A 57,671-nucleotide genomic window follows, 5' to 3' on the forward strand; every position below is an offset into this window, starting at 1 on the left:
TGTTTGGCTGGCGACGTCAGTTGCGAGAGGCAGCAGGCGGTCATTCCGAAATAGAAGAAGTGCAGTTTGTGCCGGCGGTGGTGGATGTCGCAGTGCCGGCGCCTGCTCTTGGCCGGGAGCGCAAAGTGGCGCGCTGCAAACCCAAACCGGATGTCCGAACTTGCCGTTGCGATGCCGGGATCATCGAGATCGAAGTCGACGGCATCACGATCCGGGCCGGTCGTGGTGCGGACACGGCAATGATTGCGTCGATCGTCCAGGCGCTGAAGGCGAGCCGGTGATCGGTCCGTCGGGTGCGGTCCGGGTGATGGTGGCGACCAAACCGGTGGACTTCCGCAAGGGGATGGAAGGGCTTGCGACCCTGGTGCGCGAGAGCATGGGGGCTGACCCATTCTCGGGAGCTGTCTATGTGTTCCGTGCCAAGCGGGCGGATCGGATCAAGCTGGTGTTCTGGGACGGAACGGGTCTGTGCCTGTTCGCCAAACGGCTTGAGGATGGGATCTTCCGCTGGCCGAAGATCGAGGACGGCGTGATGCGTCTGTCGGCGGCGCAATTGTCGGCGCTGTTGGAAGGGCTCGACTGGCGGCGTGTCCACGAGGTACGGGAGACGCCAGCGCCAACGCAAGCCGGATAGTTGTTGGCAGCGCTGCGGCGAAGTGAATCAGGGGCATCGAGCGCGTCGCCAGATGGCGGCGAATATGCTCTGAATTGCGTGTGAGCGACGCCCTGCCTGACGATCCCGAGACGCTGAAAGCGATGCTGCTTGCCGAGCGGTGCGAGAGCGAACGGCTGCGTCAGATCATCAAGGAATTGCAGCGGCATCGGTTCGGCCGGCGGGCAGAGACCTTGCCTGAAGATCAGATGCTGCTGGGCCTGGAAGATGTCGAGCAGGTCGCAGCGTACAGCGAGACGGCGCAGGACGTCAGCGCACCTGAAAGCCGTGAGGCTCGGGCTCGCAAGCGCCGGATCAACCGTGGCGCCTTGCCAGCGCACTTGCGGCGGATCGAGGTCGTCGTCGATATCGACAATAAGATCTGCTCCTGTTGCCAGGGCGAGTTGCACCGGATCGGCGAGGATAGAAGTGAGCGGCTGGACCTGGTCCCGGCGCAGTTCCGGATCCTCGTCACCCGGCGTCCCAAATACGCCTGCCGGGCTTGCGAGGACGGTGTCATGCAGGCGCCGGCCCCGGCCCGGCTGATCGAGGGTGGTCTGCCGACCGAGGCCACCGTCGCCCAGGTCCTGGTCTCCAAATATGCCGATCACCTGCCACTCTACCGGCAGGCGCAGATTTACGCCCGCCAGGGCATTGAGCTTGATCGTTCGACGCTGGCGGACTGGGTGGGACAGGCAGCCTTCCATCTGCGCCCGTTGCATGAGCGGCTCCTTGGCAAGCTCAGGCAGCGGCCAAAGCTGTTCGCCGACGAGACGACGATGCCGGTGCTCGATCCCGGCCGCGGGCGCACCAAGACCGGTCAGCTCTGGGCCTATGCGGCGGACGACCGGCCATGGGGCGGTGCCGATCCGCCGGGCGTCGCCTATGTCTATGCGCCCGACCGCAAGGCCGACCGACCGATCGCTCATCTGGCAGGCTTCAAGGGGATCCTGCAGGTCGACGGCTATGCCGGCTATGGCAGGCTCGCCGAGCGTGGCAACGTTCAGCTTGCATTCTGCTGGTCGCACATGCGGCGTAACTTCTACGAACTTGCCACCCCCGGTCCTGCGCCTATTGCGAGCGAGGCGCTCAAGCATATCGCCGAGTTCTATGCCATCGAGAAGGACATCCGCGGCCGCAGCGCCGAGGAACGTCGTCTCGTTCGACAACAGAAAAGCCGGCCGCTGGCGGAAGCCTTCGAGCTGTGGCTCCGCGCAAAGCTCGCGTTGATCAGCCAAAAGGGCAAGCTGGCAGACGCCATCCGTTATGCGCTCTCACGCTGGGATGGCCTGACGGGCTTCATCGATGATGGCCGTATCGAGCTCGACAATAACGCCGTCGAGCGCTCGATCCGTCCGATCACGTTGAACCGTAAAAATGCGCTGTTCGCAGGCTCCGACGGCGGTGCCGAGCACTGGGCCACCATCGCCTCCCTGGTCGAAACCTGTAAGCTGAACGACCTCGATCCGCTTGCCTACCTGACCGACGTCCTCACCAGGATCGTCAATGGTCATCCGAATAGCGAGATCGATCAGTTGCTTCCGTGGGCCTATTGCCGTCACGACCTCAGAGCTGTGGCCTGAAAACAGCGCTTACAATGTTCCAAATATTTCCGACAAAGCTCCCACCTGAGTGAGTCGGTCGCAGAAGATTAATTCAGTCGGGTGCCGGTATGGATAATCCCGATCGGGGATGGTTGGCTCGCTTAACGCCGTTAGCCTGGTGGTTGTCCCACTCTTCGTATGTTGCTGGATTTTTACGACGATCCGAGCAACTCATCTAATCGGCGTCAGGTTTTGGTTTATCCCGTCGATCTACGTTGGCCTCATCGGCGGCATTCTTGCTCCCTTGGTCAGCCTGACCATGTTTGCGTTCTCTGAGGAAGCAGAACGTCGAGGGCACAAAGTAACCGACACCACCCTGTATGTCGCAGCCGCAATTCTTTACTGTGGGTGTGTTGTTTGGTCGTACTTTTATAATTGGCGAAAGACGGGATCGGCCCTCCTGTCCGTAAGCCTGACGCTGCTTCAAACTATTTCTGCTGCTTTCGTCATTGTGGCGCTGTACCTCTGGATCAGCGGCCACAATACAAAGCAGTACGAGCGCGAACACGGCATCAACCGAGTATCAGTGAGAGATGGCCCACAGGGCCGCGTGCTGGCAGGCCTTCAACCTAGGCACTGGCCGCGAATTTGCCCACGCCCCCCTTCCCAGCTGCTTTTGGAATGGCAGGATTACCAAGCAGTGTGCACCATGATGCGGCTGTCAGGTCGATGCTTGGCAGGCGTTCGGCCTCGCGCTTCGGATAGGTGCGGACCCCGAGGCGAGGGGCCGATTGGCTAGGAACAAGGCACGGCGGCCAGCGTTTTATTTGGGCGTCCCGCTCGCGCGGGAGACATCGATCCGGCCTCAGCATATCCCCCGATGCCGCTGAGGCCGTTTCCTTGTTCGATCCATCCTCGCGGTGCTTAGAGGTCTTTTGCGGGCGGACCAATCCAGGTCACATCCGGTATGTCGGCGGTGAAACTCCTTCCGCCGGGGATTGCCGAGCATCGACTTCCTCTGTGGCGACAAGGGTGCAATCGTCGCACCTAAACAGCCGGCATTCGGCATGCTCACCCAAGAACCTCATGGGCTGTAAGCAGAGCTCGCAGCCCCGCACGGGCGTGGTGCCGTTCCCGGTGAAAAACAGCTTCATTGCCCCCTCCCATGGCTTCAGCCCATAGGAATCCGATTCGCATAGAAGTTAAAGAGAGCGCGCGAACGCTTAGGCTGCCGGTTTTACTTGCCGGGCTTGGTGCAACGACTTAGGCTGTTGTCATTTGCTCGGTGGAGGCGGACGTGGCGACCGGTATTGTGAAGTGGTTCAACGCGACGAAGGGATTTGGTTTCATCCAGCCCGATGACGGCGGCCAGGATGTCTTCGTGCACATCAGCGCGGTGGAGCGCGCTAGCCTATCGGGCTTGGCTGAGGGGCAGAAGGTCTCTTACGAGGTGCAGGTCGATCAGAAGCGCGGCAAGAGTAGCGCAGAAAATCTGCGCGTCTGAGCTGGCTTGCCCTTGGTAAGCCGCGACTCCTGGGCAACGCATCATGGCGAGATTCATATTCGATGAAAGTCAACAGCCCGCTGCTTCAGCGAGACCTTCGCCTTGAACCCAGCTTTCAGCCAAGCCATGGCCTGTGTGTGGCCAGCGTTGCGCGAGCTCTCATTGCCCCACCAGGCACTGAATCTGTGGGCAGAGGCAGGTAGTGGCCTTCCGAGTAGCGCTTCGATTTCAGAGAATGTGAGTCGAACAGTTTGCTCTCGCACGCTGTCCAGCTTTGTTCGTAGGGGATCGTAAATGGACATCTCCGCTCGTCACCTTGGTTTTTTGACGCGGCTCGTTGAGGTGAAGTCACGCGCTGCAAGGTCCAGTTCGAGATCGGCAATCCGTTCAAAGATACGAGCCGCGATTTCCTCTGATTCTTGGGAAGCCAACGACCGGATGCCTCGCAACGCGAGTTCGTCTCTTAGATCTTTTGCCACAATGAATTTGATGGCCATTTAAATCCTAATTCCTAAAACCGTGATCCAACCTCAACCTGAGCGCGAGCGCAAGGGGCGTCACCTGTCCATGCGCACCCACCAGTAGGCAACGGAAGCGTAGCGCTGCTGCTGATCAGGTTCTGGAGCTTGCATAAGCGGGCGTGAGGTGAGAGCCAGAACGTCGTCGACGGCTTGTTAAGCCCAAGCGGCCATCTAAGCCGGGTGATCTGCTGGGATGATGGTCGTTAGGGAGGCAGGCCTCCAATATCTCCAGCTTCGATTGCTCTTCGCTCAAGCGCCTTTCGACAAATTGGCGCTCGAACTCGATCAAACTCGTTCGCAATAAATGGCGATAGCGTTGAATATTGTTGTGATGTGCGCGCGACAACTGCTCGTCAATCATCATCGTCTTCCTTTGACGGCTACTATCTCTTTCCTTTTTGCTTCACGGGGTGAGGTGCCCCGAGGCAACATTCCTAAACGTCGCTGTAGCGGAGTGTCTTCGCTCCGCGACGCCCCCATTCCCTCGGCCAGGACTTTATATCCCGACCTTTTAATAATGTCGGACTTCGATAATAGAAGCAAGAAATACGCGAGGAGGGCCCCGCGAGACCCCTCTTACGATCTGTGAACCATTTCACAGTCGCAGAGATTGCGATGAATCCGCCGTTGCCAAACCAAATCATTACTTGAAAATAGGTGACGCGCAATCGCCGGGGGTTTTGCACCTGCCAGGGATTACACTCCCAAAATGCCCACCCGTTCACGCTGGCGGGCCTTCTCGTTATGAAAGGCAAGCGACGATGGTGAGAATGACGTCGGCGCCGAGGTCTCCCGAATACATCGAAAGCAAAAGTCCAGCGCCAAGGGCAACTGCAATTACTTTAAGCGTGATCATCTTCTCTCGCCTCTTCGGCCCCGAGAGGAGGCTAGGCCCGCTCTGTTTCCGGAGTGCTTCAGGAGCCGGGTATACGGTTTCGTTCACTGAGGGGTTATCGAACGGACACAGCAGGTGATGGGAGCTGCCTCGCGGCTGCCGGAGCCGTTGCGGCGCTAACGTGCCGCATGCGAAGGCCGCAGCGAATATCTCTCGCTGCGGCCCCGCTGGTCAAAATAAACCGGGTTAAATGAACAAGTAGAATATGCAGCCAGCCCCGGTAGCAGATTTTAGCACCAACTTGATTAGAGTTTCAAAGTAAATTTCGCCGGAACCGAAACATGCCTAACGTGCATTGAGTTCCGTTTATTGAGGGCAGGGTCCGCCGGCTCGTTGCGTGGCAGGCCTTCAAGCGAGGCTTTCTCGCCCCGGCGGGCGGCAGCTAATAACTAATGTTAAGTGGTCGGAGCCTCATCTTCATTAAATGTGAAAACGGTTATTTCCGGAATCTGCAAATACGTATAGTCTGCTTGCATTGAGCGGCTTTTTTCAGTTTTTATTGCGTGAGGGGCCAATGGATATCCACAGCCCGCATCTGCGACATGTTTCTGAGGAACGCCAACAGCTGAAAGTTATAATGCTGGAAATCCAGCGGCTGCGCCGGCTTGTTGTGCTGGCCAAGGTCGAAGTCCGAAATAGACAAGACTCCAAAAAGGTTCGGCCCGCGAGACGGAAAGATCTTAGGCTCGCCGTAGATGCGGGCATCGGAAGGACAGCCAATTCTCTGTGACCTCTTTTCGAGGGGAGATTTCCGATGAACTTGGCGTTGCCCTACGTCGGCATTGCTGCTTGTCTCGCTGTATCAAGTTGGCTCGCGCTCGCCCACATGTTTTAGAGCCGGCTAGCTTATGGCCGCCGATCGGCCGCATGTCGGCACCGCTATAACTTGTAAGGCTACTTCAGCCTTTCCGGGGCACTAGCCTGTTTACGATCTCAGTGGCCTGGTCTGAAAATCAGGTACTGGGTCTATTTTATTGTGGCAATGCCAGCCACTGGAAATAGTCCAACTCTGGGCGCAAACTATGCAGGTGCAGTGCCCCAAATGCAGCGTGATCGTCGCCATTGGTAGCACCAAGTGGTTCTTTGACGGCGGCGAATGCAGGGAGCTTCGTGGTACTGAGGCGGGCGATGCTAAGACCTATGAAAAGTGCCCGGTTCTAATAGAAGCGGTGTCCAAGGCAGGGAAGAATTCAACTACCTCGACGCCCTAGGGACCCAACCGGCCCGCCATTTCGATTATCGACATTGCGACGGGCGAAGCAACCTAATCCCCCTCTGCGGATGTCAAACGATAGGCCCCAGCCCGGGGCTGGCGGGGGCTGGGGCCTTCAGGCAGCCGACTCGCTATCTGCAACACCGACCACGCAGCCAACTGTACGCTCGTCCGGGGCCAGCGTCATCATTCGGGCGAATGAACCTTTCCTCAATCGCACGGACAAATAATATCGCGATTTTACAATTCCTCTCACAACATAAATCGTGCGTTCGCCGTCCGACACCTCCCAGGCATTCTTCCCTCTGCTGGCCGATTTCCTGAGAGTCAAAGGCGTGCAGCGAACGGCGTGGGCGCGTGCTTCGTCTTCGTTGCGAAGCAAAGGCCTCGACGGTCCGGCACCGTTTGCCCATTCAAGTGCTTGTGGAAATAGAATCTGGGCATCTGGAACTCCCCCGAGTTCTCTTTGCCGCCAACTCTCAGGACTCCACGAGGGAGGGCAGGACTCCACGCGGAGCGCAAGTTTTCGTTCCAAACAAATTGTACTGAACTTAATAGTAGGGTGGGACCCGCAAGACCGGTCCAATTCATCCGGCCGATAACACTTAGCCTCTGCCCAGAAGCCAACATTCGCCAGCGGTGATTTGGCTCACCGCGGCAACTGATATACTTATGCTACCCAAGCGCGAATGGAATGGGGGGAGCGGTGGTGAAGGGCTCGATGCCGAGCCGAGGCGGCCGGCGGCAATATACCGATACCTTCGTTGAGCGATCGGCGGACGGCACCCTGAAGTTTTTCGGAGCAGATGGTCGAGAATTGACCTTCTGGTCGCCGAAGGACCCGGGAACGGTTGCGGCAGCTGATCGCAGGGCTACCATCGTTGTCCGCCAGCCGCGGCACATCTACCGGGAGCCATTCTATCTCGATGAACAGCAAACCAAGAAGCTTCTTTGGATGCTGCAAAGCCAGCTCGCGCGAAAGAACAAGGGTCCAACTGCGCCGCCAGAGCGCGAGTTCGATTTGGATGACAGGGCACGCCGGCGCCTCGAAGCTATCCTTGGCGTTCGGTTCAACGAAATTCCTACGCAACTGGAAATCACCAATTTGGACTATCCGCCAGCAGAACCCGAGGATCACCGGCGTCGTGTTCTACTGATCACTTTGCCATTTCTGACGTTGTTTGCAGCACTCTTTATTTACGTACTGGTGTTTACGGGCCAGGGCGTCGATATTTGGCGGTCGACGGATGGCGACGTGTGGGCTGCCATTCGTCTCAGCGCTGCAATGGGCGTCTTGAACGCAGTCGTTTTTGGTAGTGCCGTTGCATTGTTCTGTGATGAGGCGTCGCCGCCACGTCGTTTCGGACTGACGAAAAGTGAATTCGACCTGTTGGAGTTTGCAATAGGTCTGTCGTTCGTCACATCACTAGCGGCAAGTTTCGCATTCGCGCTTCTGCTGCCGGAGGACGTTCTCACGCTTGCGGCTGCCGGACTCACCATTGTGATCGCCGCGGCTTTGATCGTCTCCTTTAGTCTGGCGACGGTCCTGGTGGCAGTGGCGTTACGCCGTCGGTTTGTTGCTGGGATCACCGGCGTCGTGCTGCTGAGCGCCATCGGCATTGCTCCTGCGGAGTTTGGCGAATGGTTCGGTTCAGCGCTCATTCTTTCCCTAGGGTTATCCGGTTGGTTCCTGTTGGTGGTTGAGCTGGCCCGGTGGGTGAGAATCTCTGGCATTCGTCTCCGAATGATTTTCTTGCCTTGCGTTGGCGTACTGGTTCTCTCGGAGCTTAGCGGGTGCGTCATCTCGTGGCCGCCGCATGATATGATCCGGGGAGCTCAACGCTTCGTGCCGCAGCGGGATTTCGGTAAGACTCTGCTTGAATCCGTTGCTCAACAAAAGTCGCAAACGCCAACAATTATCATTGTTGCGGCTGCCGGTGGCGGCATCAGGGCAAGCTATTGGACCTCCAAAGTGTTGACCAGGATTGTTGATCGTGCTCCTTCGGCGCGCACAAAGCTGTTCCTTGCGAGCGGAGTGTCTGGCGGTTCTGTCGGCCTTAGTCTTTTTCGGGCGCTTCTCACCTCACCGAACCATTGTGCTGCTGCGGGGGAACTTGGGCGTCTCGAGGCTTGCGCGGCCAAGTTTCATGAACAGGACTTCTTGGCTGGAATTATTGGAGCCATGGTGACACGGGACGTCCTAAATTTTCTCATACCAGTCTTTCCTGCGCGAAGCGTCGCTCTTGAGCAAACTTGGGAAGCGCGATGGCGATCTCTCGAGGCGTCGACAGGTGAGACCTCCAACCCGTTCAGCGCGCCCTTTCGGGCCCTTTGGCGCGATCAGCCGACTGCACTATCATTGGTTCTGAATACGACATCGGTGTTCGGTGGCGATCGCCTACCGATTAGCAATCTCCACACCGATGGATGGCTCGAAACAAGAAACTCGTGCAACCTGAACATTGCCGAGCATATCGACATGCCCTTGAGCACGGCGGCAAACAACAGTGCTCGTTTTCCGTTTGTCGAGGAGTGGGGATGGTTTCGGCCGACCGCCACACCGCAGGACAAGAACGTCAAAACAGCATCCAGCGTGACCAACGGCTGCAAGGCCTATGAAGGTGTCGCGGATGGCGGGTTCTACGACAATTTCGGCGCGGCTACGGCTCTTGAGGCCTACAAGAAAGCGAAGGCCGTCGCGTCTCAGAACAATCTGAAGCTTCGCGTAATCGTTATCCAGGTGACCAGCGATGCGAATTGCGAGACGGCGGCGGCCATCGATGGGCGTACGGAACGGGTCGCGGAATGCAATGAGGTTTTATCGGACAGGCGTAAGCTGCTTGCGCCAATTTGGCGGTTCGGCTTCCACGCTTGGGACGCAGAATATAGGCGCGACTACGCCCACAATACTCGGCTTGGCCTGCATCGCTTTCTTTATCCGTTGCCGAAGGAAAATCTAACTCCTGGAACCCTCGAAGTCGAATTGCAGGCGCGTTCGATTAGCGGCCTTGGCGTTGCGCGCCAATTGAGGGAGAGCCTGGCCCCTAGTGACAGTTACTACCAATTCTCGATCGCAGGCGCGATCGACGCCCCGCTGGGATGGGCCCTTTCGAAATACTCGCGTGATCGTATCGATGAGCGGCTTCAAACTGCGTCAAACCAGGCGGAGATGAACCGTCTCCTCGCGGACCTGGCGCGATAGCGAGGAGACTAACTTTCATTGGACACAAGATTCCAAAACACTCCGAGTGCGTCAGTGCGTATGGTTTTCTCGGTATCAAGGAGAGAACCATGACAGGACCAGAACATATGGAGACAAGCTCCGTTCGCTTTTGCTGGCTTCGTGGCTAGAGGCGGTCCAACACCCGCCTCAGCTAGTCCGCCCTTGGTTTCTCCACTCAGCTACCTGAGGAAACTCTCTCTCGATCTCCTCGAAAGTGATCTGCGTCGGGAAACAGGACAGTACCGGCTCGAAGCTATCGCGGCGATCCTCGCTGAAGAAAATGCCGAGCGAGGCATCCTGATGCTTTAAGACCTTCGGTGGAGCCTTATCCACCCAGCATTGCGCCCGCAGCGCAAACCGCTTTTCCTGCATCCGCGCAGGGTCGAACCTGTCTTTGGGCTGTTTGACCTCAAAATGCATCGCAAAGCGTCTTTTGTCCTGTGCCTCGAAGACCGCGAAAATGTCCGTCTCCCGTCCACCACTGCAGCACGGGTTTTTGCAGCCCATGAAAAAGTGAAATCTCCACCATTCGGCGGTGGGGGTCTGTCTCTGCAGCATCATCTCGTTCTTGAGCAGACGCGCATCGGCATCTTCTGAGAACTTCGATTTAGACAGCACCCACTTCGAGAACCCTTCATGCTCCGCGAGCGCGCGGGCAATTGGCTCGGCATATTGGTATTCCAAAGAACCATACTTCATGAGGCCTCGCCGGCCTTTATCATAGCCGCTATTTCCGATTCTGACTTGCCGGGATGCAGCCTCATCAACTCCAAGGACCTTCGCCGCTGCGCCGCCTTCTGGCGTTCAGCCTTGGTGGTTTCGCGCACCCTTACCTCGCAAGCCGCGCACCTCGCCGGGAGGAGTTGTGCTGAAGGCGAGATTTCCACACCCACGACCTGCGGTAGCCCGACGCCATCCCGACCTACTGGGAATCGACAATTTGACTCGGCTCTGGTCAGGCCATTCTTGGCGAGATGCCTCGCCCGTTCAAACGCATCAGCCCGACCCTACCAGACGGGCGCCCGGTGAAGATCACCTTCGGCGAGATGCGCGAAATGGGTGTTGGGGGCATCTTGATCTACTGCTGCTGCGGCCACCATGTTGCCTTGGGCGCGGACCGCTGGCCTGATGAGGTCCGGCTGTCGGACGTCGAGCAGCGCCCGGTCTGCACCGCCTGCGGCAGGCGCTGCCCCGACGTCAGGCCGCATTTTGATTGGGGCAAGCCCAGATACAGAGACGGCAAGCTCGTCGCCCAAGCCGTCTGGATCATCAAGGACGGCGACCAGCATATCGCCACAGGATGCCTTGCGAACGCGTCTGGAACAAAGCCGCCTCGAGAAGCAGAGCAGGCGCTCGCGGACTACATCGCGCGCAAGTATCAACCCGAACGGAATAGACGCGACATAGAGGACATCGACTGCGCCGATGTGCTCTCAATCTACCTGACGGACATAGGCGAGCCAGGAGAGCAACACGAGATTGAGCCGAGGATCGAACGTCTAAACGAGTATTGGGGTGGCAGGATGCTGGCGCAAGTTAACGCTCAGACCTGTGCGGGATACACCACGCATCGTGGCAATCCGGGTGGTGCCCGCCGCGACCTTGAGACACTGCGCGCTGCGATCAATCACCACGCCAAGGAAGGCTTTCACCGCGGCGTGGTGCGGGTTTCGCTGCCTCCCAAAGGCGACGCCCGCGACCGATGGCTGACTCGCAAAGAGGCCGCAGCGCTGCTTTGGCGTTGTTGGAGGTATCGTGAGAAGCAGACAATACACTCAGGAGCGTCGAAGGGCGGCCCGGTCGCCACGAACCGCAGGCCTCTGCGTCATATCGCTCGGTTTATCCTGATCGGCCTGTACACGGGCACTCGCGCAGGCGCGATCGCTTCGGCGTCGCCATATGCGATAACTGGGCGCTCTTACGTGGATCTGGAGCGCGGCATTTTTTATCGCAAGGCCATTGGCAAGCGCGCGACCAAGAAGCGTCAGACGCCAGCACCCATACCGCCTCGGCTGCTCGTCCACCTTCGACGCTGGTGGAACCTGAAGCTGATCGCAGAGTGCTTCGTTGAGTTCAACGGCAAGCCGGTCGCCTCCGTGAAAAAGGGTTTTAAGACCGCCGTAGGGCTTGCTGAGCTGCCCGGGAGGCGACCCCCCACACCCTGCGCCATACCGCTGCGACATGGCTCATGCAGCGTGGCGTGCCAATTTGGGAGGCGGCAGGGTTCCTGGGTATGTCTCCTGAGGTCCTGCAGGACACCTATGGGCACCACCACCCAGACTTTCTTCAGGGAGCGGCCACCGCCATCGGCCAAAAAGGCCGGTATGTTTCGGTGGTTGAAACGGTGGTTGACTCGGGAAGGACCAACGATAGAAGGAAAAACCTAATGATTTCTGGTCGGAGTGGCAGGATTCGAACCTGCGACCCCTGCGTCCCGAACGCAGTGCTCTACCGGGCTGAGCCACACTCCGACAAGAGGCCGGCTTATAGCGTCGGGCTTGGCGCACCGCAAGCGGCCGATTTGAGGAATTTCGTCCCAGTGAAAACGGGCCTTGAAACACTGATTTTGCCGGCTGGCGAGGCTGGCGCCGAGGCTGCGGCCCGCACGCTGGCCGCCGGCGGGCTGGTCGCGTTCCCCACCGAGACGGTCTACGGGCTTGGGGCCGACGCCGGCAATGCGACCGCGATCGCCCATCTCTATGCCGCCAAGGGGCGGCCGGCCTTCAATCCGCTGATCGCCCATGTCGCCGACCTCGCCGCGGCGCGCCGAATCGGACGGTTCGATGCGCACGCCTTGCGCCTTGCGGAGGCGTTCTGGCCGGGGCCGCTGACGCTGGTGGTCGCCAAGACGGACGGCTGCCCGGTGGCCGATCTCGCCACCGCGGGGCTCGGCACCGTCGCGATCCGCATCCCGGCCCATCCGGTGGCGGAGGCGATCCTGCGCGCCTTTGGCGGGGCGGTGGTGGCGCCATCCGCCAACATCTCCGGCCACGTCTCGCCGACACTGGCTGCCCATGTCGAGAGCGACCTTTCGGGGCGGATCGATCTGATCGTCGACGGCGGGCCGGTCGAGGTCGGCGTCGAATCGACCATCGTCGGCTGCTTCGACGCACCGATGCTGCTCCGCCCCGGCGGACTGTCACGCGAGCGGATCGAGGCCGTGCTCGGCGCAGCCTTGGCGCGGCCGCCCGCGGAGGCCGAGAGCGACGACAGCCAGCCGCTGGCGCCGGGCATGATGGCCTCGCATTACGCGCCGCGCGCGACTGTGCGGCTCAATGCGCGCGACATCACCCCGGGCGAGGCGCTGCTGGCGTTCGGCCCTGAGCGCCTGGCTGGTCTTGACGTCGCGTCGGCCGTCATGAATTTGTCGCCCAGCGGTGATCTCGATGAAGCCGCCGCCAATCTGTTCGGCTATCTTCGCGCCCTCGATGCGAAGAGCCCGCGGGCGATTGCCGTAATGACCATCCCCGAGGAAGGCTTGGGCGAAGCGATCAACGACCGGCTGCGCCGCGCGGCCGTCGCACGATAAGAAGCGCAATGAGAGAAGACATGAACGTCAATAAGCCAGCCACCCCTCCGCTTGCGCCCGAGTTGATCGAACAATTTCGCAAGATCGTCGGCGACCGCCACGCGATCACCGATGCCGCCGACATCGAGGCCTACGTCACCGAAGAGCGCAATCTGTTTCACGGCCGCTCGCCGCTGGTGCTGCGTCCGGGCTCGACGGCTGAAGTGTCTGATATCTGCAAGCTCGCCTCCGAGCACAAAATCGCGCTGGTGCCGCAGGGCGGCAACACCGGGCTCGTCGGCGGCCAGACGCCGCACAATGGCGAGGTGGTGGTGTCGCTGCGCCGTCTGGACAAGATCCGCGAGATCGATGTTGGGTCGAACACCATGACCTGCGAGGCCGGCGTGGTGTTGCAAATCGCACAGCAGAAGGCGGCCGAGGTCGACCGGCTGTTTCCACTGTCGCTCGGCGCGGAGGGAAGCTGCACCATCGGCGGCAACCTCTCGACCAATGCCGGCGGCACCGCCGCGCTCGCCTATGGCGTCGCGCGCGAGATGGCGCTGGGGCTCGAGGTGGTGCTAGCCGACGGCCGCGTGCTCAATGTGCTGTCGAAGCTGAAAAAGGACAACACCGGCTACAATCTGCATAACCTCTTCATCGGCGCGGAAGGCACGCTCGGCATCATCACGGCGGCGACGCTGAAACTGTTCCCGAAGCCGCGAGCGATCGAGACCGCCTACGTCGGGCTGAAGTCGCCGGAGGCGGCGTTGAAGCTGCTGACGATCGCGCAGAGCGAGGCGGCCAACTCGCTGACGAGCTTCGAGCTGCTGTCGGAGATGGCGGTCGATTTCTCGATCCGTCACGGCATCGACGTGCGCGATCCGCTTGAGCAAAAGCATCCCTGGTACGTGTTGATGGAATTGTCCGCAGCCGGCGACGATGCCCGCGCGCCGCTGGAAACGATCCTGACCCGCGCCATGGAAGACGAGATCGTCGACGACGCCGTGATCGCGGCGAATCTCACCCAGCGCGCCGGCTTCTGGAAGCTGCGCGACGAGATGTCGTCGGCGCAGAAGCCGGAGGGCGGCTCGATCAAGCACGATATCTCCGTGCCCGTCGCTGCCGTGCCCGGCTTCATCGCGGAGGCCAATGCCGCCGTGGTCAAACTGATCCCCGGCGCGCGACCGGTGCCGTTCGGCCATCTCGGCGACGGCAATCTGCACTACAATGTCAGCCAGCCGGTCGGCGCCGACAGCGCGGATTACCTGGCGCGCTGGCACGAGATGAACGCGGTGGTGTTCGCGATCGTGCTGCGCATGGGCGGCTCGATCTCGGCCGAGCACGGCATCGGCGTGCTCAAGCGCGACGAACTGCCTGACGTCAAGGACAAGACCGCGATCGAGCTGATGCGGTCGATCAAGGCGATGCTCGATCCGCTTGGAATCATGAACCCGGGGAAAGTGCTGTGAACGTGTCCTCCGCCCTCACGATCGATGCAATCGCCGACACCGACGTCGAGCCGGTCGTGGCGCTGTGGCAGCGCTGCGGCCTGACCCGCCCCTGGAACGATCCGCATGCCGACATCGCACTGGCGCGGCGGCGCGATAACTCGACGATCCTGATCGGCCGCGACGGCGGCGCGATCGTCGCCACCGTCATGGTCGGCTATGACGGCCATCGCGGCTGGATCTATTACGTCGCCGTCGACCCCGACTGCCGCAAGCGCGGTCTGGGCCGCGTCATCATGGCGGCCGCCGAAGACTGGCTGCGTCAGGCCGGGATTTCAAAACTTCAGCTCCTGGTCCGCCGCGAGAATGCGCAAGCCAATGCATTCTACCAGTCGCTTGGCTTCGAGGAATCCACCTCGGTGATGTTCCAAAAGTGGCTCGACGGCCGCGATCCGACTTCTTAGTTTTTGCCTGGAAGACAGCAATGACCATTTCCGACCGCGTCCGCATCAAGGACGTCCGCGTGCTCTCGGACAATTGGACCACCCTGAAGAACACCACGTTCGATTACCGGCGCGCCAATGGCGAATGGCAGACGCAGCACCGGGAGACCTATGAGCGCGACAACGCCGCCGCCGTGCTGCCCTATAATCGCGCGCGGCGTACGGTGATCCTGGTGCGCCAGTTCCGCCTGCCGGCGTTTATCCGCGGCTACGACGATCTCCTGATCGAAGCCGCCGCCGGCGTGCTCGACGATGCCTCACCCGAAGTGCGCATCCGCGCCGAGGCCGAGGAGGAGACCGGCTATCGCCTGCACGACGTCCACAAAGTGTTCGAGGCCTTCATGAGCCCGGGCGCCATCACCGAGAGGCTGCATTTCTTCGTCGCCGAATACGAACCGGAGATGCGGGTGAGCGCCGGTGGCGGCCTCGAGCACGAGGGCGAGGACATTGAGGTGCTGGAGCTCGGCATCGACGAGGCCTTAGCGATGATCGCAGACGGACGCATCATCGACGCCAAGGCGATCATGCTGCTGCAATACGCGGCGCTGCATCTGTTTCGGTAGGTGCTTTCGTCACCTCGCCCCGCTTGCGGGGAGAGGTCGGATTACATCGAAGATGCAATCCGGGTGAGGGGGACTCTCCGCGAGTCCAACTCTCACCACCCCTGCGGAGACTCCCCCTCACCCCAACCCTCTCCCCGCAAGCGGGGCGAGGGAGCGCACTTGCTGCGCGGCGAGCGATTGCGCAACGCAATTCTGACCTGCGCGGTCATGGGGCCTGTTGAGCTGACCGCCGACTATCTCTAGTCTGGCTTCAACAAGAACCACAGGAGACGCGCCCATGTCCGCCCCGCGCGACGACGAATTCGGCTTTGCGCCCGACTACGATGCCCCCGTCCCCTATATGCAGCGCACGCGCGACTATTACGCGGCGATCGGCTACACCACGGCCTATCGCTGGGCGCACTACACCGAGGCGCCGTTCCAGCCGCTGAAGAAAAAGCTTTCGCAGTCGCGCGTCACGATCGTCACCACGGCCGCGCCATACGATCCCACCAAGGGCGACCAGGGGCCGGGCGCGGCGTATAATGGCGGCGCCAAATTCTATCAGGTCTATGACGGTGACACGTCGAAGCAGCACGATCTGCGCATCTCGCACATCGGCTACGACCGCAAGCACACCTCGGCCACCGACAACGGCACCTGGTTTCCGCTGCCGCAGTTGTTGAAGGCCAGCGCTGCGGGCCGTATCGGCGAAGTCGCGCCGCGTTTCTTCGGGGCGCCGACCAACCGCAGCCATCGCGTTACGCTTGACACCGACGCGCCGGAGATTTTGGCGCGCTGCCTCGCTGATGCGGTCGATGTCGCCGTGCTGGTGCCGAACTGCCCGGTCTGCCACCAGACCACGGCGCTGGTGGCGCGGCATCTCGAGGCCAACGGCATTCCGACCGTGGTGATGGGCTGCGCCAAGGACATCATCGAGCACGCCGCCGTGCCGCGGTTTTTGTTCTCGGACTTCCCGCTCGGCAATTCCGCCGGCAAGCCGCACGATGTCGCCTCGCAGGCGCAGACGTTCGAACTGGCGCTGAAACTGCTGGAGACCGCGAGCGGCCCGCAGACGACGATGCAATCGCCATTGCGCTGGAACGAGGACGCGTCCTGGAAGCTCGACTACAACAACGTCGCACAGATGAGCCCGGAAGAGCTGGCGCGCCGCCGCGCCGAGTTCGACAAGCAGAAAGAGATCGCGCGCGGCAATCGCGCCGCCTGACGTCCTCCAATAACGACAATCAAAAGGGAGAGAGACGTGACGCGACCGTTCGAGGGCGTGAAGATTTTGGACTTCACGCAAGTGCTGGCCGGCCCCTATGCGAGCTACCAGCTCGCGCTGTTGGGCGCGGACGTCATCAAGGTCGAGCGGCGCGAGGGCGAGGACATGCGCCGCACGCCGCTCAGCCGCGAATGGGCCGAGCGCGGGCTCGCCCCCGCTTTCCAGGCCGTCAACGGCAACAAGCGCAGCCTGACACTCGACCTGCAAAAGCCCGACGCGATCGCCATCGTGAAGAAGCTCGCAAGCCAGGTCGACGTTGTCATGGAAAACTTCCGCCCGGGCGTGATGGACAAGCTCGGCATCGGCTATGAGGCGTTGTCCGCGATCAACCCGAAGCTGATCTATTGCGCGGTGTCCGGCTTCGGCCAGACCGGGCCGGATCGCCTAAGGCCCGGCTATGACGGCAAGATGCAGGCGCTGTCCGGCATCATGGCGATCACCGGCCATCCCGAAACTGGACCCACGCGCGCGGGCTTCGCGGTGTGCGACGTGCTCTCGGGCGCGACCGCCGCGTTCGGCGTGTCGAGCGCGCTGTATCAGCGCGACCGCACCGGCCAAGGCCAGTTCGTCGACGTCTCCATGCTGGAGGCGACGATGGCGTTTCTCTCGGGGCAGATCGCGGATTGGTCGGTCGCCGGCCATCGCCAGCAACTTTCGGGCAACCAGGCGGTCAGCCGCAAGACCACCGCGAATTTGTTCAAAGCCGGCGACGGCTACATCCTGCTCGCCGTCAACAACGAGAAACAATACCGCGCGCTGATGTCTGCGCTCGGCCGCGAGGATACGCTCGCCGATCCGCGCTTTGCCGACTGGTTCGCGCGCAACGAGAACGAACCTGCGTTGCGCGCCATCATCGAGCAGGCGCTCGCGGCAAGGCCAGCGCGCGAATGGGAGACTTTACTGGAAGATGCCGGCGCGCCCTGCGCCAGCATCTGGAAGGTCGAGGAGGTGATCGACCATCCGCAGATCAAGGCACGCGGTGCGATACAGGAGCTGGACACGCCCTATGGCCGCCTGCGCTTCGCCGGCAGCGGTTTCAAGCTCGCACACGGCGGTGGTCGGCTCGACCGGATGGCGCCGGAGTTGGGGGCGGATACGGACGCCGTACTGGGCGAGCTCGGGTTCGATGCGGATGCGATCGCGGCGTTAAGGGCAAGCGAGATTGTGTAGGGTGGGCAAAGGCGCGACGCGCCGTGCCCACCATCTATCCGCTTGCTCGTTGCATAATGGTGGGCACGCTTCGCTTTGCCCACCCTACGGCGCCGTCAACTAAAACAACGACCCCTGCCCGTCATCCGCCGAACCGACCGCCGCCTTCCGCGCGACCTTCTTCGGCTTCGACGCGTCCGCTTCCGCCTCCATCTCCTCCGCGCTGATCGGCAGCAACAACTTCTCATCGTCGTTGGCGACGCGGTTGACGCGGGTGGAGACGGGGTGCCAGGCGAACTCGCCGATGCGTGGGGCCACCATCAGCGACAGCGCGGCATCAACCTCGTCGCCGCGGCAATCGAGCCAGCGCTCGACATCGCGCGAGCTGATGGTGACGGGCACGCGGTCATGCAAGCCGGCGAGGTCTTCGCTGGCTGCCGCCGTGACGATCGCGACCGTGTCGACCTCCTCGCCGTTCGGGCCGACCCAGGTCTCGAACAATGCGGCGAAGCCGAGCGGTTCGCCATCGGCGCGATGGATGAAGAACGGCTGCTTGCGGCCGTCGACGGCCTTCCATTCGTAATAACCATCGGCCGGGATCAGGCCGCGCCGTCTGCGAATCGCCCTTTTGAAGGCGGGCTTCTCCAGCACCGTCTCGGAGCGGGCGTTGATCAGCAACGTGAACCCGCGAGGGTCCTTGACCCAGCTCGGCAGCAGGCCCCAGCGCATCAGCTGGAAATGGCGCGCGCCATTCTCCGCCAGCACGACCGGAATCGGCTGTGTCGGGGCCACATTGTACCGGGGCGGGAAGTTCGGCTGCTCGATATAGCCGAACAATTGCCGCAAAGCCGCGGGGGCCGAAGTTATGACGAAGCGTCCACACATCCTGAGGCGTCTATATAGGGTCCGTTCAGGTCCTTTTAACCCCGAACGTTAACACTGCGGCGGATGAGCTCAACGGTCTCCCAAGCCGCGCGAACGCATGGACGGACGGGGCCCGAGGCCGCGGCCTGGGCCGAGCGGCTGCGCGTGGCCAACATCAACCCACGGACCGGGCTTGCCACTGACTATCTCAACCATTTCAATGAAGCCGTGATGCTCTTGGAAATGGTCCCGGACATGCCGGAATGCGCAGACGACTTTTTGACCTGGTCGCCGCTGTCCTATGCCGAGCATTTCACCGCCTCGAATTTCAAGGCGCGCGATCTCGCGATCGAGGCCTATGAGACGGCCGAACCTTCGGTGCGCGCCCAGTTCGACCACATCACCGACACCATGACCTCGATCCTGACCGCGGTAGGCTCGGCCATGCGCGAGGTCGAGAAGGACACGACGCGGGTCCGCCTCGCCGAGCAGGCGACGGCATGGGTCAAGCCGCTGATCGCGGCCTGCGGCGGCATCATCAATGGCGGCGCGGAAGCCGACATCGACACCATCATGGCGAACTGAGCTGTGGCTTCCGTCGTGCAGCCCACCCATCCCCAGCTTGCTGTCTCAGCCGCGATTTTTCGCGACGGCAAAGTGCTGCTGGTCCGCCGCGCCCGCTCGCCGGCCAAGGGGTTCTATTCGCTGCCCGGCGGCCGGGTCGAGTTCGGCGAATCGCTGCATCAGGCGCTGGCGCGCGAGGTCGACGAGGAGACCGGGCTCGAAATCGAGATCGTCGGGCTCGCCGGCTGGCGCGAGGTGCTGCCGGCCACGCCCGGCGCCGGCCACTATTTGATCATGTCCTTTGCCGCCCGCTGGACGGCCAGGGAGCCGGCTCTCAACGACGAGCTCGACGATTTCCGCTGGGTCGCACCGGATGCGCTGGCGACCCTGGGCGACCTCAAGCTGACCGGGGGGCTGGAAGAGGTCATCCAGTCCGCGCACCGCCTGATCGCACCCTGACGGCCGCTCCGCCCGCCTTGCGTCCACCGTCCCGAGGAGGCATACACCGGCCGATGTCCACGCGATTTCTGGCCATTTTTGTCCTGTTTCTCGCCTGCGCCTCCGCGCCCGCCCGGGCCCAGGACGTGGCGGCGCCGTTTGACGCCGATTTGCAGCGCTTGGCTGAGATCCTCGGCGGGCTGCATTATTTGCGCGGCATCTGCGGGTCCAACGAGGGCAACAAATGGCGCAGTGAGATGCAGGCGCTGATCGATGCCGAAACCCCGGCCGGCGAGCGCCGCACCCGCATGATCGCCGGCTTCAACCGCGGCTATAACGGTTTCCAGCAGACCTACCGGAGCTGCACGCCAGCCGCGACCGTCGCAATCCGCCGCTATATCGAAGAAGGCTCGAAGATCTCGCGCGACCTTACCGCGCGCTACGCGAACTGAGCTCACGGGAACAACGACATCGTCTTTGTTCACAGCCGTTAACCGTTCTTAAAGATGTGGCCTAGCGGTCGTTAACGCGCGTGCTACACCTCTTCGTGCAGCGCATCGCCGTGGATCGCGCCCCAGCCCTGTCGAGTTTCATGAGCCATCCAGTGTCCTACGCCCCCGCCCGCGCGCCGCTGCCCGATCACGAGCAGAAACAGGCCGCGCTGAGCTATCTCAATGAAGCCTGGGCCGAGGCGCGCCATGACGGTGTCGACGGCGATTGCCTGGCGCAGGCGAGCCTGTTCGCGGCGCTCGCCGAACTCGTCGGCACCTATGGCGAAGACGCGGTGGCGAAGTTCGTCGAGGGTTTTCCCGCCCGCATCCGCAACGGCGAATTCTCCGTCGACATCTCCCGGCAGTAAGAGCCTCCCGAAAATGACCCCGCCACGCAGGCGGGGCCAGTCTACGGATGAATGACTTTGCGAAGGATCGCGAAGTCTGCGGCGTTTATCGCACGGAAGCTGTTGGCCGCAGACAAGCATTAGTCTTGCGATGACCGGGAGATGTTCCCGCCACCATCGGGAATATGCGCCTCATTTTTTGAGCATGATCTTTTCGGAAAACCGCTTCGCACTTTGCGCTAACGCGGCCCTTCGGGTCCGGATCATGCTCTAATCCGTTTCGATCGGCAGCGCCGGATCCCTCGCCCACTCACCCATCGACGCATCGTAAAGCGTGAGCTTGTCGAAGCCGAGCTGTGTCAGCAGCAGCAGGTCGATCGTCGCCGAGATGCCGCCGCCACAATAGCAGATCACGTTCTTGTCGCGCGTGACGCCTTGGGCTGCGAATTTCGCCTCGGCGTCCGCAAGCGTCCTCAGCGTCTTGTCGGCGTTCACGAGTGTTGCGGCGGAAACGTTGACGCTGCCGGGAATGCGGCCGGGACGGCCGTAGCGACTCGGCTCGAGACCACGATGGAATTGTGGGCCGAGCGCGTTGACGATTGCCATCGAGGGATCGCCGATCCGTGACACGACAGTGGTCTTGTCGACGAACAAGCCCGCGCGCGGCGCAGCCTTGAAGGTCGTGGCCGGATATCCCTTCGGCGCGCCGGTCTCGATCGGCCGCCGCTCTTCTTTCCATTTGTCGAACCCACCGTCGAGCACCTGCGCATCGACACCAAGCGAGCGCAGCATCCACCAGAACCGCGTCGCCCACATCATCGTGCCGATGCTGTAGAGCACAATGGTTTTGGTCGCATCGAGGCCATGGCGGCCAAAGGCAGCCTCCAACTGGGCGACGTCAGGCATCATGAAGAACTGTTGTGCGGCGGCGTCGGAGAACTCGCCTTGCAGATCGAGAAAATCGGCGCCGGGGATATGGCCGGCCGCGAATGTCTTGTCGCCGGGGACCGCACGATAGGGCACGTCGCTGCCGGGCGGTACTGGTTCGTTGTAGGTGGTGCAGTCGTAGAGGCGGAGGTTGGGGTCACCGAGGATCGTGGCGAGTTGCTCGGTGGTGATGAGGGCATTCTGACTCATTGGAATAGTCTCCCGTCATATGCTCACAATGTCCGTCACCCTGAGGTGCCGGAGCGCAGCGAAGGCCTCGAAGGGCGACGGCCACCAGCGGGACCGCTCATCCTTCGAGGCTTGCCACGCGGTGCAAAGCACCGCATGGCGCGCACCTCAGGATGACGGATCAAACCGAACGCTACAACCTACTGCTTCAACGTCTCCAGAAACCGCACTGGCTCGCCCTGCGACGCCGTCACCAGCTCGCCCTGCCACATCACGCGGCGGCCGCGGATGAAGGTGCCGACGGGCCAGCCCGTGACGCGCACGCCGTCATACGGCGTCCAGCCGGCTTTCGAGGCGACCCATTTGTTGGTGATGGTTTCGCTGCGCTTGAGGTCGACGACGGTGAAGTCGGCGTCATAGCCTGCCGCGATGCGGCCCTTGCAGGCCATGTTGTAGAGGCGCGCGGGGCCGGCGCTGGTGAGATCGACGAACCGCGCCAACGAGAGCCGGCCCGCATTGACATGATCGAGCATGAGCGGCACCAGCGTCTGCACGCCAGTCATGCCGGAGGGCGAGGCCGGATAGGTCTTCTGCTTCTCCTCCAGCGTATGCGGCGCATGGTCGGAGCCGAGCACGTCGATGATGCCCTGCTCGATGCCGCGCCAGATGCCGGCGCGGTGATCGGTCCCGCGCACCGGCGGGTTCATTTGCGCCAGCGTGCCGAGCCGTTCATAGCATTCCGGTGCAGCCAGCGTCAGATGATGCGGCGTCGCCTCGCAGGAGGCGACGTCCTTGTGGTCGCGCAGGAACTCGATTTCTTCCTTGGTCGAGATGTGCAGCACGTGGATGCGCTTGCCCGTCTCGTGCGCGAGCTTGACCAGTCGCTGCGTCGCCATCAACGCCGCCGTCTCGTCGCGCCACACCGGATGCGAGCGCGGATCACCCTCGATGCGCAACGATTTGCGGTCGTTGAGGCGGTATTCGTCCTCGGCATGGAACGCCGCGCGGCGGCGGATCACCTGGAAAATGCGGCGCAGGCTCTCGTCGTCCTCCACCAGCAGCGCACCGGTCGAGGAGCCGATGAAAACCTTGACGCCGGCGCAGCCGGGCGCGCGCTCCAGCACGGGCAGGTCCTGCACGTTCTCGCGGGTGCCACCGATGAAGAAGGCGAAGTCACAATGCATGCGGTGATGGGCGCGCTTCACCTTGTCGGTGAAGGTGGCTTCGGTCACCGTCAGCGGCGAGGTATTCGGCATTTCGAACACGGCAGTGACGCCACCCATCACGGCGCTACGCGAACCGGTCTCGAGGTCTTCCTTCTGCTCCAGCCCGGGCTCGCGGAAATGCACCTGCGTGTCCATGACGCCGGGCAGGATGTGCAGGCCCTTGCAGTCGATCACCTCCGCGGCGGAGGCTTGCGACAGCGGGCCCAGCTCGGCGATGCGGCCGTTGGCGATACCGATGTCGCGGACACCCTCACCGTCCTGGTTGACCACGGTGCCGCCCTTGAGGATGACGTCGAAACGCTGGGTCATGGCTAAAGGCCTCTCTCATCCCCAAGCGCAGGGCTCGAGGTCTTGTCGTTTATGCCTCGCGGGCTTACGTTCCGGAGCAACATGTCGCAAGAGATTTTCGCATGAAATCAGCGTTTCTTCCCGACCGGGGCGTGGTCAAGGTCGCGGGCGAGGATGCGCGCAACTTCCTCAACGGCCTCATCACCACCGATCTCGACAAGCTCAAGCCGGGCCTGGGCCGATTCGGTGCGCTGCTGACGCCGCAGGGCAAGATCACCGTGGATTTCCTGATCACGGAAGTGCCTGCCGGGCATGGCGGCGGGTTCCTGATCGACTGCCCGAAGGCGCTGGCCGACGGCCTTGCCACCAAGCTGAAATTCTACAAGCTGCGCGCCAAGGTGACGGTGGAAAACCTCTCCGACAATCTCGGCGTGCTCGCGGCCTGGGACGGCAAGCTTACCGCGCAGCCGGACCTCGCCTTCGCCGATCCGCGCAATGAAGGGCTCGGCTACCGCATCCTGATTCCCGAAGATCTCAAGCAGAAGCTCTCCGACCTGATCGGCGCCGAGCTTGTCGATGCCGCCGAATACGAGGCGCATCGCATCGCGCTCGGCGTGCCGCGCGGCGGGCTCGATTTCATGTACAGTGATGCGTTCCCGCACGAAACCAACATGGACCGTCTGGCCGGCGTCGATTTCGACAAGGGCTGCTATGTCGGCCAGGAGGTCGTCTCGCGCATGCAGCATCGCGGCACTGCGCGCACCCGCAGCGTCAAGGTGCTGCTTGAGGACCTCTCACCGGAGGCCGGCGTCAGCATTCTGGCCGGCGACAAGCCGGTCGGCACAATGGGCTCGTCGGCACAGGGCAAGGGCATCGCACTGGTGCGCATCGATCGCGTCGCCGACGCGCTCGACGCCGGCCAGCCGCTCACCGCCGGCGGCCTTGAGTTGAAGCTCGCCGAACCCGAAGTCGTCCGTATCCCAACGAAGCAGCCGATCGCATGAGCCGCGCGCCCCGCCTGCATCCCGACGGAAAGACGCGCTGCCCCTGGCCGGGTGAAGATCCGGTTTATGTCGCCTATCACGACACCGAATGGGGCGTGCCGGAATATGACGACCGCGCGCTCTATGAAAAGCTGATCCTCGACGGCTTCCAGGCCGGCCTGTCCTGGATCACGATTTTGCGCAAGCGCGACAATTTCCGCAAAGCCTTCGACGATTTTCAGCCGGAGAGGATCGCGCGCTACAACGCGAAGAAGGTTCATGCGCTGATGAACGACGCCGGCATCGTGCGCAACCGAGCAAAGATCGACGGCACCATTCTCAGCGCAAAATCCTATCTGGAGATCATGGAGAAGGGGCCGGGCTTCTCAAAACTGCTGTGGGACTTCATGGGCGGAAAGCCCCTGGTCAACCATTTTAAGACCACGGCGAGCGTGCCAGCCTCAACACCTTTGTCGGTGCAGGTCTCCAAGGAGCTGTCCTCGCGCGGCTTCAAATTCGTCGGCCCGACCATCGTCTATGCCTTCATGCAAGCAACCGGCATGGTCAACGACCATCTCGTCGATTGCCACTGCCACGCGAGCGTCAGCAAGACGCAGCGCAAGCCGCGCCTCAAAGTCAAATGACGGCGAAGAAGACGGCCGCGCGCGACGTCCAGTCCCGCGCCTGGCAGCGTATGCTGTCGGGCCGGCGGCTCGATCTGCTTGATCCCTCCCCGCTCGACATCGAGATCGCCGACATTGCGCATGGGCTGGCGCGCGTCGCGCGCTGGAACGGCCAGACCGTCGGCGCGCACATCTTCTCGGTCGCACAGCATACGCTGCTGGTGGAGACCGTGATGCGGCACGAGACGCGCCGGGTCGATCTGCGCGTGCGGCTCGCAGCGCTGCTGCATGATGCGCCCGAATATGTGATCGGCGACATGATCTCGCCGTTCAAGGCCGTGCTCGACGGCCACTACAAGGCGGTCGAGAAGCGCCTGCTCGGCGCCATCCACATTCGCTTCGGCCTGCCGCCGGTGCTGGCCGACGAGATCACGCAACAGATCAAGGCCGCCGACCGCGGCGCGGCTTATCTGGAGGCGACCGAGCTTGCCGGCTTCAGCGATGCCGAGGCCAAACGCCTGTTCGGCCGCGATCCCGGCCTCTCCGACAGCGTCCGGCGCGACTATCTCACGCCCTGGACGGCGGCGCGGGCTGAGAAGCAGTTTCTGGAGCGGTTCAACGCGGTGTTTGCGTCGGTCTCGTAGGGTGGGCAAAGGCGCCATTGCGCCGTGCCCACCAACTTTTTGCGACCGCGACAAAAATGGTGGGCACGCTTCGCTTTGCCCACCCTACGGCGGCGGCTATAGTCACCAAAAAGGTCCCCCATGATCCACGTCTGTTCCCTTGCCGCCCTGCCCGAAACCGTCCGCCTCACCGGGGCCAGCCATGTGCTGACCGTGATGGCCAATGTCGAGCAAGTGGTGCGGCCGGTGTCGGTGCTCCCGGCCAATCATCTCAAGGTGTCGATGGACGACATCACCGAGGAGATGGACGGTTTTGTCGCGCCCTCGGAAGCGCATATCGACCAGGTGCTGAATTTCGTGCGCGGCTGGGACCGCAACGCACCGCTGGTGGTGCATTGCTATGCCGGCATCAGCCGCTCCACTGCGAGTGCGTTCGCGACCGTCTGCGCGCTCAATCCGAATCGCGACGAGATCGAGATCGCCAAGAAAATCCGCGCGGCCTCTCCGATCGCCTCGCCGAACCGGCGCATCGTCAGCCTCGCCGACCGCGCGCTGGGGCGCAACGGCCGCATGCTGCGCGCGCTCGACGAGATGGGCCCGGGCGCCATGATGGTCGAGGGCCGCCCCTTCGTGATCGAGCTCGAATGACACCAACGCCCGCCACCGCATGAGCGACAGACTGACGCCGATCGAGATCGGCCTGACCGCGGCGATCGTCGCGATCGAGGATCATGAGCCGCTGGTCCTCACCGCGCGCGGCAGCGACGGGCTTGCCGGCCTGCCGTTCGGTCCGTTCGATGCGCCGAGCCACCGCACCTTCGAGATCGGCCTGCGCGCCTGGGTCGAGGCGCAGGCGGGTTTGCGGCTCGGCTATGTCGAGCAGCTCTATACGTTTGGCGATCGTGGCCGGCATGCGGAGGCCGGCGATACCGGTGCGCATATGGTGTCGATCGGATATCTCGCGTTGACACGTGCGATCGACGGCGAGCTCACTGCTACGGGAGCGAGCTTCGAGCCCTGGTATCGCTTCCTTCCCTGGGAAGACTGGCGCGAGGAGCCGCCGGCCATCATTGCCCGCGACATCATCCCGGCGTTGACCAAATGGGCCGAGGAAGAAACGCCGGAGACGACGCGCGCACTGCCGCGCAGGGATCGCGTGCGGTTTTGTTTCGGCCTCGAGGGTGCCGCCTGGGACGAGGAGCGCGTGCTCGACCGCTACGAGCTCTTGTACGAGGCAGGGCTGATCGAGGAGGCGCGGCGCGACGGCCGCCCCGCGGCATTAGCGCGCAAGGCGCTTCCCGCACTCGGCACCTCCATGCGCTTCGATCATCGCCGGATCCTCGCCACGGCCATCGCGCGGCTGCGTGCAAAACTGAAGTATCGCCCTGTGGTCTTTGAACTTTTGGCCGCCGAGTTCACACTTACTGAATTGCAGTACACGGTGGAGGCGATCTCCGGCCGGCACCTGCACAAGCAGAATTTCCGCCGCCTCGTCGAAATGGAAGCCCTGGTCGAACCGACCGGGGTGATGTCGACACAGACGGGTGGACGGCCGGCGGCGCTCTACCGCTTCCGCCGCGACGTGCTCCAGGAACGCCCGGCACCCGGCTTGCGCGTACGTTCCCGGCGCTAGAGCATGATCCGGACCCGGAGGGCCGCGTTAGCGCAAAGTGTGCAGCGGTTTTCCGAGAAGATCATGCTCAAGACCAAGACTTTAAGATCGCGCGGTCGGCCCATGCGCGCCGATCGCCAGGAGGCCCCATGTTCGACAGCCCGTTTGACGACATCGCGATGGTCGTTGCGATCATTGCCTTCCTGATCGCGATCAAGGCCACCAGCCAGGCGACCGAGCTGCGCCGGCGGCTGAGCTCGCTCGAGGCGATGTTGTACGCCCAGCGGCAGGTACAGCCGCCGCCGCTGATGCCCGCGCAGGAGCAGGCGCCTTTGCCTGCGACGACCGCGGCAGAACCACCGCCGCTTGCACCTGAAGCCGAACCAGCGCCGCCCCCTCCGCTCGTCACCGAACATGTTTCGCCGCCGCCGCTCGAAGCGAGCGCGGATCGTGTCGCACCGCCTCCCGTGCCGGCCGCAGAGCCCGGCTTCGAGGAGCGGCTTGGCACCCGCTGGGTGGTGTGGATCGGCGGCCTTGCGCTGGCGCTCGGCGGCTTCTTCATGGTGCGCTATTCGATCGAGGCCGGCCTTGTCGGCCCCGGCGTGCGCGTGTTCCTCGGCGGCGTGTTCGCGCTGGCGCTGTTAGCGGCCGGCGAATGGACGCGGCGCAAGGAGAGCATTTCCACCATCGCGGCGCTGCCGATCGCCAACATTCCCGCGATCCTCACGGCTGCAGGCACGGCCGTGGCATTCGCGACCACCTATGCCGCCTACGCGCTCTACGACTTCCTGGTGCCCGCCACCGCCTTCGTGCTGCTCGGCCTTGTCGCGCTCGGCACGCTGGCGGCAGCGCTGCTGCACGGGCCGGCGCTCGCAGGCCTCGGCGTGGTCGGCGCCTTCGCGACGCCTGCCCTAGTCTCCAGCGGCAAGCCTGACTATTGGGCGCTCTACGTCTATCTCGCCATCGTCACCGCCGCGAGTTTTGGCCTCGCCCGTATCCGGCTGTGGCGCTGGCTGGCCGTGACCACCATCGGCTTCGCCGTGCTCTGGATCTTCCCGGGGCTCGATCTCGGCGAATTGCAGGTCGCGCCGCACGCCTTCCATGCCATCGCGGGCTTCGTGCTGGCCGCGCTGCTCGTGGTCTGCGGCTTCATGTTCGGCCCCACGATCGAGGACGGGCAGATCGAGCCCGTCTCGTCGAGTGCGCTCGGCGCCTATCTGTTCGGCGCGATGCTGATCGTGCTGTCGAGCGCGCATGCTGATCTTTCGTTGATCGCCTTCACGCTTCTCATCGCGGCGACGCTGTTCGTCGCCTGGCGTACGCCTTCGGCCACCGGCGCCTTGGGCGCGGCGGCGGCGACCGTCTTCATCGTGTTCGCCGAATGGGCGGTGCGCGCCAATCCGGACATGCTGGTGCTGCCGGGCGGGCCCCTGCCCGGCATCGGACCGACGGCGACCGACAGCGCCGTGACGCAGCATCTGGTGATGGCCGCGATCTTCGCCGCAGGCTTCGGCATCGCCGGCTTTTTCGCGCAGGGCCGCTCAAGCTCGGCGATCATTCCCGTGGTGTGGTCGGCGGCTGCGGTCGCAACACCGATTGCGATCCTGGTTGCGCTCTACGCACGCATCGCCCATCTCGACCGCTCGATCCCGTTCGCGATCCTCGCGGTGCTGCTCGCCGCCGCCTTTGGCGCAGCAACTGAAACCCTCACCCGCCGTGAGACCCGGCCGGGCCTTGCGATCTCCACTGCTTTGTTCGCCACCGGCACGCTCGGTGCGCTGGCGCTGGCGCTGACCTTTGCGCTGGAGAAGGGCTGGCTCACCATTGCGCTCGCGCTGATGTCACTCGGCACCGCCTGGATCTCGATGCAGCGGCCGATCCCGTTCCTGCGCTGGCTCGCCGCCATCTTCGCAGGCCTGGTCACCGCGCGCATCGCCTATGATCCCCGCATCGTCGGCGACGCTGTCGGCACCACGCCGATCTTCAACTGGCTGTTGTGGGGCTATGGCCTGCCCGCCGCGTCGTTCTGGATGGCGAGCATTTTCCTGCGCCGCCGCGCCGATGACGCGCCGCTGCGCATGGTGGAGGCGGCCGCGATCCTGTTCACCGCGCTGCTCGCCTTCACGGAGATCCGCCATCTCGCGACAGGCGGCGATATGATAGCAGCGCCGTCACTGCTCGAATGCGCACTCCAGGTCTGCATGGCGCTGGCCATGGCGATCGGGCTGGAGCGCTTGCAGCTGCGAAGCCGCAGCATCGTGCACAATGTCGGTGCCGTCATTCTGACGGCGATTGCAGGCCTCATCAGCGTGTTCGGCCTCCTCATCATGGAGAACCCGCTGCTATGGCGCATCGATGTCGGCGGCGCCGTGTTCAACCTGCTGCTGCTCGGCTACGCGCTGCCGGCGGTGTTGATGCTGCTGTTGTCCTATGCGGTGGCGAGCGAGCGCGGCAAGGCCTATGCCAACACCATCGCGGGCGGCGCGCTTGTCTTCGCGCTCGTGTACCTGACGCTGGAGATCCGCCGCTTCTATCACGGCCCGATCCTGTCCAGCGGCGAGACCACGGGTGCCGAGCAATACACCTATTCGATCGGCTGGCTCGCCTTCGGCGTGGCGCTGCTCGGTATCGGGCTTCTCGTCAACTCCGAGCGTGCGCGGCTGGCATCCGCCGCCGTCATCGCGCTGACCATCCTGAAGGCCTTCGTCATCGACATGTCGACGCTGACCGGTGTCTACCGCGCGTTGTCGTTCATGTGTCTCGGCATCGTGCTGGTCGCGATCGGCTGGCTCTACCAGCGCATGCTGTTCCGGCGGCAGGTAGCACCGCCGCCGGCTCCGCAGACGAGCGCGTGACGGCGTTTTCGTTTGAGCATGATCTTATCGGAAAGCCGCTTCGCACTTTTCCGGACCATGCTCTAGGCCGCGCGGACCGACTCCAGGAACTGCGCGACCTCGACCTTGAGGCGCGTGCTGTCGCTCGCGAGCGATTTGGCGGCCGAGAGCACCTCGCTCGAGGCCTCGCCGGTCTCGATCGCACCGCGCTGCACGTCGGTGATGTTCGACGAGACCTCCTGCGTGCCGACCGAGGCCTGCTGCACGTTGCGCGAGATCTCCTGCGTGGCCGCGCCCTGCTCCTCGACGGCGGCGGCGATGGCCGCGGACACCTCGGACAGCCGCTCGATGGTGCCGCCGATCTCCTGAATGGCGCTGACGGATTCCCCGGTCGCGGCCTGGATGCCTGCGACCTGCGCCCCGATCTCACCGGTCGCCTTCGCGGTCTGCTCTGCCAGCGCCTTGACCTCGGAAGCGACGACAGCGAAGCCGCGGCCGGCTTCGCCAGCGCGCGCCGCCTCGATGGTCGCGTTCAGCGCCAGCAGATTGGTCTGGCCCGCAATGGTGTTGATGAGTTCGACGACGTCGCCGATGCGGGATGCGGCCAGCGACAGAGCGTTGACACGCTCGTTGGTCCGCCCCGCCTGCTCGACGGCTTCCGCCGCCATCCGTGCCGAGTCCTGCACCCGGCGGCTGATCTCAGTGATGGAGGACGACAGCTCTTCCGAGGCCGATGCCACCGCCTGGACGTTGGTGGAGGCCTCCTCGGACGCAGCCGCAACGACGGTCGCGAGCTCCTGCCCGCGCTGCGCGGTGCTGGTCAGCGTCGTCGCGGACGCCTCGAGCTCGGTCGAGGCCGCGGAGACGGTTCCGACGACTTCGCCGATCATCGCTTCGAACTTGCGGGTGATGGCATCGACGCGGCGGCCGCGTTCGATCTTCGCTTCGGCGTCGGCCGCAGCGGCCGCGTCTGCGGCCTTCTTGGCGATCAGCGCCTCCTTAAAGATCTGGAGCGCATCCGCCATCGAGCCGATCTCGGTCTTCTCGCCGCGATGCGGCACATCGGCCGAGAGGTCGCCCTCACCGAGCGACTGCATCGGGCGGATGATCGAGGCAATACCACGCGAGACGTCGCGCACGAGATAATAGGCGGCGCCGATCGCGATCACGACCGAGGCCACGATGATGCCGACCAGCACGCGGAAGATCGTGGCGTAGCTGTCGGCCGCCTGCTTCGTCTCCGATTCGGCGCCGCGGTTATTGAGGTCGATGTCCTTGGTCAGCAGTGGATCGGCCGCCTGGGCCATCTTGGCGACCTTGGTCTGCAACAGCTCGTTGGCGTCGGTCGGGAAGCGGCCGACGCTCTTGCGCGACAGCGCCATCACGTCCTGCACGCCATTCAGGTACTCGCCCCACGCCGTCGTCCATTGCCCGTAGATTGAGCGCTCTTCGGCGGACGTGATCAGCTGCTCGTAGGTCTTGCGCGTCTGCTCGATGCGTTCGCGCAGCGAGCCGAGGCGCTTCTCGGCCGCGTCCTTGCCTTCGGCAGTGTCCTGCATCAAATGCAGACGGAGCGCGACCCGCAGCTCGTTGACGTCAGCACGGATCGAGCCGAGCGCACGCACGCTCGGCAGCCAGCTCTGCGCGATCTCGACGGTGTGAGAATTGATGTTCTGCATAGTGCCGATCGCCACCACGCCGACGCCGGCGAGCGAGAGCACGAGGATCGACAACACGGTCAAAAGCTTGAAGACGATCGACAACTTCGACATCACATCTAATCCCGATGATAACTGACAACGCACAAGTCACCTGCGCCGCGACCGTCACAACTGACGACAGGGCGGGGGTCATTCCAACAATGCTGGCTGGTTCTTATCCGGTAAGATTGCGCTCATAGTCGCAAACAGCCGTTAACAAGAGCCTAGTAAAACTACGGGCTTGCCGATTATCGATACTTAACCAAACTACAACTTTAAATTGCCGGTGAATGAGCTGGCCATCATGCGGCCCGCACCGAGTCCAGAAAGCGCGCGACCTCGCTCTTCAAGCGGTTGCTCTCCTGCGACAGCGATTGCGCCGCCGAATGCACCTGCGCCGAGGCAGCCCCGGTCTCGCCGGCGCCGCGCTGGACATCCCCGATGTTTGCCGAGACCTCCGATGTGCCGTGCGCGGCGTGCAGGATGTTGCGGGAAATCTCCTGCGTCGCGGCGCCCTGCTCCTCGACGGAAGCGGCAATAGCCGACGAGATCTCCGACATCCGCGCGATGGTGTCGCCAATCTCCTTGATCGCGCCGACGGAATCCTGCGTCGCGGTCTGGATCGCGCCGATGTGCTGGCCGATCTCGCCCGTCGCTTTCGCGGTCTGCTCGGCCAGCGCTTTCACCTCGGTCGCAACCACCGCAAAGCCGCGGCCCGCCTCGCCCGCCCGTGCCGCCTCGATCGTGGCGTTCAACGCCAACAGGTTGGTCTGGGCGGCGATCGTGTTGATCAAGTCGACCACGTCGCCGATGCGCCCCGCAGCCTTGGTCAATTCGCCGACGCGCGCATTGGTGCGCTGGGCCTGCTCCACCGCGACGTCGGCGACGCGCGCCGATTCCTGCACCTGACGGCTGATCTCGGAGATCGACGTCGTCATCTCCTCGCTTGCCGAGGACACCGACTGCACGTTGGCAGACGCCTCCTCCGAGGCCGACGCCACGGCGGTGGCGAGCCCGTTGGACCGTTCGGCCGCCTGCGTCAGCGTATTCGAGGACGCTTCGAGCTCGGTTGCCGCCGATGAAACGGTCTCGATGATCTCGCCGATCGCGCCTTCGAACCCATCGGCGAGCCGCTGCATGTCCGCCTTGCGCTGCGTGCGCCGGCGCGTGTCGGCCTCCAGCTGCTCGGCGCGGAGTCGCTCGGCTTCCGTCATGTTGGTCCTGAACACCTCGACCGCGCCGGCCATCTCGCCGATCTCGTCCTTGCGTCCGACGCCGGGAACGGAAATCGAGAGATCGCCGCGTGCAAGCCCCGTCATCGCATCGACCATGCCGGACAGTGCCTTCGAGATCGAGCGTCCCAGGAAGAAGCCGACCACAGCGAGCACGGCGACCGTGACGAAGAACGCGATCATCATCCACAGGCGCACGGCGTCGCGGGTCGCAGCTTCCGCAGCGTCAGCCTGCTTGTAGAGACCTTCGACCGTGGTCCGCACCTCGACCATCCCCGGCTCGAGTTCACGGAACGTCTTCATCATGCTGGCATCAAGGGCCGCGCTCTGCTGTGCGGTCTCGGCCCAGGCCACGAACTCGGATTGGTACTTCTGGAGCTTGGCCGTGATCTCAGCCGAGACGGGAGCTGGCACGGCAGCGGCTTCCATGGCCTTCGAGAACTCTGTGGCGGCCTTCTTCAGTTCAGTGACGTATTTCGGATCACGCCGCAGCATGAAATCCTTCTCGTGCCGGCGCATCGTCAGCATCCAGCTCGTCAGCCGCGGATTGTCGAGCTCCTTCAGCTTCGCCTCGATGTCGTGAACCGCACCGCGCAGCGAGCCGGACAGACCGAGTGTCTCGTTCAGGCCGAGCTTGGTCTCGGCGGCGACCAGCGCGCTGAAATCCGTCGCGTAGCGCCTGAAGCCCTCCTGGGCCTGCTTCGTCTTGTCGGACAGCGCGCTCATGCCGCCCGCCGACATCAGCCGTTCGACCTCGTCGAAATCACGATTGATCGGGCCCATCAGCTCGGCGTGCGCCTTGGCATAACTCTCGTTGCGGCGCTGCTGAAAGTTCTTCTCGTTGCGGCGGGCCTCCAGCATCCGGATCGAGAGCTGGTTGTTCAGGTCGGCGATCGCACGGGCGCGATTGGCGACGTTGCGGGAGGCGTCCTGGGAAAGACTGCCGATCTCGTAGATCGCGCCGAAGGCAACGAGACCAACCAGGCCGAAGAGCCCGATCGCCATGACCTTATGGGTCAGGCGGATGGAAAGGCCGCTCATGAATGGGCTCCAAAACGCTAAGGACGCAATACAGGAGGGCGACGCAGCACCCGGAATATTCCGGGGATTATGACCGCTTCGCTTTTCTGGAACGTTAACCTTGCGGCTCATTCGTCATGGCGCCGCAACATGCGCGCGCGCAACCACCGCGCTTCCACGCGCGGCGGTTGTAGCGTTCGACCCGCCATCAGGCAGCCCGCACCGTCTCCAGAAACTTGCCGACCTCAAGCTTGAGGCGATCGCTGTCGCCGGACAGCATCTGCGCGGCGGATAGGACCTGCGAGGACGCAGATCCGGTCTCGCTTGCCCCGCGCTGCACGTCAGCGATATTGGACGACACCTGCTCGGTGCCCTGGGCGGCCTGCGCGACGTTGCGGGAGATTTCCTGCGTCGCGGCGCCCTGCTCCTCGACGGCGGCAGCAATGGTCGAGGAAATCTCCGACAATTTTGCGATGGTGTCGCTGATATCCCTGATGGCGCCGACCGAATATTCGGTGGCGGTCTGGATGCTGGCAATCTGCTGGCCGATCTCGCCAGTTGCCTTCGCGGTCTGTTCGGCCAGCGCCTTGACCTCGGAGGCGACCACGGCAAAGCCACGCCCCGCTTCGCCGGCGCGCGCCGCTTCGATCGTGGCGTTGAGTGCCAGCAGATTGGTCTGGCCCGCGATGGTGTTGATCAGCTCGACCACGTCGCCGATGCGCGTCGCCGCCTTGGACAATTCGCTGACGCGTTCGGTGGTGTTGCGGGCCTGGCCGACTGCCTCGCTCGCCACGCGCGCCGACTCCTGTACCTGCCGGCTGATCTCGGTGATCGAGGACGACAACTCTTCCGTCGCCGACGCCACCGACTGCACGTTAGTGGAGGCCTCTTCCGAGGCCGCCGCAACGACGGTGGTAAGCGCCTTTGTGCGTTCCGCGGTGGAGGTCAGCGTCGTCGCAGATGCTTCGAGCTCGGTCGAGGCCGACGACACAGTGCCGACGATCTCGCCGACGGCGCCTTCAAAATTGTCGGCGAGCTTGCGCATGTCCGCCTTGCGCTGCTCGGTCGCGACCTGGTCCTGCCGCATCTTGGCGTCCGCTTCTGCGCGCGCCTTCTGCTCGGACACGACCTTGAATTTCTCGACGGCGCCGGCGATCTCGCCGACCTCGTCCGTGCGGCCGAGTCCCGGCAACACAACCGAGAAGTCGCCACCGGCAAGCTTCTCCATCGCCACCGTCAACGCCCGCATCGGTCGCGCGATGCTGAAGACGGAGAAGATGCACGCACCGATCAGGACCATCGCGACCAGCACGCCGGTGATAAGCGACGTGCGCGCAACCGACCCTGCCTCCGCTTCCGCTGCGGCGCGAGTCTCGACACTCCTCTGCTTGGCGAAGTTGGTAATCTCGTTCGCTAGCTCGGAGATCTCTTCGTTGATCGGAGCGAGTGTTTCCTTGCGGATGCGGTCGACCTCGGCCACCAGCTTTGCGAGCTGCGCCGACGCTTCGCCGTCCTTCTTCGCGTCGAGCGCGAGCTCCTGCTTGCGGATCGCCTCGATCTGCTGCTCTCCCTTCTGAAAGTTGCCGATCAGCACAGTCAGGCGATCGATCCGCTTGCGGTTCTCCGGCGACCGCGAGAGCTTCGCCATTTCATCCGAGAACTTCAGGGCCGCCGTCTGGCGGTCATTGAAATAGGTTACGGCCTTCTGCATCTCGGCCGGCGAGGAGGAAGTCAGGATGTCACGAATGCCGATCTGCATCCCGCGGACCGACGCCTTCGCTTCCGCAGCGTTTTGCGCGATCGATTGCTGTCCAGATGCCCCATTGCTCAGCTTCTGGACCTCCACGTCACCGCTCATCTGGAGGAAGATCATCAGCGCGACGAGGCCGATGGTCAGTGCCGAGGTTATGGCGAGTTTGGTGCCAATTCGCAGATTCTGAATGAACATCATCGAAGTATTTCCCAGGATACGAATTGACGCGGCGAAGCGCGTAAACGGCCTAGGCAGGCTAACCGGCAGGTTCGTCGTTAACGTTAAGTATCGAGGCTGCGGCCTGGGTAGAAGTACGGGGAACGCGGCTCAAATCACGCGAGTTGCACACTCTTCACGAGCAGCAGAGCGATGGCTCGCGAATTTGCAGTTGTCCCATTCGTTAACGTCGCGCGCCACCGACAGCCGCGTCAGCGCACAGTCTCGCCGACGAGGCTGATGCGAAACACCGGCTCCTTGTTCTCGTCGAGCAGCTCCATACTCCACTTCGCGTTCGGCTTCAGATTGCGCGCGATGCTGCCGAGCAGATTGGCGCACACCTCCCCCATCTCGGTCCAGGCGGCGGTGCGATCCTCGAACTCGTATGGCTGATCGGCGGCGCCGGAATAGCGGCCGGTGCTGATGCGGAAGAAATAGAGCGACATCGTTGAACCCTTGTGTAGTGCCGCCCCCCGGCCGTCACGCAGGCTGGAGCGCCAGTCGCTACCAAGGCATGAAAGCCGCCGTCCGTATGACTACGGCGCAGCGGCTCGATCGCTGATGGATGTTGTCAGCAACGCAGGACTGGTGGTCGCGCGTGCAGGCCAAAGTCACTCGGTCGAGCGGCGCAGCTCGAGCGGGCCTTCGTTCTTCGAATCGGATTTGGGCTCGGACTTCGCTTCCGATTTCACCGGCTCGATCCGGCTGCTTTCGACACGCGGCGTCTCGACGCGCGCGGCGACCTCGGTGCTCGATGCGTTGACCGAACCGGTCTGCTCGGAGCTGCGCAGCGAGCGCGGCCGCGCCACGGCGCGCGCCATCAGCATCTGGTTGCCACCCTGATGGTGGAACTCGCAATAGGCGAAGCTCATGCCCGACACCGAGCCGCGGAAACTGCGCTCGTCGGTCTTTTCCAGGTTGAAACAGGGCTCGAACGGAATGCCCTTGATCGAGGCGCAGACGTTCTGGCCGCGGATCTGGAGCGTGTTGCCGGGCAGCCGAAGATGGCGCACCGGACCCGCGCCGGAGAACTGCACCGCGCCGGCGGCGCCAAGATCGTCGAGGATGCGGCCTGCGCCGCGGGTGCCGTCGAAACACGTGAAGGCGAATACCTTGCCGGCAACGAAGCGGCGCGCCTCGTCGGCGTTCATGCTTCCGGCAATGGCCGGCGCAAACGTCACGACAGCCGTGACAGCCCCCAACACAATACGCGCAAGCATGCTCAACTCCGAACTAACCCCCGCAGCGGGCGATGCCGTATCTCTTTACCCGCTGCTTACCATACTAACCAAGGCAACATTGAAGCAGCTTGGTTGGTAAAGTCTGAACGTCGTTAGACAATTTTTACCACGATGCGGCCGCGGACCTGGCCGGCCAGAATTTTCGCGCCCCATTCCGGAACTTCGTCGAGCGGAATTTCCGTAGTTATTTCAGATAGTTTTGACCGATCCAGGTCAGATGCCAGACGCTGCCATGCGGCTTTTCGTGGCTCAATCGGGCACATCACGGAATCGATGCCGAGAAGGCACACCCCCCGCAAAATAAACGGCGCAACCGAGGACGGCAGATCCATGCCGGCCGCGAGACCGCAGGCGGCGATCGCCCCGCCATACTTCGTCATCGACAGCAGGTTGGCGAGCGTGGTCGAGCCGACGCTGTCGACGCCGCCGGCCCAGCGTTCCTTGGCCAGGGGCTTTCCCGCCGCCGACAATTCGTTGCGTTCAATCACCTCAGCGGCGCCGAGCTGCTTGAGATAGTCCGCTTCGGACGCACGGCCGGTCGAGGCAATGACGTGATAGCCGAGCCAGGACAGCACCGCGGTCGCGACCGAGCCGACGCCGCCGGCCGCGCCTGTCACCACCACGGGGCCGCTCTTCGGCGAGACGCCGTGCTTCTCCAGCGCCAGCACCGAGAGCATCGCGGTGAAGCCGGCGGTGCCGATCGCCATGGCATCGCGCGCCGAGAGGCCCTGCGGCAAGGCGACCAGCCAGTCGCCCTTCACCCGCGCCTTCTCGGCATAGGCGCCGAGATGCGTCTCGCCCATGCCCCAGCCGGTGCAGACGACCTTATCGCCCGCCTTCCACGCTGGATGTGAGGACTGCTCGACGGTGCCGGCAAAGTCGATGCCCGCGATCATCGGGAAACGGCGCACCACCGGTGCCTTGCCGGTGAGCGCGAGGCCATCCTTGTAGTTCAGTGTCGACCATTCCACCCGGACCGTGACGTCGCCTTCCATCAGCTCGGCTTCGTCGAACTGCGTGAGCGCGACAGTGGTGCCCTTGTCCGCCTTGTCGATCCGGATCGCCTTGAATGTGGCCACAGCAAAACTCCCTGACTTGTTTCAGGCGATGTTTAGCCGATCAGGCAGGCTGCGCAACCGCCCGGGGAGCCGGTTTCTCCACGATCGGAAGATTGATCAGCGCCGAGAGCACGCCGAACAGGATCGAGAGCCACCAGATCGGCGTGTAGGAACCGAAGCGCTCGAACACGATGCCGCCGAGCCAGACGCCGAGGAAGCCGCCGACCTGATGGCTGACGAAGGCAAAGCCATAAAGCGTTGCGAACCAGCGCGTGCCGAACATCAGCGCCACCAGCGCCGAGGTCGGCGGCACCGTCGACAGCCAGGTCAGGCCCGAGATCGCGCCGAACGCGATCGCCGAGAACGGCGTGATCGGGAACGAGATGAAGGCGAGCGTCGCCAGCGCGCGGGTGAAATAGATCGCCGAGAGAATGTAGCGCTTCGGCAGCGAGTTCTGGAGATAGCCGACGCTCAGCGACCCCATGATGTTGAACAGGCCGATTGCCGCGATCACCCAGCCGCCAGTTTGCGTCGAGATGCCGCGATCGACCAGGAACGCCGGAAGATGCACGGTGATGAAGGCAAGCTGGAAGCCGCAGGTGAAGAAGCCGAGCACCAGCAGCACGTAGGAGCGATGGCCGAAGGCTTCTGAGAGCGCCTTGGTGAAGGACTGCTCATCAGCGGGCGCGGTGCTGGCGGTGCTTGCGACCGGCGGCGTCGAGAGCGCGAGCGCCAGCGGGATAATCAGGAGCATCAGGAAGCCGAACACGGTGAGCGCCTGCTGCCAGCCGAAATTGTCGATCAGCGCCACGCCGATCGGCGCGAACAGGAACTGTCCGAACGAGCCCGCCGCGGTGCCGGCGCCGAGCGCAAGGCCGCGCTTCTCAGCCGGCAGCAGCTTGGTGAAGGCCGACAGCACCAGATTGAACGAGCAGCCGGCGAGGCCGAAGCCGACCATCACGCCGGCGCCGAGATTGAGCGACAGCGGCGTCGACGAATAGCGCATCAGCAAAAGGCCGCCGGCATAGAGCAGCGCGCCGACGCACATCACCCGGAACAGGCCGAAGCGATCGGCGATCGCGCCGGCGAGCGGCTGACCCAATCCCCACAGCAGATTCTGCACGGCGATCGCGAGGCCAAACACGTCGCGGCCCCAGGCGAACTCGTGGCTCATCGGCTGCACGAAGAAGCCGAGCGCCGAGCGCGGGCCGAAGCCGAGCATGCCGATCGCGCAGCCGCAGAGGATGATGACGGCCGGGGTCCGCCAGTTGGACGAACGTGAGACCGGACCGAGCTCGCCCGCTTGTGTCGACATGGTGTTCCTCCTCGGCCGTTGGCGGATCCGCAAACAGGCAACCGCTGGTCAGCCGTTTAATGCAAATGCATGAAAATCCCAAGTCGAAAATGATTGCGTCCTACGAAGAGCTGCCAGGGGAGCATTGCGTTTCACCGGGGGCCTCACCGGACGCGCGAGGGGGCGACTTAACGAGAATGTGTGGGACGAGACCTAGCGGCTCCCAGGAAGGCGTGTTATCTTTGATTTACTCAGATTGAGCATATTAGAGCGACGACGGAATGTGCCCGGCTTCTCGGCCGGATTTCTCGGGCTCTATATATACTCATATTGAGTATAATTCACATGCATGGGAGGCTTCGATGCCGATCACTGGAATTTACGGCCCTGACGACTTTGCCAACCGGCCGCAGGCCCAAACCGCCCGCGCCCGCGTCACGCCTGCGCGAACAGGACCCGCATTGCCGATGCCCTCACTGGAATGGACGCCGGAGGTCGAGCAGATCACCGCGCCTCTCTATAAGCGCGTCAAGCACGTGATCCCACCGATCGAGTGGCCGCTGATGGCACCGACCATCAAGGCGATCAACGAGCTGAAGCGCGCGCGCAACGCGGTGATCCTCGCTCACAACTACCAGACGCCGGAAATCTTTCACTGCGTCGCCGACATCGGCGGCGACTCGCTCCAGCTCGCGGTCGAGGCGACCAAGGTGAAGGCCGACATCATCGTGCAGTGTGGCGTGCACTTCATGGCGGAGACCTCGAAACTGCTCAACCCGGACAAGACGGTGCTGATCCCGGACCAGCGTGCCGGCTGCTCGCTCGCCGCCAGCATTACGGGCGCGGACGTGCGCCTGCTCCGCGAGAAATTTCCGGGCGTGCCCGTCGTCGCCTATGTCAACACATCCGCGGAAGTGAAGGCCGAGGTCGACATCTGCTGCACCTCGTCCAACGCGGTGCAGGTGGTCGAGAGCCTGAATGCGCCAAGCGTGATCTTCCTGCCCGACCGCTATCTCGCGAGCTATGTGGCGTCGAAGACCGATGTGAAGATCATCGCATGGAAGGGCGCCTGCGAGGTGCACGAGCGCTTCACCGGCGACGAGCTGCGCAGCCTTCGCGAGGCCGATCCGTCCGTGCAGATCATTGCGCATCCGGAATGCCCGCCGGATGTGTTGGCGGAAGCCGACTTCACGGGTTCGACCGCACACATGATCAACTGGGTGCGCGAAAAGCGGCCGCGGCGGCTGGTGATGATCACGGAATGCTCGATGGCCGACAATGTGCACGCCGAGCTTCCCGACGTCGAGATGCTGCGGCCCTGCAATCTCTGCCCGCACATGAAGCGCATCACGCTCGCCAACATCTTGGAAAGCCTGTTGACGCTTGGCGAGGAAGTGACGATCGAGCCCGAGCTTGCGGTGCGCGCGCGGCGATCGGTCGAGCGAATGATTAATTTGAAGAACTGAGATAGAGCCATGACAAACAACATCCACAACCTCACCCGCAGCACCGACGACGTCGTTATCGTCGGCGGCGGGCTTGCCGGACTGTTTTGCGCACTCAAACTCGCGCCGCGGCCGATGACGCTGATCTCGGCGGCGCCGCTCGGACAGGGCGCATCATCCGCATGGGCGCAAGGCGGCATCGCAGCCGCCGTGGCCGAGGGCGACAGCCCGGAGGCGCATGCCGCGGATACCATTGCGGTCGGCGGCGGCCTCGTCGACGAAGCAGTCGCGCTCGGGATCGCGCGCGAGGCCGCACCGCGGATCCATGATCTGCTGGCCTATGGCGTGCCTTTCGACCGCGATCTCGAAGGCCGGCTGGCTGTGGGGCGCGAAGCCGCGCATTCGGCACGCCGCATCGTGCATGTGCGTGGCGACGGCGCGGGCGCGGCCATCATCGCAGCGCTAAGCGAGGCCGTGCGCCGCACGCCATCGATCCGCCTGATCGAAGGCTCTGTCGCCGAAGCGCTGTTGACCGAGGACGGCGCCGTCACCGGCCTGCAATTGCGTGAGGCCGGCAACGTTGCAGCGAGGCCTGTGATGATCGCCGCGCGCGCGGTGGTGCTCGCCACCGGCGGCATCGGTCATCTCTATGGCGTCACCACCAACCCGGTCGAGGCGAGCGGATCGGGCCTTGCGATCGCGGCCCGCGCCGGCGCGGTGATTGCCGATCCCGAATTTGTTCAGTTCCACCCGACCGCCATCATGGCCGGCCGCGATCCGGCGCCGCTTGCAACCGAAGCGTTGCGCGGCGAAGGCGCGACGCTGATCAACGGCAATGGTGACCGCTTCATGGCGGCGCTCCATCCGCTCGCCGAGCTCGCGCCGCGCGACATCGTGGCCCGCGGCGTGTTCGCCGAGATCGCAGCCGGGCGCGGCGCATTCCTCGATGCGCGCGAAGCGCTGGGTGCGCGCTTCGCCGACAAATTCCCGACCGTGCATGCGAGCTGCATCGCCGCCGGCATCGACCCGGCCGAGCAGGCAATCCCGATCGCACCGGCCGCGCACTATCACATGGGCGGCATCGCGGTGGATGAGCACGGCCGCAGCTCGATCGACGGGCTCTGGGCCGGCGGTGAAGTGTCGGCCACCGGCGCGCACGGCGCCAACCGGCTCGCCTCGAATTCGCTGCTCGAGGCTGTGGTCTATGCCGCGCGCATCGCCGACGACATCGCCGGCCGCGCCATCCCCTCGCCTGCCCAGCTCCCTGACACTCTGGTGACGACACGCGGCGGCGCACCGGACGCAGCTAGCGTGAAGCAGCTGCGGGCGATGATGAGCACGCGTGTCGGCGTGGTCCGCAACAGTGACGGGCTCGCGGATGCAGTGCGCAGCTTTGCCGCGCTCGAGCGCGAGGCGGCCAGCATCGCACTGCGCAACATGGCCGCATCGGCACTGCTCGTGGCCGCCTCCGCCTGGAGCCGACGCGAGAGCCGCGGCGCGCATTTCCGCTCCGACCATCCGGCGGAGATCCCCGCGCTGGCGCAGCGGACCATGACCACGCTCGCGGCGGCGCGCGAGGTGGCGGAAAGCCTAACCGAACATCTCGTGCCGCGCATCGCGCAACCCATGATCGCCTGAAGGAAGTCCCCATGATCGGCCCGACCTCACTGCTCAATCCCGACGCCTTCCTCTCCCCGCTTGCGATCGACGAAGCCGTGCACCGCGCGCTCGACGAGGATCTCGGCCGCGCCGGCGACATCACCTCGCTCGCGACGATCCCGGAGGCAACCAAGGCGCAGGCCATCCTCGTCGCGCGTCAGTCCGGCGTGATTGCTGGATTACCGCTGGCGCTGGCGACGCTGCAAAAGCTGTCGCCCGACATCGAGGTCCGCGCGCATGTCCGCGACGCCGCGCGGGTCGCCCGCGGGCAGCATGTGCTGACGATCTCCGGTCCCGCCCGCGCCATTCTCACAGCGGAGCGAACCGCGCTGAATTTCGTCGGCCGGCTGTCGGGCATAGCGACGCTCACGGCCGACTACGTCCGCCGGACCGAAGGCACGAAAATGCGCATCTGCTGCACGCGAAAAACCACACCGGGATTGCGGGCGCTGGAGAAATACGCCGTGCGCTGCGGGGGCGGCTTCAACCATCGCTTCGGCCTCGACGATGCGATCCTGATCAAGGACAACCACATCGCAGTCGCCGGCGGCATCCGCCCGGTGCTGGAGCGTGCCCGCGCCCATGCCGGCCATCTCGTCAAGATCGAGATTGAGGTCGATACGCTCTCGCAGCTGCGCGAGGTGCTCGACACTGGCCTCGCCGAGGCCGTGCTGCTCGACAACATGGATATCGCAACGTTGCGCGAGGCGGTGAGGCTCAGCGAGGGCCGCGTCGCGCTGGAAGCCTCCGGCGGAGTCACGCTGGAATCGATCGCAGCCATCGCGGCGACCGGCGTCGACTACGTCTCATCCGGCGCGCTGACACATTCGGCCCCGAATTTCGACTGCGCGCTGGATATCGAGGCTTGAGATGGTCTTCTCCCTCTCCTCGTTCTTACGGGGAGAGGGTTGGGGTGAGGGGCCTCTCTCCACGCGTGAGACTGTCGAGGGACCTGTACTCCCTCACCCGAATTCGATCTGCGATCGAATTCGACCTCTCCCCGCAAGCGGGGCGAGGTGAAGTAAACTACCTTCGCACGACTTCGCCCATCTCGGCGGAGCTCTTGGCTTCCTGGGCGAGCTCGGCGGAAAGTGCGGCGGTCTGCGCCGGCGTGCCCCAGCTCGGCTCCTCGCTGCCGTCGCCCCAGTTGCGCGGCCGATAGAAGGTGTGCACGCCGAACTTGTACATCTTCTTCATCTCGGCGACCCAGGACGGGCGCACCCAATAGGCATGGTAGTGCGTGGACTTGCCGACCTCGGGCAACCAGATCTGGCCGTCGAGCATCGCCTTCGAAATTTTCTTGGCGCGCTCCCACATCTCGGGCTCGCGGATCACGTCGGGATTGTTGTCGCAGGCGAAGGTGAACTGGCAGGCGAAGTGGCGGTACTTGTTCTGATAGACCACGCCGCACACGGTGTCGGGATATTTGCCGGAGAACACGCGGTTCATCACCACTTGCGCCACCGCGATCTGGCCGCGCACGGCCTCGCCGCGGGATTCGAAATAGACGGCCTCGGCGAGACACTTTTCCGATTTCGCGCGCGACTTGTCATCGAGCGCCAGCCGTTCCGCTGGCGATTTGGCGCGCTGGTTGTCGGCGTTGACCTCGCCCTTGGGCGCGACGCTCTCGCCGCTCTCGTCGTCCTTCACAACGTCGTCAGACGGCGGCGACAGCGAGGCCAGCTTCATATCGGGATCCGGCGTCACGATCAGCGGCTCGGCGCCGGGCTGCCAGCTCTCGATGTTCTCGAGATTGCCGCCAAGCGAGGAACTGCCGAAGAACAGGTTCGAGGTCTTCACGCTGAAGGGATCGCGCGGCGGCGCCGCGATCGTGGCCTGCTTCAGCGCGGCAAGCGGCTGGGCCGCAAAGGACAGCGCATTGTCACCAGCCTTCGGCGGGTTGGCATATTGCGGCAGCGGCGGCGCGCGGAGCGCTTCCTGAAGCTCGGGATCGAGCGCTGCCGCGGACTCCGGCGACATCGCCTGCGGCGACGCGACAGGCAACTCGACCGTCTTGGCGCCGAACACCGAGCTGTTGGAGGTCGCGGGATCTTGCTGCGCCGGCGGCGCGACGATCTCGCGGGCAGGCGCAGGCGTCACGGTGGTGAGGCGATCACCCTTCAGCGCGCGATCGACCTTGGGGAAATCAGAGGCCTGATAACGCGGCGGCGCCTGGAGCGCCGGGTTGTGTGTGATGGAGCCAGTGACGTCACGACCATCGAGGCTCGCGAGACGAACCATCGCACTCTGCGGAATCGAGGTTCCGATCGGCCGGGAGAAGCTGTAAGTGGCAAGCTGAATGGACGAGGCCGCAGAAAACACCTGCTTCTGCCAGCGCTCTGCAACGCCGGGCTGACGCGCCAGCAGCGATGCAATATCCTGATAGCCGGTCTCTCTCGGCATCAATGCGAAGATGCAGAGACCGATTCCGAAGGACGCGAACCGCGCGCCCCTCGGATGGTTACGCAACACAAACATCGATACGCTCACACTAGGCTTACGCTAGAAAAATCGAGCAGCAGTACATCCGTGCAATTCGATCTTTCTCGTGAGTATCTAATTTAGGTTGCCGGGGCGTTAATCGGCGTTGCGCTGCCGACACACTCAAGCGGTCTCAGGTGTTTTCACGGGTGATTGCGTGCGTTGGTAAATGCCGCCTCACGTGACGCGGTAAACATCCGGTCAACGCGAATGGTGAAGGAACCCTTGCGCGCACGTATCATTACGGGACGCGTGATGAGTTCCCGTTGTTGCAAGAAGCCTCTCCACACCACCGCTGTCATGCCCGCGAAGGCGGGCATCCAGTACGCCGCAGCCTCTCCGCTCAATCACTACCGCCTCGGCGTACTGGATCGCCCGGTCAAGCCGGGCGATGACAGCGAATGTGCGGTGATCGCAATGACCATGTGGAGACAGCATCGCTTCAAACAAAAAGAGGCGGGGCNCCCCGCCTCTTTCGCATCTCAATATTTCTAACCTGCCGTTACGCCTGGCTCGCCACAGCCTTGCCGAGCGCGGCCTGCGCGGCAGCGAGGCGGGCGATCGGGACGCGGTAGGGCGAGCACGACACGTAGTCGAGGCCGATATTGTGGCAGAACGCGACCGAGGCGGGATCGCCGCCGTGCTCGCCGCAAATGCCGACCTTGAGCGAAGGGCGCGTCTTGCGGCCGCGCGCGACGCCGATCTTGACGAGCTCGCCGACGCCTTCCTGATCGAGCGCGACGAAGGGATCGATCGGGAGGATGCCCTTGGACACGTAGGTCCCGAGGAAGCTCGCGGCGTCGTCGCGGCTGATGCCGTAGGTGGTCTGCGTCAGATCGTTGGTGCCGAAGGAGAAGAATTCGGCGCTCTCGGCAATTTCCGCAGCGAGGAGACAGGCGCGCGGCAGCTCGATCATGGTGCCGACCTGATAGGTGAGTTTTGTATTGGTGTCGCGCATCACGGCCCTCGCGGTGGAGTCGATTCGCGCCTTGACGAGATCGAGCTCCATCTTGGTAGCGATCAGCGGCACCATCACCTCGAGGCCGACGGCCTTGCCCGTGCGCTTCTCGGCTTCGACCGCAGCCTCAAAAATCGCACGCGCCTGCATCTCGGCGATCTCGGGGTACGCGATTGCGATACGGCAGCCGCGGAAGCCAAGCATCGGGTTGAACTCCGACAGCTCGCGCGCACGGTCGGCCAGACGCCGCGGATCGGTGTTCATGGCACGCGCCACTTCCTCGACCTCGGCATGGGTGTGCGGCAGGAACTCGTGCAGCGGCGGATCAAGCAGACGAATCGTGACGGGCAGGCCCTTCATGATCTCGAACAGCTCGACGAAATCGGCGCGCTGCATCGGCAACAGCTTGGCAAGCGCGGCACGGCGCGACTGCTCGTCCTCGGAGAGGATCATCTCGCGCACCGTGCGGATGCGCGTCTCCTCGAAGAACATGTGCTCGGTGCGGCAGAGACCGATGCCTTCCGCACCGAACTTGATCGCGGTGCGGGCATCTTCCGGCGTATCGCCATTGACGCGCACGCCGATTTTGCGGACCTGGTCGGCCCACTTCATCAGCGTGCCGAACTCGCCGGAGAGTTCAGGCTCGATCATCGGCATGCGGCCGGCCAGTACCTGGCCGAGCGAGCCGTCGATGGTGATGACGTCGCCGGCCTTGAAGGTGCGCGAGCCGATGCTCATGGTGCCGCGGCCGTAATCGACGCGGATGGTGCCGCAGCCGGAGACGCAGGGCTTGCCCATGCCGCGCGCGACCACGGCGGCGTGCGAGGTCATGCCGCCGCGCGTGGTCAGGATACCTTCAGCGGCGTGCATGCCGTGGATGTCTTCGGGGCTGGTCTCGATGCGGACCAGGATCACCTTGCGCCCATCGGCCTGAAGCTTGGCCGCCTCATCCGAGGAGAACACGATCTCGCCGGAGGCCGCACCGGGCGAGGCCGGCAGGCCGGTCGCGATCACGTCGCGCTTGGCGCCGGGGTCGATGGCCGGATGCAGCAGCTGGTCGAGCGAGGCGGGATCGATCCGCATCACCGCTTCCTTCTTGGTGATCAGGCCTTCATTGGCGAGCTCGACCGCGATCCGCAGCGCCGCTTTCGCCGTGCGCTTGCCGCCGCGGGTCTGGAGCATCCACAGCTTGCCCTGCTCGACCGTGAACTCCATGTCCTGCATGTCGCGGTAGTGCTTCTCGAGCAGCGTGTAGATCCGCGTCAGCTCCTGGTAGGCCTCCGGCATCGCCGCTTCCATCGAAGCCTTGTCGGAGCCCGATTCCTTGCGCGCCTCCTCGGTGATGTCCTGCGGCGTGCGGATGCCCGCTACCACGTCCTCGCCTTGCGCGTTGATCAGGAACTCGCCGTAGAGCTTGCTCTCGCCGGTCGAGGGATTGCGGGTGAAGGCAACGCCGGTCGCCGACGTCTCGCCCATGTTGCCGAACACCATGGCCTGCACGTTGACCGCGGTGCCCCAGGATTCCGGAATATCGTGCAGCTTGCGGTAGGTCACCGCGCGCGCATTCATCCAGGATGAAAACACCGCGCCAATCGCGCCCCAGAGCTGGTCGTGCGGGTCCTGCGGGAAATCCTTGCCGGTCTCGCGCGCGACCGCGTCCTTGTACTTGCCCACCAGTCCGACCCAGTCCTCAGCCGTGAGGTCCGTGTCGAGCGTGTAGCCCTGGCTGTCCTTGAAGGTGTCGAGGATTTCCTCGAAATGGTGATGCTCGAAGCCGAGCACCACGTCCGAGTACATGGTGATGAAGCGGCGATAGCTGTCATAGGCAAAGCGCCGGTCGCCCGACAGCTCCGACAGCGCTTCCACGGTGTCGTCGTTGAGGCCGAGATTGAGCACGGTGTCCATCATGCCCGGCATCGAGGCGCGGCCACCGGAGCGCACCGAGACCAGCAGCGGGTTCTTGGTGTCGCCGAAGATCTTGCCGGCCAACTTGCCGACATGGTCGAGCGCCTTCTCAACCTGCGACTGCAACTCCTTCGGATAGCTCTTATCGTGTGCGTAGAAGTAGGTGCAGACCGAGGTCGGGATGGTGAAGCCGGGAGGCACCGGCAGGCCGAGATTGGCCATTTCGGCGAGGTTGGCACCCTTGCCGCCGAGCAGGTCGCGCATCTCCGCTTTGCCCTCGGCCTTGCCGTCGCCGAACGTGAAGACCCACTTGCCGGCCTTGGCCGCAGCCGGTGCTGCCTTGGCAGGTGCGCTTTTGGCAGGCGCTACCTTTGCGGCAACCTTCGGCGCGAGAGGCTTGGTCGCGGCCTTCGCGGCGGGCTTCGCAGCCGGTTTGGCAACCGGCTTCGGGGCGCTCTTGGCAAGCGCCTTGCGGGCCGCCGGCGCCGCCTTCGCCTTGGTGGAAGACTTTGATTTCGCTGGGAGTTTCTTAGGCTTCGAGGCGGTTTTGGCCATAGCTTGCACACAACCTGCGAGAGGGACGGGAGTTGCGGGCCTTACACCACTTTGGGCAGGCCCGCGCAAGTCGAAGAGTTCCGGAAAATGAAGGCCTAGAGATGGAGCCACCTCAACAATCCGAGCCCGATCGCACCATTTATGATGAGAAAGATCGCGACGATCAGGTTGAGAAGGCGCGGCATGATCAGAATGAGCACACCCGCAATCAGCGACAGGATCGGCGAAATGTGGGCGATGGTGAGATGCATGAAGAGTCTTCCTGTGACGTGAGGCGAATCGCGGGCGGATCATAGCGGACCCGGTTCCGCGGGTAGAGACGCACTGGAGCCGCACGAGTTCCCCGCTTCGCGAAAACTGCCCGAAAATGCCGCGTATGCGGCAGGGGTTTTTCGGAACATCGCGCGCGGCGCAGCATTGGCAACCGGTCGCGCCACTGGCGCCGGCTGAAATCACTTCGAAGGAGTTGCCCATGCGGAACAGGATTCTCGCCCTCGCAGCGCTTGGCATCGCGCTCGGCACGCCGATTGCGGCGCAGGCGCAAACCGGGATCACGGTGGGCCGCGCGCCCGTCGTCGTCGACAGCGGCCCGACCATTGCGGTCGAACAGCGGCCCGCCTTCCGCGACTATGTCGTCGAGCAGCGTGTACCAGCCTTCAGCATTCCGGATCGCGTGGTGGTCGGGGCCACCTTACCCGAGGCCGGCGTCACCTATTATGACGTGCCGCAACGTTTCGGCGCCACGACCTATCGCTACACCGTCGTGAACGGCGAGACCGTGCTGGTCGAGCCGCGCTCGCGGCGCATCGTCGAGGTGGTCGACTAGCTTCTTGTTTGGACGCGTTTTCTTCACGCGAACCGGCACCCACTTCGCTTGAAAACGCTCTGCACAACTTGATGTCCGGCGCGTCACATCAGGCTGACGCGCATCGCGTAGTCGGACATCAGCCCCGCCCGGTCGTCCCCCCGCCGGGCGGGGCTTTTTTTGCGGAGCGATCAATCCTGGATCTTCGAGAAATCCGCGACCGCACGCGTGGCGCTGCGGATTTCGTTGAGGAGCTTCAGCCGATTTTCGCGCACCTTCGGGTCGTCGTCGTTGACGCGAACCTTTTCGAAGAACGCATCGACCGGCGGCCGCAGCTTTGCCATCGCGCTCATGGCAGCGGCAAAGTCTTCCTTGGCGACCGCAGCGCTGGCTTCCGTCGTCACTTCGCCGATCGCCTTCGCCAGCGCCTTCTCCTCGCTGAGGCCATAGAGCGCAGCATCCGGCGCGCCGTCGAACGTGCGCTTGTCCTTCTTCTCCTCGATGCCAAGGATGTTGCTCGCGCGCTTGATGCCGGCCAGCAGATTCTTGCCGTCGTCGGTTTCGAGGAATTTGCCCAGCGCCTCGACGCGGCGGACGATCATCAGCAGATCGTCCTGACCGCCGAGCGCGAACACGGCGTCGACGAGATCGTGACGTGCGCCCTGCTCGCGGAGCTGGACCTTGAGGCGATCGGCGAAGAAGGCGAGGAGAACGCTCGGAAGCTTGTTGGTATCGATGAGCGCATGCTTCGTACCAGTCTCAAGCAACCCGGCGATCGCAGACGCAGCTACCTTCATCAACGATAGCCGCAATGTGTTCTCGGCTATCAACCGGATCACGCCGAGCGCCGCGCGACGTAGCGCATATGGGTCCTTCGACCCCGTCGGCTTCTCGTCGATCGCCCAGAAGCCGACTAGCGTATCGATCTTGTCGGCAAGTGCGACCGCGACGCTCACCGGATCGGTCGGCACGCGATCCGCAGGGCCTTGCGGCTTGTAGTGCTCCTCGCAGGCCGCAGCGACGGAAGCATCCTCGCCCTGGGCCAGCGCGTAGTACTTGCCCATCAGGCCCTGCACTTCCGGGAATTCGCCGACGACTTCGGTCAGCAAATCCGCCTTTGCCAAATGCGCAGCGCGGGCCGTCTTGGCGACATCGGCGCCGACCAGCGGCGCGATCTCGGCGGCAAGACGCTCGATGCGCTGGATACGCTCCGCCTGTGTACCAAGCTTCTCGTGGAACACGATCTGCTCGAACTTCGGCAGACGATCCTGGAGCTTTGTCTTCAAGTCCGTCTCATAGAAGAACTTCGCATCGCTCAGCCGCGGGCGGATCACACGCTCGTTGCCGGCGACGATGGTCTTGCCACCATCGGGCGCCTCGATATTCGCGGTGAGCACGAATTTGTTGGTCAGCTTGCCCGTCTTGGAATCCCTGACCACAAAGCACTTCTGGTTGTTGCGGATGGTGGCACGGATCACCTCGTCCGGGATCGCGAGATATTCCTGTTCGAACGATCCCATCATGACGACGGGCCATTCGACCAGGCCCGAGACCTCGTCCAGCAGCACCTGGTCCTCGACCAGCTCAAGGCCTTGCGCGAATGCCAGCTCCTTGGCGTCGGCAAGGATGATGTCCTTGCGCGCCTGCGGATCGAGAATGACCTTTGCGGCCTTCAGCTTGGCCTCGTAATCCTCGAAGCGGCGCACGTTGATCGGAGCCGGCGCCATGAAACGATGGCCGTAGGTGGCTTGCCCGGTCTCGATGCCGTCGATTGCAAATTTCACGACGTCGGGTTCTTCGGTCTCGATGCCGAAGGTCGCGGTGATCGCGTGCAGCGGTCGCACCCAGTTGAGCGATCCCGGCTTTCCGGAGCGCGCGCCCCAGCGCATCGATTTCGGCCAGGGGAAAGTTCGGATGATCACCGGCAGGATCTCGGCGAGCACCTCGATCGCATCACGGCCGGGCTTCTCGATCAGCGCGATGTAGAAATCACCCTTCGGATCGCGCTGGATCTTGGCCTCATCCAGCGACTGCAAACCTGTCGCTTTCAGAAAACCCTGCACCGCCGCATCGGCCGCGCCGATTTTTGGGCCCCGGCGTTCGGTCTTCAGATCAGGCTGGCGCGCGGGAATGCCGTGCACGGTCAGCGCAAGGCGGCGCGGCGTCGCGAACGCTTTCGCGCCCTCGTAGACGAGACCTTCGGCGACGAGCTTGTCGGTGACCATGCGGCGCAGATCTTCAGCCGCCTTGGCCTGCATGCGCGCGGGGATTTCTTCCGAGAACAGTTCGAGCAACAATTCAGGCATCAGGCTGCTCCACCGGCTTCGGTGTGCACCCAGGCTTCGCCGCAGGCTTTGGCCAGTTCACGCACGCGCAAAATGTAGCTCTGCCGCTCCGTCACCGAGATCACGCCGCGCGCGTCGAGCAGGTTGAAGACGTGGCTCGCCTTGATGCACTGGTCGTAGGCCGGCAGCGCCATCAGATGAGCCTCGCGCTTGCCATCCTTCCACCCTGCGTCGAGATATTTCTTGCACGCCGCTTCCGCCATCTTGAACTGCTCGAACAGCATCGTTGTGTCGGCATATTCGAAATTGTGTCGCGAATATTCCTGCTCGGCCTGAAGGAAGACATCGCCGTAAGTGACCTTGGCGTCACCGTCGCGGCCGTTGAAATTAAGATCGTAGACGCGATCGACGCCCTGCACATACATCGCGAGACGCTCGAGCCCGTAGGTGAGCTCGCCCGCGACCGGCGCGCATTCGACACCCGCGACCTGCTGGAAGTACGTGAACTGCGACACCTCCATGCCATCGCACCAGCACTCCCAGCCCAGGCCCCAGGCGCCCAGCGTCGGGCTCTCCCAATCGTCCTCGACGAAGCGGATGTCGTGCACGGCGGAATCGATGCCGATCGCGGCGAGCGACTTCAGGTACAGCTCCTGAAGGTTCGGCGGCGACGGCTTCATGATCACCTGGAACTGGTAGTAGTGCTGCATCCGGTTCGGGTTCTCGCCGTAGCGGCCGTCCTTGGGCCGACGCGAGGGCTGCACATAGGCGGCGTTCCAGGGTTTTGGCCCGAGCGCGCGCAGCGTGGTCGCCGGATGGAAGGTGCCCGCGCCCATCTCCATGTCGTAGGGCTGCAGGATCACGCAGCCCTGCTCGGCCCAGAACCGCTGGAGCGCGAGGATAAAGCCCTGGAACGAGCGTTCCGGGCGCATATGGGCGGGCAATGAGGCGTCCATCGTCAGATCGGGCTCTCGCGGGGGGTTTTGAATCGCGCGGGACCGTATCGACGGCGGGGATGGGAATCAAGGCAAAGGGGCGGATTCGGGCTTACCGACTGCCGTAGGGTGGGCAAAGGCGCACTTGCGCCGTGCCCACCATCTTTCCGAAACTGCGAGGCCGGCGGTGGGCACGCTTCGCTTTGCCCGCCCTACGACAGCGGTTTGTGGAGCCGCTAACCCGGCCGGTAAGCTCCGGTCACGGGGTCCCGCTTCAGCGTCTGGATGTCCCCCATATGGGCGGCCTCGGCGACGCGCGAGAGGCGCATCTCCTCCAGCTCCTGGTTGATCCGGACAGCGGTCTTGTAGGCCCAGCGGACCACGGCAAGCCCGCCCAGGACGCCCGCGAATGCGACGATGGGCATCGGTCGTTCCTTGTTCACAATGCTCAGCCCCCACCCGCATTCTTGCGCAGACCGGGCCGCGCCGCAATTGGCTCGGCTTCAAGTCTCCTTGGGGCCAAATGGCGCGGCAGGGCTGCGCCTAGAACCCGAATTTTGCCCAAATCGCCCGCGTCTCGACCGCCGAGATCAGCTCGTCCGGCAGCCCGGCCATTGATTCCATGGCCGAAAGCTGGCCCGCGCCGGGCGATTTCCGTCCCAGAATGCCGGACAAGAGCCCGGTCGGCTGGGCGATCACAGGGGTGAGAACCTTCTCGCCATAGCGGGCACGAAGAGTTGAGCGGAGATCGCCGATGCCGTCGGCAAGTCCCAGCGCGATCGAGCTCTCGCCGGCCCAGTACTCACCAGTGAACAGGGTATCGTCGGCGCCCTTCAGCCGTGCGCCGCGGCTCTCCTTCACCAGCCCGATGAAGATCTGGTGGATCTCGCGCTGGAGCGCCTTCAGCTTCGCCACGTCATCCGGGTTTTCCGGGAGGAATGGATCGAGCATCGCCTTGTGCGCGCCGGCCGTGTAGAGGCGCCGCTCGATGCCAAGCCGCTTGATCGCCTCCTGGAAACCAAAACTGCCGCCGACCACGCCGATCGAGCCGAGGATCGAGGACGGGTCGCAAAAAATCTCGTCGCCGGCGCAGGCGATCATGTAGCCGCCGGAGGCCGCGACATCCTCGACGAACACCAACACCGGCAGCTTCTTCTCCGCCGCGAGCTGCTTGATGCGCAAGTATATCTGGCGCGACTGCACCGGCGAGCCGCCGGGCGAGTTGATGACGAGTGCCACGGCCTTGGCATTGCGGACCGAAAACGCCCGCTCCAGCACCCGCGCGACGCCCGCAAGCGACATGCCCGGGCGCAGTGGCGTCACCGCGCCGATCACACCGGACAGGCGCACCACGGGCACCACCGCTGTGCCGGGGCGGAAGCGCGCCGGCAGATATTGCATCAGCTTGTCGGCCAGGCCGGAACCTGCGCGATCGTTCAATTGTTCGGCCATGCCGTTACCTCTGATTAACCAATTCTTATCACGCGACTGTCATTGAAGTTGGCTGGAACGTGTTTTGCAAATTCCCCGTTGGGAAGCTGCAATAAGCCAGCGGAGGAAATGCCATGAAGATCTATCTGCTGTTGATGCTGATCGGTGCCCTTTTCGCGGCAATTCGCTTCACGTCCCCGCAAGAACAGCAGTCGGAATCGCTTCCGCAGTAAGCCGTCACGGCTCCGCCAGCTGCAAGACCGCCCTCCCCTCCAGAATATTCCTCACCTCTTTTTTAGGCACGCGTGACTCGTCGTTGAGCACAAGGCCCGGCAGTAATCGCGTCGGAGCTCGACCGCCTTTGACTGCACGCACCAGAACGCGGATCGCAGGCCGACCCGCCTCGCCATGAACCGGCAGGATCGACAGGCTGCCGAAGCCGCGTGACAGCGCTGCCAAAACCTCTGCTATCCCATCCGCACGCCAGATCAGCGTCAGCACACCGTTCGATCGGAGGATGCGCCGCGCTGCATGCACCCAGGCATGCAGGGTCTCCTCGGTTGCGACATGCGCGGTGTGACGCGCCTGATCCGGCGAGCCGCGATGCCGAGCGGGATCGTTGAAGGGCGGGTTCATCATCACGATGTCGACACCATCAGACACAAGCCCATGTGCCGCAAACGCCTGCGCATCGTCTGTGACGTCGAGCACAATCGCTTCCGCCGAAATCGCATTCGCCGCCGCGTTGGCGCGCGCGAGCGCGGCCAACTCCGGATCGATCTCGACCAGGCTCAGCTTGATCCCCGTCACGCGCCGGGCGAGCGCCAGCCCGGCCGTGCCGATGCCGGCGCCGAGATCGACGACACGGTCGCCTCCCCTGGCCTCTGTGGCCGCCGCAAGCAGAATGGCGTCGTGACCGGCGCGATGGCCGGACCGCTTCTGCTTCAACAGCAGCTGCCCGCCGAGAAAGGCGTCCTCGGTGATGTCTGCCGCAGCCTCAGTCATCGCCGCGCAGTTCGTGGCTGAGGCCGGCCTCGGTCAGCAGCTGCCGGGCCTCCAGGGCGTCGTCCTCGTGGACCAGGATCCGGCGCGGCAAAATGCCGAGCGAGCCCTCGATGATGCTCATGTTCTGGTCCAGCACCAGATGATGGATGTTCGCACCGTCGAGCAGCGCGCCGATCGCTGACACCAGCACGATATCGTTGGTCCGAACCAGTTCTTGCAAAACGAGCCTCCTGCCTGACGGGGGTGAGCGGCAAATGTCAATGGTTCCACAGGTCTTGCCGCATCCGCCTCCAGTTTCTATTGTCTTTGCATCAGAATAGCCCTTCCGGGGCAAATATTGGAGACCGGCTTGGCCGTCATCGTACCTTTCGAAACTCCCGGCGCGTCGATCGAAGAGCTGGTTGCCCTTGTCGCTCCGGACATGGAGCGCGTCAACGCCACGATCCTGTCGCGGACCGGCTCCGACGTGACCATGATCCCGGAGGTGGCCAACCATTTGATCTCCTCCGGGGGCAAGCGGCTGCGGCCGATGCTGACGCTGGCCATGGCCAACCTCGCCGGCTACACCGGCGACGGCCACATCAAGTTGGCTGCCAGCGTCGAGTTCATGCACACCGCGACGCTCCTGCACGACGACGTCGTCGACGAGAGCGAGATGCGCCGCGGCAAGCTGTCGGCGCGGATGCTCTGGGGCAATGAGGCGAGCGTGCTGGTCGGCGACTTCCTGCTCGGCCAGGCCTTCCGCATGATGGTCGAGGTCGGCTCGCTGCGCGCGCTCGACATCCTCTCCGCGGCCGCCGCCACCATCGCCGAGGGCGAGGTGATGCAACTTGCTGCCGCCAAGAACACCGCGACCACCGAGGACGAATATCTCGCCGTGATCCGCGGCAAGACCGCCGAACTTTTTGCGGCCGCCTGCGAAGTCGGGCCCGTGATCGCCAACCGCCCGAAGGCGGAGCAGACCGCCTGCCGCTCGGTCGGCATGAATCTCGGCATCGCCTTCCAGCTTGTCGACGACGTGCTCGACTATGGCGGCAAGAGCGCAAAACTCGGCAAGAACACCGGCGACGATTTCCGCGAGGGCAAGATCACGCTGCCGGTGGTGCTGGCCTTCCGCCGCGGCAACGACACCGAGCGCGCGTTCTGGATCCGGGCGCTCGAGCGCGGCGAGATCGGCGATACTGATCTCGACCACGCCCTCGGTCTGATGAACAAGCACCGCGCACTCGAGGACACGCTCAGCCGCGCCCAGCACTACGGCGCCATGGCGGTCGACGCGCTGGCGCTTTTCCCGTCCTCGCCGATGAAGAGCGCACTGGAGCAGGTCGTGGCGTTCTGTTTGGCGCGGTCGCATTAGGCGCGACGGCCTGACGCACTTATCGCTTCCGCACCGCTGTTAGCCCCGTCATCCTGAGGCGCGAGCCGCGCGATGCACGGCATCGCGCGGGGAGCCTCGAAGGATGAACGGCCGAGATACATCCGGGCCGGCGCCCTTCGAGGCTCGACAAGCGCCGCTATCGCGTCGCTCGCCTCGCACCTCAGGGTGACGGTGACAGGTATGAGCTCGCTGCATCAACACCATCATTGCGGGCGCCACCCACTCTCGTGTCCCGGACGCGCTGCAACGCCCCTTAGCGTTGCGGCACAGAGCCGGGACCCATCCAACACGCACAGTGCTCGGCAACTGGGCCCCGGCTCTGCAGCGCATCGCTGAAGAACCGCTGCGCCGCGTCCGGGGCACGAGAGTCGACAGCCCCAGTAACTTGTATTTTGCAAGCCACTACCCTACCTTCACGCCATGCAGCCCAAATCGCCATCCATCCTGGAATGCCCGGTTGGCCGCGCCGTGGAGACGGTCGGCGAATGGTGGAGCATCCTGATCCTGCGGGATGCGTTTCAGGGCTCCACGCGATTTGACGAGTTCGAGCGCAATCTCGGCATCGCGCCGAACATCCTGTCGCGGCGCCTGTCTCATCTCACCACCACTGGCATGTTCGTCCGCCGCCGCTACAACGAGCGGCCGCCGCGTTACGAATATGTGCTTACGGATAAGGCGCGCGACTTCTTCCCGGTGATCGCGACGCTGCTTGCCTGGGGTAACAAGCATCTCGCACCGAAGGGCGAAGCCATTCTGCTGGCGAACCGGGACGATCGTCGGCCGCTCGATCCGGTCGTGGTCGACGCTGCCGACCGACAACCAATCACGCTCGCTGATGCCGTCGTGATTGCAGGCCCCGGCGCCAGCCGCTTGATGCGCCGGCGGCTCGCTTTGCTTAGGGCTATGAACCCGGCCGTTGCGCCGGCTGGAGACTGACATGCGTCGTATTGTCGTGACGGGAATGGGCGCGGTGTCGCCGCTCGGCTGTGGTGTCGAACCATCGTGGCGCAGGCTGCTCGCGGGCCAGAGCGGGCTGCGCGCCCTGCCCGAATGGTCGCAGGCGCTGCCCGCGCGCATTGCCGGTCTCGTGCCCGACAAGGCCAACGACAAAGAAGGCGGCTTCGATCCGGCACAGGCCGCCGCGCCAAAAGATCAGCGCAAGATGGATCGCTTCATCCTGTTTGCGCTGCTCGCCGCAGCGGAAGCGATCGCGCAGGCCAAATGGACACCGCAGGATGCTGCGTCGCTGGAGCGGACCGCGACGATCATCGCCTCCGGCGTCGGCGGCTTCCCGGCGATGGTCGAAGCGGTGCGCA

At 63.7% G+C, this 57,671-nt stretch carries 50 protein-coding genes, 1 tRNA gene and 1 pseudogene (1 of these 52 running past the window's edge); 29 read left to right on the forward strand and 23 right to left on the reverse strand.

What is annotated here, in order from left to right; translation table 11 throughout:
* The 4 genes and pseudogenes from UP06_RS20045 to UP06_RS20060 all read left to right on the forward strand — a co-directional run.
* Positions 1–281, forward strand: a pseudogene (locus tag UP06_RS20045) (IS66-like element accessory protein TnpA); the annotation flags it as partial.
* Entirely contained in the window at positions 278–634 is a 357-nt protein-coding gene (tnpB, locus tag UP06_RS20050; protein ID WP_045004130.1) for an IS66 family insertion sequence element accessory protein TnpB, read from the forward strand. The pseudogene UP06_RS20045 and the gene tnpB, both read left to right, overlap by 4 nt.
* A gap of 122 nt (positions 635–756) precedes the next feature.
* Positions 757–2,235 (forward strand): IS66 family transposase, encoded by a 1,479-nt coding sequence (gene tnpC, locus UP06_RS20055; protein WP_045004267.1) that lies wholly within the window; start codon positions 757–759, stop codon positions 2,233–2,235.
* Between the two features lie 1,258 nt (positions 2,236–3,493).
* Positions 3,494–3,700, forward strand: a complete 207-nt coding sequence (locus UP06_RS20060) for a cold-shock protein (RefSeq protein WP_045005300.1) — start codon at positions 3,494–3,496, stop codon at positions 3,698–3,700.
* A 53-nt stretch (positions 3,701–3,753) separates the two neighbouring features.
* Here the strand turns inward: UP06_RS20060 and UP06_RS42695 are convergent, their stop codons facing one another.
* On the reverse strand, positions 3,754–4,002 hold the full coding sequence (locus UP06_RS42695) for a DUF7662 domain-containing protein (protein ID WP_502691265.1): 249 nt from the start codon (positions 4,000–4,002) through the stop codon (positions 3,754–3,756).
* A gap of 9 nt (positions 4,003–4,011) precedes the next feature.
* The gene (locus tag UP06_RS20065) at positions 4,012–4,197 is read right to left on the reverse strand and encodes a hypothetical protein (protein WP_045005101.1); all 186 of its coding nucleotides are present in this window, start codon (positions 4,195–4,197) and stop codon (positions 4,012–4,014) included.
* A gap of 2,841 nt (positions 4,198–7,038) precedes the next feature.
* Here UP06_RS20065 and UP06_RS20070 point away from each other — a divergent pair.
* The gene (locus tag UP06_RS20070; RefSeq protein WP_156163087.1) at positions 7,039–9,531 is read left to right on the forward strand and encodes a hypothetical protein; all 2,493 of its coding nucleotides are present in this window, start codon (positions 7,039–7,041) and stop codon (positions 9,529–9,531) included.
* 168 nt (positions 9,532–9,699) lie between these two features.
* Here the strand turns inward: UP06_RS20070 and UP06_RS39260 are convergent, their stop codons facing one another.
* Entirely contained in the window at positions 9,700–10,251 is a 552-nt protein-coding gene (locus tag UP06_RS39260) for a hypothetical protein (protein ID WP_050031866.1), read from the reverse strand.
* Positions 10,252–10,577: 326 nt separating this feature from the next.
* Here UP06_RS39260 and UP06_RS20085 point away from each other — a divergent pair, with 326 nt between their 5' ends.
* The gene (locus tag UP06_RS20085) at positions 10,578–11,939 is read left to right on the forward strand and encodes a site-specific integrase (RefSeq protein WP_349509937.1); all 1,362 of its coding nucleotides are present in this window, start codon (positions 10,578–10,580) and stop codon (positions 11,937–11,939) included.
* Between the two features lie 7 nt (positions 11,940–11,946).
* Here the strand turns inward: UP06_RS20085 and UP06_RS20090 are convergent.
* Positions 11,947–12,023 (reverse strand) — tRNA-Pro (locus UP06_RS20090).
* A gap of 68 nt (positions 12,024–12,091) precedes the next feature.
* Between UP06_RS20090 and UP06_RS20095 the strand changes: the two genes are divergently transcribed.
* The 6 genes from UP06_RS20095 to UP06_RS20120 all read left to right on the forward strand — a co-directional run bounded on the left by UP06_RS20095 (position 12,092) and on the right by UP06_RS20120 (position 18,011).
* Positions 12,092–13,081: an L-threonylcarbamoyladenylate synthase gene (locus UP06_RS20095; protein ID WP_045005106.1), complete on the forward strand. Its 990-nt coding sequence runs from the start codon at positions 12,092–12,094 to the stop codon at positions 13,079–13,081.
* Positions 13,082–13,101: 20 nt separating this feature from the next.
* Positions 13,102–14,529, forward strand: a complete 1,428-nt coding sequence (locus UP06_RS20100) for an FAD-binding oxidoreductase (protein WP_045005108.1) — start codon at positions 13,102–13,104, stop codon at positions 14,527–14,529.
* A gap of 2 nt (positions 14,530–14,531) precedes the next feature.
* Positions 14,532–14,972, forward strand: coding sequence for a GNAT family acetyltransferase (locus tag UP06_RS20105; RefSeq protein WP_156163095.1), 441 nt, complete (start codon positions 14,532–14,534; stop codon positions 14,970–14,972).
* A 20-nt stretch (positions 14,973–14,992) separates the two neighbouring features.
* Positions 14,993–15,574 carry an NUDIX hydrolase gene (locus UP06_RS20110; protein WP_045005111.1) on the forward strand — a complete coding sequence of 194 codons (582 nt, stop codon included), beginning with the start codon at positions 14,993–14,995 and terminating at the stop codon, positions 15,572–15,574.
* Between the two features lie 277 nt (positions 15,575–15,851).
* Positions 15,852–16,781, forward strand: a complete 930-nt coding sequence (locus UP06_RS20115; protein ID WP_045005113.1) for a glycine/sarcosine/betaine reductase selenoprotein B family protein — start codon at positions 15,852–15,854, stop codon at positions 16,779–16,781.
* A gap of 36 nt (positions 16,782–16,817) precedes the next feature.
* Positions 16,818–18,011 carry a CaiB/BaiF CoA transferase family protein gene (locus tag UP06_RS20120; protein ID WP_045005115.1) on the forward strand — a complete coding sequence of 398 codons (1,194 nt, stop codon included), beginning with the start codon at positions 16,818–16,820 and terminating at the stop codon, positions 18,009–18,011.
* A gap of 99 nt (positions 18,012–18,110) precedes the next feature.
* On the opposite strand, the gene UP06_RS20125 is transcribed toward UP06_RS20120, so the two are convergent.
* A complete protein-coding gene (locus UP06_RS20125; RefSeq protein WP_045005117.1) occupies positions 18,111–18,875 on the reverse strand; it encodes an SOS response-associated peptidase in 765 nt (254 codons plus the stop codon).
* A 63-nt stretch (positions 18,876–18,938) separates the two neighbouring features.
* On the opposite strand from UP06_RS20125, the gene UP06_RS20130 reads away from it, so the two are divergent.
* The 4 genes from UP06_RS20130 (at position 18,939) to UP06_RS20145 (ending at position 20,715) form a co-directional block, all read left to right on the forward strand.
* Positions 18,939–19,439: a hypothetical protein gene (locus UP06_RS20130; RefSeq protein WP_045005119.1), complete on the forward strand. Its 501-nt coding sequence runs from the start codon at positions 18,939–18,941 to the stop codon at positions 19,437–19,439.
* Positions 19,440–19,442: 3 nt separating this feature from the next.
* Positions 19,443–19,877: an NUDIX hydrolase gene (locus tag UP06_RS20135; protein WP_045005121.1), complete on the forward strand. Its 435-nt coding sequence runs from the start codon at positions 19,443–19,445 to the stop codon at positions 19,875–19,877.
* Positions 19,878–19,930: 53 nt separating this feature from the next.
* Positions 19,931–20,308, forward strand: coding sequence for a TIGR02301 family protein (locus tag UP06_RS20140; protein WP_045005122.1), 378 nt, complete (start codon positions 19,931–19,933; stop codon positions 20,306–20,308).
* Positions 20,309–20,448: 140 nt separating this feature from the next.
* Positions 20,449–20,715, forward strand: coding sequence for a hypothetical protein (locus UP06_RS20145; RefSeq protein WP_045005124.1), 267 nt, complete (start codon positions 20,449–20,451; stop codon positions 20,713–20,715).
* 249 nt (positions 20,716–20,964) lie between these two features.
* On the opposite strand, the gene UP06_RS20150 is transcribed toward UP06_RS20145, so the two are convergent.
* Positions 20,965–21,831: a sulfurtransferase gene (locus UP06_RS20150; protein WP_045005126.1), complete on the reverse strand. Its 867-nt coding sequence runs from the start codon at positions 21,829–21,831 to the stop codon at positions 20,965–20,967.
* A gap of 179 nt (positions 21,832–22,010) precedes the next feature.
* The gene (locus tag UP06_RS20155) at positions 22,011–23,345 is read right to left on the reverse strand and encodes a dihydroorotase (RefSeq protein WP_045005128.1); all 1,335 of its coding nucleotides are present in this window, start codon (positions 23,343–23,345) and stop codon (positions 22,011–22,013) included.
* 101 nt (positions 23,346–23,446) lie between these two features.
* On the opposite strand from UP06_RS20155, the gene ygfZ reads away from it, so the two are divergent.
* The 6 genes from ygfZ (at position 23,447) to UP06_RS20185 (ending at position 30,020) form a co-directional block, all read left to right on the forward strand.
* On the forward strand, positions 23,447–24,328 hold the full coding sequence (gene ygfZ / locus UP06_RS20160; RefSeq protein WP_045005129.1) for a CAF17-like 4Fe-4S cluster assembly/insertion protein YgfZ: 882 nt from the start codon (positions 23,447–23,449) through the stop codon (positions 24,326–24,328).
* On the forward strand, positions 24,325–24,951 hold the full coding sequence (locus UP06_RS20165) for a DNA-3-methyladenine glycosylase I (protein ID WP_045005131.1): 627 nt from the start codon (positions 24,325–24,327) through the stop codon (positions 24,949–24,951). Before ygfZ ends, UP06_RS20165 begins: the two co-directional genes overlap by 4 nt.
* Positions 24,948–25,574: a YfbR-like 5'-deoxynucleotidase gene (locus tag UP06_RS20170; RefSeq protein WP_045005133.1), complete on the forward strand. Its 627-nt coding sequence runs from the start codon at positions 24,948–24,950 to the stop codon at positions 25,572–25,574. Before UP06_RS20165 ends, UP06_RS20170 begins: the two co-directional genes overlap by 4 nt.
* A 120-nt stretch (positions 25,575–25,694) precedes the next feature.
* Positions 25,695–26,201, forward strand: coding sequence for a tyrosine phosphatase family protein (locus UP06_RS20175; protein ID WP_045005135.1), 507 nt, complete (start codon positions 25,695–25,697; stop codon positions 26,199–26,201).
* 19 nt (positions 26,202–26,220) lie between these two features.
* Positions 26,221–27,186, forward strand: coding sequence for an NUDIX hydrolase (locus UP06_RS20180; RefSeq protein ID WP_045005137.1), 966 nt, complete (start codon positions 26,221–26,223; stop codon positions 27,184–27,186).
* A 128-nt stretch (positions 27,187–27,314) separates the two neighbouring features.
* Positions 27,315–30,020, forward strand: coding sequence for a DUF2339 domain-containing protein (locus UP06_RS20185; protein ID WP_045005141.1), 2,706 nt, complete (start codon positions 27,315–27,317; stop codon positions 30,018–30,020).
* A 62-nt stretch (positions 30,021–30,082) separates the two neighbouring features.
* Here the strand turns inward: UP06_RS20185 and UP06_RS20190 are convergent, their stop codons facing one another.
* The 7 genes from UP06_RS20190 to UP06_RS20220 form a co-directional block, all read right to left on the reverse strand.
* Positions 30,083–31,771 (reverse strand): methyl-accepting chemotaxis protein, encoded by a 1,689-nt coding sequence (locus UP06_RS20190; protein WP_045005143.1) that lies wholly within the window; start codon positions 31,769–31,771, stop codon positions 30,083–30,085.
* A gap of 230 nt (positions 31,772–32,001) precedes the next feature.
* Positions 32,002–33,972 (reverse strand): methyl-accepting chemotaxis protein, encoded by a 1,971-nt coding sequence (locus UP06_RS20195; RefSeq protein ID WP_045005145.1) that lies wholly within the window; start codon positions 33,970–33,972, stop codon positions 32,002–32,004.
* A 187-nt stretch (positions 33,973–34,159) separates the two neighbouring features.
* The gene (locus UP06_RS20200) at positions 34,160–35,902 is read right to left on the reverse strand and encodes a methyl-accepting chemotaxis protein (protein WP_045005147.1); all 1,743 of its coding nucleotides are present in this window, start codon (positions 35,900–35,902) and stop codon (positions 34,160–34,162) included.
* A gap of 230 nt (positions 35,903–36,132) precedes the next feature.
* The gene (locus UP06_RS20205) at positions 36,133–36,366 is read right to left on the reverse strand and encodes a DUF6894 family protein (RefSeq protein WP_045005149.1); all 234 of its coding nucleotides are present in this window, start codon (positions 36,364–36,366) and stop codon (positions 36,133–36,135) included.
* 165 nt (positions 36,367–36,531) lie between these two features.
* Positions 36,532–37,140 (reverse strand): hypothetical protein, encoded by a 609-nt coding sequence (locus UP06_RS20210; protein WP_045005150.1) that lies wholly within the window; start codon positions 37,138–37,140, stop codon positions 36,532–36,534.
* A 113-nt stretch (positions 37,141–37,253) separates the two neighbouring features.
* Complete coding sequence (gene acuI / locus UP06_RS20215; protein ID WP_045005152.1) at positions 37,254–38,240, reverse strand: acrylyl-CoA reductase (NADPH); 987 nt, start codon at positions 38,238–38,240, stop codon at positions 37,254–37,256.
* A gap of 40 nt (positions 38,241–38,280) precedes the next feature.
* Complete coding sequence (locus UP06_RS20220) at positions 38,281–39,534, reverse strand: MFS transporter (RefSeq protein ID WP_045005154.1); 1,254 nt, start codon at positions 39,532–39,534, stop codon at positions 38,281–38,283.
* Between the two features lie 341 nt (positions 39,535–39,875).
* Here UP06_RS20220 and nadA point away from each other — a divergent pair, with 341 nt between their 5' ends.
* Genes nadA through nadC form a run of 3 tightly spaced genes read left to right on the forward strand, consistent with a single transcriptional unit; the run spans position 39,876 to position 43,486 of the window.
* Positions 39,876–40,979, forward strand: a complete 1,104-nt coding sequence (gene nadA / locus UP06_RS20225; protein ID WP_045005156.1) for a quinolinate synthase NadA — start codon at positions 39,876–39,878, stop codon at positions 40,977–40,979.
* A 9-nt stretch (positions 40,980–40,988) separates the two neighbouring features.
* Positions 40,989–42,596 (forward strand): L-aspartate oxidase, encoded by a 1,608-nt coding sequence (locus UP06_RS20230; RefSeq protein WP_045005158.1) that lies wholly within the window; start codon positions 40,989–40,991, stop codon positions 42,594–42,596.
* Positions 42,597–42,607: 11 nt separating this feature from the next.
* The gene (nadC, locus tag UP06_RS20235) at positions 42,608–43,486 is read left to right on the forward strand and encodes a carboxylating nicotinate-nucleotide diphosphorylase (protein WP_045005159.1); all 879 of its coding nucleotides are present in this window, start codon (positions 42,608–42,610) and stop codon (positions 43,484–43,486) included.
* A 157-nt stretch (positions 43,487–43,643) separates the two neighbouring features.
* On the opposite strand, the gene UP06_RS20240 is transcribed toward nadC, so the two are convergent.
* From UP06_RS20240 to UP06_RS40075, 3 genes are all read right to left on the reverse strand, one after another.
* The gene (locus tag UP06_RS20240; protein WP_045005161.1) at positions 43,644–45,095 is read right to left on the reverse strand and encodes a cell wall hydrolase; all 1,452 of its coding nucleotides are present in this window, start codon (positions 45,093–45,095) and stop codon (positions 43,644–43,646) included.
* A gap of 505 nt (positions 45,096–45,600) precedes the next feature.
* On the reverse strand, positions 45,601–48,516 hold the full coding sequence (ppdK, locus tag UP06_RS20250; protein WP_045005164.1) for a pyruvate, phosphate dikinase: 2,916 nt from the start codon (positions 48,514–48,516) through the stop codon (positions 45,601–45,603).
* Between the two features lie 95 nt (positions 48,517–48,611).
* Positions 48,612–48,767, reverse strand: a complete 156-nt coding sequence (locus UP06_RS40075) for a DUF3096 domain-containing protein (RefSeq protein ID WP_082081526.1) — start codon at positions 48,765–48,767, stop codon at positions 48,612–48,614.
* A 221-nt stretch (positions 48,768–48,988) separates the two neighbouring features.
* On the opposite strand from UP06_RS40075, the gene UP06_RS20255 reads away from it, so the two are divergent.
* Positions 48,989–49,342 (forward strand): DUF1236 domain-containing protein, encoded by a 354-nt coding sequence (locus UP06_RS20255; protein ID WP_045005303.1) that lies wholly within the window; start codon positions 48,989–48,991, stop codon positions 49,340–49,342.
* Between the two features lie 170 nt (positions 49,343–49,512).
* Here the strand turns inward: UP06_RS20255 and glyS are convergent, their stop codons facing one another.
* The 6 genes from glyS to UP06_RS20285 all read right to left on the reverse strand — a co-directional run bounded on the left by glyS (position 49,513) and on the right by UP06_RS20285 (position 55,197).
* A complete protein-coding gene (gene glyS / locus UP06_RS20260) occupies positions 49,513–51,627 on the reverse strand; it encodes a glycine--tRNA ligase subunit beta (protein ID WP_045005166.1) in 2,115 nt (704 codons plus the stop codon).
* Entirely contained in the window at positions 51,627–52,562 is a 936-nt protein-coding gene (locus UP06_RS20265) for a glycine--tRNA ligase subunit alpha (protein WP_045005168.1), read from the reverse strand. The genes glyS and UP06_RS20265 overlap by 1 nt, the downstream gene beginning before the upstream one ends.
* Positions 52,563–52,777: 215 nt before the next feature.
* On the reverse strand, positions 52,778–52,966 hold the full coding sequence (locus UP06_RS20270; protein WP_045005170.1) for a hypothetical protein: 189 nt from the start codon (positions 52,964–52,966) through the stop codon (positions 52,778–52,780).
* 118 nt (positions 52,967–53,084) lie between these two features.
* Positions 53,085–53,993 carry a S49 family peptidase gene (locus UP06_RS20275; RefSeq protein WP_045005172.1) on the reverse strand — a complete coding sequence of 303 codons (909 nt, stop codon included), beginning with the start codon at positions 53,991–53,993 and terminating at the stop codon, positions 53,085–53,087.
* 216 nt (positions 53,994–54,209) lie between these two features.
* Positions 54,210–54,977, reverse strand: coding sequence for a tRNA1(Val) (adenine(37)-N6)-methyltransferase (locus UP06_RS20280; RefSeq protein ID WP_045005174.1), 768 nt, complete (start codon positions 54,975–54,977; stop codon positions 54,210–54,212).
* Positions 54,970–55,197 carry a putative signal transducing protein gene (locus UP06_RS20285; protein ID WP_045005176.1) on the reverse strand — a complete coding sequence of 76 codons (228 nt, stop codon included), beginning with the start codon at positions 55,195–55,197 and terminating at the stop codon, positions 54,970–54,972. Before UP06_RS20285 ends, UP06_RS20280 begins: the two co-directional genes overlap by 8 nt.
* Positions 55,198–55,326: 129 nt before the next feature.
* Here UP06_RS20285 and UP06_RS20290 point away from each other — a divergent pair, with 129 nt between their 5' ends.
* The 3 genes from UP06_RS20290 to fabF all read left to right on the forward strand — a co-directional run.
* On the forward strand, positions 55,327–56,334 hold the full coding sequence (locus tag UP06_RS20290) for a polyprenyl synthetase family protein (protein ID WP_045005305.1): 1,008 nt from the start codon (positions 55,327–55,329) through the stop codon (positions 56,332–56,334).
* A gap of 441 nt (positions 56,335–56,775) precedes the next feature.
* Positions 56,776–57,291, forward strand: a complete 516-nt coding sequence (locus UP06_RS20295) for a winged helix-turn-helix transcriptional regulator (protein WP_045005177.1) — start codon at positions 56,776–56,778, stop codon at positions 57,289–57,291.
* Position 57,292: 1 nt separating this feature from the next.
* Positions 57,293–57,671 carry the beginning of a beta-ketoacyl-ACP synthase II gene (gene fabF, locus UP06_RS20300; RefSeq protein WP_045005179.1) on the forward strand. It continues 878 nt past the right edge of the window, so 379 of the gene's 1,257 nt are visible here — the first part of the coding sequence; the start codon lies at positions 57,293–57,295; the stop codon falls past the right edge of the window.

The organism is Bradyrhizobium sp. LTSP857 (assembly GCF_000938285.1).
Taxonomy (GTDB): Bacteria; Pseudomonadota; Alphaproteobacteria; order Rhizobiales; family Xanthobacteraceae; genus Bradyrhizobium.

Coding starts and splice junctions, on each gene's coding strand:
- UP06_RS20125 (WP_045005117.1), bottom strand. CDS start 18,875: ATGTGTGGACGCTTCGTCATAACTTCGGCCCCCGCGGCTTTGCGGCAA.
- UP06_RS20110 (WP_045005111.1), top strand. CDS start 14,993: ATGACCATTTCCGACCGCGTCCGCATCAAGGACGTCCGCGTGCTCTCG.
- UP06_RS20175 (WP_045005135.1), top strand. CDS start 25,695: ATGATCCACGTCTGTTCCCTTGCCGCCCTGCCCGAAACCGTCCGCCTC.
- glyS (WP_045005166.1), bottom strand. CDS start 51,627: ATGCCTGAATTGTTGCTCGAACTGTTCTCGGAAGAAATCCCCGCGCGC.
- UP06_RS20170 (WP_045005133.1), top strand. CDS start 24,948: ATGACGGCGAAGAAGACGGCCGCGCGCGACGTCCAGTCCCGCGCCTGG.
- UP06_RS39260 (WP_050031866.1), bottom strand. CDS start 10,251: ATGAAGTATGGTTCTTTGGAATACCAATATGCCGAGCCAATTGCCCGC.
- ygfZ (WP_045005129.1), top strand. CDS start 23,447: ATGAAATCAGCGTTTCTTCCCGACCGGGGCGTGGTCAAGGTCGCGGGC.
- UP06_RS20295 (WP_045005177.1), top strand. CDS start 56,776: ATGCAGCCCAAATCGCCATCCATCCTGGAATGCCCGGTTGGCCGCGCC.
- UP06_RS20100 (WP_045005108.1), top strand. CDS start 13,102: ATGAACGTCAATAAGCCAGCCACCCCTCCGCTTGCGCCCGAGTTGATC.
- UP06_RS20220 (WP_045005154.1), bottom strand. CDS start 39,534: ATGTCGACACAAGCGGGCGAGCTCGGTCCGGTCTCACGTTCGTCCAAC.
- UP06_RS20180 (WP_045005137.1), top strand. CDS start 26,221: ATGAGCGACAGACTGACGCCGATCGAGATCGGCCTGACCGCGGCGATC.
- UP06_RS20210 (WP_045005150.1), bottom strand. CDS start 37,140: ATGCTTGCGCGTATTGTGTTGGGGGCTGTCACGGCTGTCGTGACGTTT.
- UP06_RS20255 (WP_045005303.1), top strand. CDS start 48,989: ATGCGGAACAGGATTCTCGCCCTCGCAGCGCTTGGCATCGCGCTCGGC.
- UP06_RS42695 (WP_502691265.1), bottom strand. CDS start 4,002: ATGTCCATTTACGATCCCCTACGAACAAAGCTGGACAGCGTGCGAGAG.
- UP06_RS20185 (WP_045005141.1), top strand. CDS start 27,315: ATGTTCGACAGCCCGTTTGACGACATCGCGATGGTCGTTGCGATCATT.
- UP06_RS20280 (WP_045005174.1), bottom strand. CDS start 54,977: ATGACTGAGGCTGCGGCAGACATCACCGAGGACGCCTTTCTCGGCGGG.
- UP06_RS20200 (WP_045005147.1), bottom strand. CDS start 35,902: ATGATGTTCATTCAGAATCTGCGAATTGGCACCAAACTCGCCATAACC.
- UP06_RS20205 (WP_045005149.1), bottom strand. CDS start 36,366: ATGTCGCTCTATTTCTTCCGCATCAGCACCGGCCGCTATTCCGGCGCC.
- UP06_RS20265 (WP_045005168.1), bottom strand. CDS start 52,562: ATGGACGCCTCATTGCCCGCCCATATGCGCCCGGAACGCTCGTTCCAG.
- tnpC (WP_045004267.1), top strand. CDS start 757: ATGCTGCTTGCCGAGCGGTGCGAGAGCGAACGGCTGCGTCAGATCATC.
- UP06_RS20140 (WP_045005122.1), top strand. CDS start 19,931: ATGTCCACGCGATTTCTGGCCATTTTTGTCCTGTTTCTCGCCTGCGCC.
- UP06_RS20240 (WP_045005161.1), bottom strand. CDS start 45,095: ATGTTTGTGTTGCGTAACCATCCGAGGGGCGCGCGGTTCGCGTCCTTC.
- UP06_RS20155 (WP_045005128.1), bottom strand. CDS start 23,345: ATGACCCAGCGTTTCGACGTCATCCTCAAGGGCGGCACCGTGGTCAAC.
- ppdK (WP_045005164.1), bottom strand. CDS start 48,516: ATGGCCAAAACCGCCTCGAAGCCTAAGAAACTCCCAGCGAAATCAAAG.
- UP06_RS20130 (WP_045005119.1), top strand. CDS start 18,939: ATGAGCTCAACGGTCTCCCAAGCCGCGCGAACGCATGGACGGACGGGG.
- UP06_RS40075 (WP_082081526.1), bottom strand. CDS start 48,767: ATGCATCTCACCATCGCCCACATTTCGCCGATCCTGTCGCTGATTGCG.
- nadC (WP_045005159.1), top strand. CDS start 42,608: ATGATCGGCCCGACCTCACTGCTCAATCCCGACGCCTTCCTCTCCCCG.
- UP06_RS20275 (WP_045005172.1), bottom strand. CDS start 53,993: ATGGCCGAACAATTGAACGATCGCGCAGGTTCCGGCCTGGCCGACAAG.
- UP06_RS20065 (WP_045005101.1), bottom strand. CDS start 4,197: ATGGCCATCAAATTCATTGTGGCAAAAGATCTAAGAGACGAACTCGCG.
- UP06_RS20150 (WP_045005126.1), bottom strand. CDS start 21,831: ATGAGTCAGAATGCCCTCATCACCACCGAGCAACTCGCCACGATCCTC.
- UP06_RS20195 (WP_045005145.1), bottom strand. CDS start 33,972: ATGAGCGGCCTTTCCATCCGCCTGACCCATAAGGTCATGGCGATCGGG.
- UP06_RS20115 (WP_045005113.1), top strand. CDS start 15,852: ATGTCCGCCCCGCGCGACGACGAATTCGGCTTTGCGCCCGACTACGAT.
- UP06_RS20230 (WP_045005158.1), top strand. CDS start 40,989: ATGACAAACAACATCCACAACCTCACCCGCAGCACCGACGACGTCGTT.
- nadA (WP_045005156.1), top strand. CDS start 39,876: ATGCCGATCACTGGAATTTACGGCCCTGACGACTTTGCCAACCGGCCG.
- UP06_RS20145 (WP_045005124.1), top strand. CDS start 20,449: ATGAGCCATCCAGTGTCCTACGCCCCCGCCCGCGCGCCGCTGCCCGAT.
- UP06_RS20190 (WP_045005143.1), bottom strand. CDS start 31,771: ATGTCGAAGTTGTCGATCGTCTTCAAGCTTTTGACCGTGTTGTCGATC.
- UP06_RS20270 (WP_045005170.1), bottom strand. CDS start 52,966: ATGCCCATCGTCGCATTCGCGGGCGTCCTGGGCGGGCTTGCCGTGGTC.
- UP06_RS20165 (WP_045005131.1), top strand. CDS start 24,325: ATGAGCCGCGCGCCCCGCCTGCATCCCGACGGAAAGACGCGCTGCCCC.